We start from the raw sequence: 54869 nt of genomic DNA on the forward strand, positions 1-54869 counted from the left end.
CAGCGCGGCACCCCGCCGGGATGGCGGCGGTCGTGTAGTCGACGGACTCCGGACGCCCAGCGGTGGCCTCGCGGACGGCACCGGTGAGCGCTCGCCGCCAGTCCACGACCGGTTCGAGTACGCCGTCCGCCCAGCGGCGCCATCCCGCCGGCACCCGTCCACGCGCCCGTACGCTCGCCCGCACGGACTGAGCGGTCTGCCGCCGGATGGTCGCCGCCTCCACCGCACCGACCCCTGGCCCGGTGGACTCCCACGGCGCCGGTTGCCCGTGCGCGCCGGAGCCGCAGTTCGGGGCGTCCGGTGTCGGTGGGATGGACAGCACATACTCCTCGAACAGTTTCCCCGTCGGCAGCCCGAAAGTCGCTGGTTCGATCCGCCCGGCGGGCAGCGACAGGCCGTCCGCGAGCAGGTCGTCGTTGATCTCGCAGTCCTGCGCGAGGTTCACCCGATGGTGGTCGCGTACGGTCAACCGGTCTGCTCGCCCATGGTGGTCGCGCAGCAAGTGCGCAACCTCGTGGATCCACACGCCGACCAGCTCGGTCACCGATGTCTGTTCGACGAACGCCGGCGACACGTAACACCTCCAATGCTGGTCCACGCCCATCGTCTGAATCGCCGTCGTCGGCACCACGGTCAGGCTGTAGAGGGCGGACGCCAGGTACGGCCGGTCGCTGCTCGCCCGGAACCGCGCGGCCAGCAGTTTCACCCGGTCCAGCGGCACCTCACTGGACATGGGCGAGCAAGCCGGAGGCGCTGAGCAGGTCGACGAAAGCGTCGACGGCCGCCGGCACCGGCCACCCCGGCTCCCGCATCCGGGCCAGGTCGAAGGCGGCCCGCGCGGCAACATCCGGTACGCCCGCGTCGACCGCCTTCGCCAGCACGGCCCAGCCAGCCTCCCACCGCGGCCGCGTCCGCTCGGCGTCGATCGCGGCCACCACCGCGGTGAGGAAGGCCAGCTGGCGGTCGCCTCGATCAGGCAACGCGAAAGCCTCCGGGTTGGCCAGGACCCGCTCCGGGTCGGGAAGGTCCAGCTCTTCGAGATACGTGGTCAGCTCCAGGCCAGGCCCGTCCCCGACCGCGCCAGTCAACGCGGTGCTGAGCGCGTCTCGGGACGTACCAGCGCACAAATGGAAGACCAGCAGCCGAAGGGCCATGTCCCACGTACGCGGCGAAGGCCACGCACCACCGCGGCTTTCGGCATCCGACGGCAGCTGGTGGGCCAGTCCGGGCCGGGCGGTCAGGAAGCCAGCGATGACCCCGCGAGATCGGGCCAGCGCGCTCGGGGCGAGCGCGGCGTCGATGGTCGGGACCGCGATGTGGGGCCAGGTCCCGGCCAGTCCGCGGGCGACTACCCGCGGGTTGTGCGTCCAATGCAGATGGACGAACCGATTGGCCAGCGGTGGGCTCAGATGCCATCCGTCGGCGGCGCTGGCCGGCGGGTTCGCGGCAGCCACGATCCGTACCGCCGCTGGCAGGGTCAGGCTGCCCACCCGACGCTCCAGGACGACGACACGCAGCAAGGCCGCCTGCACCGCCGGCGGCGCCGAGGACAGCTCATCGAAGAACAGCACGCCACGACCGTGCCGGGCGAGCCGCACCGCCCAGTCCGGCGGGGCCATCGGTACGCCGTGCGTGCCCGGGTCATCGCCGACGATCGGCAGGCCGGCGAAGTCGGACGGCTCGTGCACGCTGGCGATCACCGTCTCCATCGGCACGCCCAGACCGGTCGCGAGCTGGCTTAACGTGGCCGACTTGCCAATGCCCGGCTCGCCCCACAGCAGCACCGGCAGGTTCGCCGCGACGGCCAACGCCAGGGCCGCCGCACCGGCATCGACCGCCGGCTCGGTGCGAGTCGCACCGAGCGCGTCGATGAGCGCGTCGGCCGCGGCCAGCTGGTCCGCGCTCACGCCCGCTTCCTGACGTACTCGACAGCGGCCATGAAGTCAGCGTTCTTGCTGATCTGACGGCTGGGCAGGACGCGGTCGAGGTAATCCAGGACAGAATATCGTTCGCGACCGTCAGGTGTGGGTTGGCACCGGCGTCGACGAGCGCGATGATCGCGGCCGGCGGCCAGCCCTCCGACACAGCCACCGCGAGTGGCGTCTGCAGCTCGCCGTCCCGAAGGTCCACGTCGAGACCCGCCGCCAGCAGCCGCGGCAGCAAAACGGCGTGATCGTACGTCCCGAGCATGTGCAACAGGGTCCGTCCACGGCCGTCGCACAGCTGCGGGGGCATGCCCGTGTCGAGCAGCTCGACCGCCGTACGTGTGCCGCCGTGCAGCATCCGCATCCACAGGCCTTGACGCTGGCGATGCAGTTCCTTGGGCAGCCGGCCAACGGGTGCGGTCCACGCTTGATCTACCGCGAAACAACCGCCCATCGGGCCACCGAGCGCCCGCATCACCCGCTCGCGCTGGACCTCGGCATCGTCATGTTCGGCAATCCGCAACCGGCCGGAGTCTTGACCGACGAAATGCCAGTCAGTGCCGCAACGAACGCGGATCGCTTCTTCTGGTGCTGGCTCGGCACCGGCCGGCGGCGCGGCCGGAAACAGCGCGTCTCGTACGAGCGGATGCAGCTCGCCAGCGGTCATCCGGCCCTGCCAGATCAAGTCCAGGTCGGGGAGCCGACGGATGAACTGTGAGGTTATCCGCGGGAGCTTGTCGAATGGGCTTTCGCGGCCCTCGTAGGGCTGGAACCGGGCCGTCACCGCGCCGGTAGCAGCCTCGACTTCCAGGCGGAAACGGGTCAGGTAGTCGAGCGTCAACGCCCAGCTGGACTCGCCGCGGTTCGCCGCCAGGCTGCGAACCTCCGCCACGATCGCGGTGGGGTCGACAGGAGCACCCATCAGCGTGAGATTGGGTTCCCGATGCCACCAGGGCGGCACCTTCCCAGCCTTGAAGGCCATAGTCAACGCGATGCCCGCCGCTTCCCAAGCAGCCTGGTCCTCACCGCGCTCGAGATGAGCCAGGACGCGTTCCGTACGAGCCGCTATGTCGTCGCCGGCTCCCCATTGCCGTACCGGCAGCGGGGTGCCGTCCGGGGCGAACCGAGGCAACCGATCGTTCGACCCGCCGACGACCGTCCGCAGCTCGGCCGCCGCGCGTACGTCCCATCGATGCGCGGCGACGTGGATCGCGTGGTTGCGCAGCTCCTTGTTCAGCACGATGTCGAGCACGAGCCGCTGAGTACCCAGCACGCTTTTCGGAGTCCGTACGACCAGCAGTGGTGTCGTCCTCTTGATGGGCACAGCGGCCGGCCACAACACGAGCTGGGCATCGGTCAGCACCGTGGTGTAGCCGCCCATCGCGCGGGGCAGGTGCCAACGCAGCAGGTCGGGTGCGAAGGAACGCAGGTCCGCCGCCAGCCGCTCGGCCTGCCGCACGCCGAACCGGGTCCGCAGGTCGCCGGGGTGGAAAGCAACGTCCACCCGACCGGCTGCACAGGTCGCCTGCCAGTCACCCTCGTACCGGGCCAGAGTGCATTCGTCAATCATCTGCCGCGGCACGGCGTACCGCCGGATCCGCCGCCACGCCTTCAGCTCCGAAGGGTCCTCATTGCTCACCGGTAAGCACTCGCGATCGCACCAATGTCCTCGTGCGGCGGCTCAACCGGCCCACAAGCGGCGGTGAGCGCCCGCTTGATCCGCCTCGGTACATCTCCGAGCAGCCCGAGATAGGTCAGATTGGTGCCGGCTTCGACCGCCGCGAGCAGCAATCTCGCGCCCACTCCGGTGATCCCGGACCGCCGCAGGTCCAACCGGCGCAGCTCGCTGCCCGGCAACGCGGCCGCGAAAACCGCCGCTCCCTCGTCACCGACCACATTGGACACCGCGCCCAGCGGCCGCTCGGACAGCCGAGGCCCCCAGGTCCAGGGTCCGCCAGCGACCCATGTTCGCGGCCAGCGCTCGTACTCCGTCAATGCGGATGTTGTTGCCACCCAGGCCAAAAGTCATCTGGTACGGCTCAGCGGCCGCGGCCAGCTGAGCGGTCCCGTCGTCGCCGAGGTGGTTCGCGGCCAGATAAATCTCACGCACGCCACCGTCCCGGATAATTCGTACCAGCATCGGCACCGCGTCAGGTCGCAGCCCGTTGCCGCCCAGAAACAGCCGCTCGAGGCGCAGCGGCCGCTCGGCCAGCGTTGTCGCGAGCGCGTCCAGCCCGGCCAGCCCCAAGCCGGTGTTGACCAGGTCCAGCGTCCGGATCGCGGTATTTTCCCGCAACGCCTGGGACAACCGAACCACCCCGGCGTCGCCGATCGGATTTCGCTTGAGCCACAACGCCCGTACGGTCCGGTCGGTGGCCACTCGGTCGGCGAGAGCCGCCAACCCGTCGGCGTCGATCCGGTTGCACCCCAGGTAGACCGTCCGGATCTGGTGCCCTGGAGTCAGGCCTTCAGCGACCGCGGCCGCCCCGGCCGCGCCCAATCCGTTCGTCCCCAACAGCAGGTGTACGGCATGCGGTGAGCGTACGGCGGCCTGCACCACGCGCTTGACCTGAACCGACCCGATCCCCTGTTTGCACAGGTCAACGCGTCCGTCAGGGCGTACCAAACCGCGATCGAAGCGCTCCACCTCGGTGACTGGCTGTCCGTTCGCGAGCCGGTCCAGCAGTGCGTCGAAGTCGGCGGGATCGGCGAGCCCGACCTCCGGATGAGTGATTGCCGGACAGCGTACGGGCATGCCGGGCGGCGCGTCGTCCGTCAAGCCGCCTCCTCGTCAGGTGTGGGGCGAAGCCGGCCGGATTCGAACCGGCGTCCTCCTGCTCGCAGACAAGGCGCGACGACCTCTGCGCTACGACTCCGCCGCCGGCGAGCCTATGCGACGCCTCCGGCCAGCGTCCCGGAAATTCGGGCAGCCGTACGGGCAAGATCCACTAAAGCTGGGACACTTTTCGGCATGGACGAGGCGGAAATCAGGTCCCTTACGACAACCCACGACTGGGCGAGCGCGGTGGACCTCGCCCATCTCAAGGGGATCCGCGAGGACCCGCGCACCTTCGCTCCCGGCGGCGTTCGGCACCTCGTGCTGGAGGTCGTCGCTTACGCCGCCGACGAGGCCGAACACACCGGCCGCGGACAATGCGTGGTCACCCTGCATCCGGACGGCTCGGTATCCGTCGCCGACGACGGGAGAGGCACCGACACTCGCCTCGACGACCACGGACGGGCCATCAGAAAGCCCGTGATGGCAACAAAAGATCTCCGTTTCTTCGATTTCCCCGAGGCACCGCCGCTGCCCGACGGCGAACCGCGTCGTGGCATGTCCGTCGTCGCGGCGCTCAGCGACTGGCTCGTACACACCAACCGCCGCGAGGGTGGCGCGTGGACGCAGCGGTACGAGCAGGGTGTGCCGGTCACCGAGTTGGTCCCGATCGAACCGGACGGGACGACCGGCACGACCGTACGGTTCCGCCCGGACAGCGCCCTGAGCGCCCCGCCGGTCGACGACCTGGCCCGCCTGACCACCGCGTGGCCATCGTTGTCAGTGCGGATCCAGGACCATCGACCGGGCCCCCACGTGGCCGTAACAGCCTCTGTCCAGAAACCTCACTAGCCACTGGGAGCAGTAGCCGTCGTGTGTCGATAGCGTATTGTACCTACTAGTACGTACGGAGTGACAAAGGAAGGGATTCGAACGACATGCCCTTGGTTCGCATTGATGCACTACACGCCGACAATGACCGGCTCGACGCGATCGGCCGTGCCGTACATGAGGCCCTGGTCGAGACGATCGGCTTCCCGCCCAATGACCGGTTCCAGATCCTGACCAGCCACAACGGGACCGACAGCACGCTGCGCTATGACGACTACCTCGGCATCCACCGCGACGACGGAATCGTCTATGTCGCGATCACGATGCGATCGGGACGTACGGCCAGCCAGAAGCAGGCCCTCTACCGGCGCATCGCCGAACTGGCGGAGGAGTACGCGGAAACCGAACCACGGAATGTCTTCGTCACCCTCACCGAAAACGAGTCCATCGACTGGTCCTTCGGCCACGGCATAGCCCCAGTACGCCTCACCCTGAGCGGCACCACTTCCTTGCTGGCACGCACTATCGATGTCGTTGATCATGGAAGAATCAGGCACTTTTTTCGAGAAAATGCTGGATAGCTCCATGACCAACAACGAAGACACGTTAATCGGTGCCGAATTCCATGGCGGCGCGGTCGAGGAGTTCATCGTCGCCGGAGACCTTGCCGCGGGAGGCGATCGTGTCGGCGCCGCCCTTGGGCATCGCGCCGATCAGCTCGGTTGGCGGGGGCCGGCGAGGCGCCGATCAGGGCCGCGTGTGAGCTGCCGACCATGCCCATGCCGGCGTACTGTTCCAGCTTCGCCCGCGAGTCGGCGATGTCGAGGTTGCGCATGGTGAGCTGGCCGATCCGGTCCACCGGGCCGAAAGCCGAGTCTTCGGTACGCTCCATCGACAGTTTGTCCGGGTGATAGCTGAACGCCGGTCCGGTGGTGTGCAGGATCGAGTAGTCCTCGCCGCGTCGCAGCCGCAGGGTCACCACCTCGCCGGTGACGGCCATGCCGATCCAGCGCTGCAGCGACTCACGCACCATCAGCGCCTGCGGGTCGAGCCAGCGTCCCTCGTACATCAGCCGGCCCAGGCGCCGGCCCTCGTTGTGGTAGTTGGCGAGGGTGTCCTCGTTGTGGATCGCGTTGACCAGCCGCTCGTACGCGGCGTGCAGCAACGCCATGCCCGGCGCCTCGTACACGCCCCGACTTTTGGCCTCGATAATGCGGTTCTCGATCTGGTCGGACATGCCCAGGCCGTGCCGGCCGCCGATCGCGTTGGCCTCCAGCACCAGATCCAGGGCCGAGCCGAACTCCTTGCCGTTGATCGTCACTGGACGGCCCTGTTCGAAGCCAATCGTGACGTCCTCGGTCGCGATGTCGACCGCCGGGTCCCAGAACCGCACGCCCATGATCGGTTCGACCAGCTCAATGCCCACATCGAGGTGCTCAAGCGCCTTGGCCTCGTGCGTCGCGCCCCAGATGTTCGCGTCGGTCGAGTACGCCTTTTCCGTACTGTCGCGGTAAGGGAGGTCGTGCGAGACCAGCCATTCCGACATTTCCTTGCGGCCGCCGAGCTCGGTGACGAAGTCGGCGTCCAGCCACGGCTTGTAAATCCGCAGCGACGGGTTGGCCAGCAGCCCGTACCGGTAGAACCGCTCGATGTCGTTGCCCTTGAAAGTCGAGCCGTCGCCCCAGATCTGCACGCCGTCTTCGAGCATCGCGCGTACCAGCAGGGTGCCGGTCACCGCTCGCCCGAGCGGCGTGGTGTTGAAGTACGCGCGGCCGCCGGAGCGGATGTGGAACGCGCCGCAGCTCAGCGCCGCGAGCCCCTCCTCCACCAGGGCCGCCCGGCAATCGACCAGCCGGGCGATCTCCGCGCCGTACGTGCCGGCACGGCCCGGCACCGAGCCGACGTCAGGCTCGTCGTACTGGCCGATGTCGGCGGTGTATGTGCAGGGCACCGCGCCTTTGGCGCGCATCCAGGCGCGCTACTACGGACGTGTCGAGGCCGCCAGAGAACGCGATGCCGACACGCTCGCCGACGGGCAGGGAGGTAAGCACTTTGGACATGGGAATTATTATGCACATCGCTGCATGACCATGCAACAGCGATCTAACGGCGGACCGGCCCGTCAAGGGGGGGCGAAGACAGTGCTAGCCAGGGCGACGTGGACCGCGGTGCCGGCCAAGATGGACAGCAAGACGTTGCGTCGCCACAGGTGCAGCGCCACCGTCACGGCGAGCGCCAGCACCGTCGGCCACGCCTTGCCAGGCACGTACGGGCTGAACGCACGCAGGGTGTACGTGGCGAGGATGACCATCACGCCCATCGGCATCGCGGTGTTCAGATAGGCGATCAGGGGGGGGCTGGAGCGGAGCGGGCTGAGCACCACGAAAGGCACGGCTCGCAGCGTCCACGTGACGATCACCGCGATGGCGACCGCCGCGATCAGGTAGCCGGCGTCAGGCATGCTCGGGCTTCTTCCGTACGAGGGCATATCGAGTCAGCAGGGCGCCGGTGAACAGGACGAAGGCGACCAGCAACAACTGGCCGGGAAAGACACATCGCGCGATGAGGGCGCATCCGGCGGCGAGGACCGCGGTGCGGATGTCCCGCCGGGCGCGCAAGGCGTCGATCGCGAGCACAGTGAACAGGGCGGTGACCGCGAAGTCCAAGCCGGTGACGCTGGCCGGGATCACCGAGCCAAGCAGGGCACCGGTGGTGGCACCGCCGGCCCAGTAGAGGTGGATGAACACCTGGAGCCACAGGATGCGGCGTCGGGCGAACCGCTGGGCGGCCGCGCTGGCGGTCACCGCGTACGCCTCGTCAGACAACGCGAAAGTGCTGTAAGCCTTCGCCAGCGGGCCGTGCACCCGGTGCAGCGGGAAGGACAGGGAATAGAAGATATGCCGGAAATTCACCAGAAAAGCGGTCACTGCGATCGACGCGAGCGGCGCGGTGGCCAGCACCAATCCCAGCAGAAGGAACTCCAGCGAACCGGCATAAATGAAGCCCGAGAAGACGCTCGCCCACCACCAGCGCAGGCCGGAATGGACGACCAGCACCCCGAACGCCACTCCCATCGGGAAGGCGCCAAGCCCAACCGATCCGGAGTCCTTGAGCGCCAGCGCGAGGTCGTTCGTACGAGAGCTTTCAGATGGTGATGTTGGCACATCGTAATTCTAGAGAATTTTCCGCCTTATTTGGTTTCGAAATATGACCGTAGAATGGACGAATGAGCAATGAACGGGCACTCGACGAGATCGATCGTGATATTTTGTTTCACCTCAGTCTGGACGGCCGGCTGACCAACGTCGAGTTGGCCAAGCGCGTCGGTCTCACTCCCCCACCGTGTTTGCGGCGGGTCAAGCGGCTCGAGGAGACCGGGGTCATCACCGGCTACCGGGCTCGCATCAACCCGACGGCGGCCGGCCGGGCGTTGGAGGTTATCGTCTCCATCGAGGTCTCGGTCAGCGACCTGAAGACGCTGGGGCCTGGAAAAGACCATTGCCGGGTACGACGAGGTCGTCGACTTCCGGCGAATGTTCGGCACTCCGGACTACTACCTGCGCGTGCTGGTCGCGGACTATGCCGCGTACGAGGCCTTCCAGACCGGCAAAATCATCGGCATTCCTGGCGTCGCCCGCGTCATTTCACAGCCCACCATGAAGAAAATCAAGGTCATAGACTGACCGCCGCCTCGACTCGTACGTCAGGCTGGCGCTTGCCGGTCGAGGTACGCGTCGATGGCCGCGGCGAGCGCTACCACGGTATGCAATCGCTGCTCAACCCTCGGGTCGTTGAAATCTGGCATGTGGACGACCAGAGTCTCGTAATAGACCGAAATCCAGGTGTCGAGAAGATTCGAAAGCACATTCTGCACGCCCAGGTCGGCGAAAAGCTCGAGGAGCGGGATCTCGCTGGTCAGTACGGAGAAATGTTCGACGATGGTGGGAGGCGGCACGATCGGCACCGGGAACAGCCGGTTCGCCACCAGCTTCCCGGTGCCGGCCGAGTGCCGCAACGACACTCGGACGCCGAGAAACAGCTCGGTGTGGCCGGCGTTGAGAGCACTGTCGAGCAGGGTATACGACCGATGGTAGCCCTTCAGTTGAGCGAGCTGGATCACCGAGACACCCGCCCCGTCCACCGTTCCGCGCCATTCGTCGGACTTCACCACCACCCCCGGCCACTGACCAGACGGATCGGGCGGCCCGTACCAGAGATAGCCGGCCCAGCGGGAAAACTCGGCGAGATCGGCCGGCACCGGCTGGAATCCCATCCGTTGGGTGACCTGCCAAAACGGCACAGTGGGCGGCCAACTCACCGAAGGACCTCCTGCGTTCGACAGTGCCGGACAATCTTTCGGCATCGTACCGATCCGACGTCTTCCCTCGCCCCATCGATACGACGACCTGCCCCAACGCGCACGGCCGGGCGGTGGTCGCGTGAGGCACACTGGGGAGATGAGTGAAAGCCAGTGCGTGGTACGCAGTCGCCTGTGGCGCGATGGCGTGTTGGAAGCGGAGAATTTCCCGTTCGAGCTGATCTCGGACTACCTGGACGAGGAAGGATGCCTGGTCTGGGTCGATTTGCATGACCCCGACCTGGCGCACCTGACCGACCTGGCCGAGGAGCTTTCCCTTGACCCGCACGCGGTCGAGGACGCCATCGCCAGAAAGGAGCGGGCCAAGGCGACCCGTTATAGCACTCATACTTTCCTTACTGTCTACTCCATCGCTCTCCCTGAGCCGGCCGGCAAGAGTCCGTACGCGAGCAGTGCTCTGGAAATCAGCAGGATCTCTGCCTTTGTGCTGCACCGGGGGATTATCACGGTCCGGCACAGTACCGGCACCGAAGTCGGCTTCGACATCAACCAGGTAACAGAACGTTGGGACGACAATGCCGATCTGTTGAAATATGGCGTCGGCGCTCTTGTCCACGGACTGCTCGACGAGGTGGTCGACGGGCATTTCGATGCGGTGCAATGTCTCGACGACCTCATCGAGTCTTTGGAGGACGTCCTGTTCGACGACCACGCGGGCAACAAAGAGGTCCAAAAACGCACTTACCAAGCCCGCAAAGACCTGGTCGAGTTGCGCCGCGTGGTGCTCCCGATGCGCGAGGTCGTGAACGCGGTTCTGCGGCATCGGAAGGACATCCATGCCGCCAGCGAGCTCGACTCCTGGTACGACGATCTTTACGACCATGTCCTTCGTGCGGCCGAGTGGACCGAATCTCTCCGGGACATGGTCTCGGCGATTTTCGAGACCAATCTGTCACTTCAGGACGCCCGGTTGAACACCGTCATGAAACAGCTCACCTCCTGGGCCGCGATCATCGCCATTCCGACCGCGGTGACCGGCTATTTCGGCCAGAACGTGCCCTATCCCGGCTTCGGCAAGGAATGGGGATTCCTGCTCAGCAGCGGGATTATCCTGGCGCTGGGCGTGACCCTCTACCTGGTGTTCAAACGCCGGAACTGGCTATAGCAGCGCACGATCGGCGGTCCAGGTCCGTCGGACCGAGCGGACGATCGGATAGCCGACACCGGCGACTCCGAGAAACATCAACACATATCCGAAAGAGGACGGTGCCGTGTTGGCCGCCTCCAACCCGATGCCGAGCAAGCCGAGAAGCGTCGTACCGTGCGAGAACGACGCGGCGCCGCGAAAAGGACGAAAAGCCCGAAGCTCAGCATCATTCGGCGCGGCACCGGCAGACCGCTACGGGGAGACCATGTCATTCCTCGTATTGTGGCCGTTGTTCCGGCTCTCCACACCCAACTGCCGCCGAAGAAAGCGCACCTGGTGCCGCAGCAGCTGCCGAGTCACGGCTGTGCCGATCGGTCGATGGCCGATGCCGGGCAGCAGGAGCACCTCGTGATCGCGGCCGGCGGCCAGCAGCGCTTGCGACATCCGCAAGGTGTGGAGCGGAAAGACGTTGCGGTCCGCGAGACCATGCATCAACAACAGCGGTCGGCTCAGTTTCGGCGCATCCCGGATCAGCGAGGCCGCCTCGTACCGCTCCGGGAACTCGTCCGGGTGACCGATGAACCGTTCCCGCCAGTGCGTGTTGTAGAACCGCTGGTCGGTGACGCCCGCTCCGGCCACTGCCGCGTGGAAGACCTCCGGATGCCGCAGAACGGCCGCCATCGCGAGCGCGCCGCTGAACGACCAGCCGCGAATGGCCACCCTGGCGAGGTCGAGGTCCGGGTGCAACCGCGCCGCCTCCCGCACCGCGGTCACCTGATCTTCCAGCGCCGGCCCGAAAAGATCGCCGTAGACGGCCCCGCTCCCAGTCCGGGCCGCGGCCTGGTGTGCCGCGACCGTCGGCGACTAGCACCGCGAAACCCCGCTCCGCGAACCACTGCGCCACCAGCGACCGCCACTCCAGCTCAGCGGTGACCCGCTGATAGCTCCCGCCGCCGTACGGGTCGAGCAGGATCGGCAGCCGCTGGCCGGCTCGGTGCCAGGACGGCCGGAAAGCACCGCACGTAATTCACTCGGCCCCAGCACGAGCGAAGTCGCATGCAGCTCCAGCGCCGGCCGTTCGACCAGCGAGGTGATCTGGCCGGCGGCTTTCCCGTCCCGCACCACGGTGGCCCGGCCGCCCGGCAGGTCCAGCCGGCGAGCGACCCGCACCAGCGTGCCGCCGCGCCCGACTCCAGAGTGCAGGCCCGGCTCAGTACTGAGCCGCCGGGCACCCTTGCCGGGCTGGTACGACCACAGGTGCGTCTCGATCGGTTCTTCCGAGGCGGTGAACAACACCGTCTCGTCCTCGATCCCCAACACGGACCGAACCTGCACGCCGGCCGGCGTGACGGCGACGCCGTCCACCGTCAGATGCCGGGTGCCTCGCAGGTCGGCATGCCCGACCAGCGCGCCCGATGCCGTCCGTGCCGGCAGCTGCGGGATCAACTGCACCCAGCAGTCGTCCCGCTGCTCGCTCAGCACCGTCGTACGCCCGGACGGCTCGACGCCGAGGAAGCGGACCGTCCGCTGGTTGCGGGACTGCACAGCGGCATATGGCCCGTGCGAGTCCCAACCTCCGGCCACCACGTATTCGAAGGCGTGCCGGTCCCATCGCACCTGCGTGCGACTGCCGCCGAGCCCGAGCATCCACAGCGTGACCTCGGCATTCGCCTTTCCCGCTGCCGCGTAGCGAACGGTCGGCGGCACCTGTGTCGGCTCGGCCAGATCGGCGAGATACCGCTGCTCGACGCCGGCCGGATCCACTCGCAGGACCAGCAGCCCGATGCCGTCCGGGGCCCACCAGAAGCCACGGTCGCTGAGCTCGCCAACACCGTAGGTGACCTCCGGCCCATCCGGGGCCGCGATCGTACGGTCGCCCATCCCGTCCACATCGACCACCCGCAACACGCCCGCACTCACGTAGGCGATCCGGCGGCCGGTGGGATCCGGGCGCGGGTCGGCCACCGGCCGCTCGGTCGGCAGCTGCTGCGCCGGGCCGCCCTCCAGGTGCACCGTCCACAGGCCACCAGCCAGCGTAAACGCGATCTGGCCAGTGGCCCTCGGCGAGCGCGTACGCGCCGATGCCCTGCGTCCGGCTGCCGAGCAGGTCGATCGGATCGACCAGCAGGCGCTCGGTGCCGGCGTCGACGTCGAGCGCCCACAAGCAGTCCGCCGGATCGTCGCCGGCCTTGCTGCGCAGGAACAGCACCACCGCGCCATCCGCGGTAACAGTGAACTTGTCAGGGACTCCAAAGGTGAAGCGCTGAGTGCGAACGATCTGATCGAGGAGGGCATCGGGCGGCATAGTCACCACCCTACCCTTTCATCGAACATACGTTCGAGCTAGTGGTTCTGTCTTTGCACCGGAGCCGCCGTGCCAAATCAAAGACAGACCACTCCCGCGATCGCGGCGGTCACCACCTTGGCGACCGCTTCCCGGTCCGGCGTGGGTCCTTCCCGGTCGGCGAACAGCAGGTGCCCGGTGCCGATCAGCATCGGCGCCAGCATCGCGATGTCGGCACCCGGCGCGATCCGGCCAAGGTCGCGCTCGGCCGCGAGATAAGTGCGGATCATGGCGGTCGCTTCGGCGAGTACGGGCACCCCGGTCGGCCAGGCCTGGCGAAGCCTGGCCCGCAGGTCATCCCGGAAGGTGATCAGGCCGACGATCGCCACCGCGACCGACTGAAACAGGTCCATAAGGACGCCGGTGAGAGTGCCGGCGACAGTGCCAGTCCCAGCGGCCGCGAGCAGTGCGGCGGACTGCGACTGGATCCGGGCGGCGCGATCGATGACGAGTTCGGCCAGGAAGGCGTCGAAGTCGGCGAAATGCCGGTGCAGCACCCCCTTGGCGCAGCCCGCTTCGGCGGTGACCGACCGACTGGTCAGGGCCTGCGGTCCCGCCCGCAGCAGAATGCGCTCGGCGGCCTCGAACAGTTGCTCCCGCGCGTCCCGCATGGCTACCCCAGTTGGCATGCCACGCATTCTTTCATCCCTGATCGGAGCGCTCCGGCTTGTCGAGTGGGCGGCCGCCCATTTAAAGTGGGCGGATGGTCACCCTACCGCCGGAGCGCGAGCTCAAACCGCATCAGGTCCGCCAGTACGCCGAGTCGTTTGGCACCGACCCCGAGCGCTACGACCGGGCCCGCCCTCGCTACCCGGACGCCATGGTGGCCCGGATCGTGGCCGCCAGCCCCGGTCCCTACGTACTCGACGTCGGGTGCGGCACCGGAATCGTCGCCCGCCAGTTCCAAGCGGCCGGCTGCCAAGTCCTCGGAGTCGATGTTGACCAACGGATGACCGACCTCGCGAGGCGCACCGGAGTGCCCGCCGAGGTGGCGACCTTCGAGGCCTGGGAGCCGGCCGGTCGTACGTTCGACGCCGTCGTCGCCGGCATGGCCTGGCATTGGGTGGACCCGGTGGCCGGCGCGGCGAAGGCGGCGCGAGTGCTGCGACCTGGGGGCCGGCTGGCATTGTTCTGGTACGTCTTCCAGTCGTCGCCGGAGATCGCGCGCATTTTCCCGTGTCTATCGCGAAGTGTTGCCCGACTCCCCGATGAGCCGCGGCCCGATGCCCAGCTTGCAGGGGTATTCGGCGTTGTTCGACAGAGCGGCCGACGGGATGCGGGAGGCGGGGGCGTTCACCGAGTCCGAGCAGTGGCGCTACGACTGGGCGCGGTCGTACACCCGAGACCAATGGCTGGACCAGCTGGCGACCTTCGGTGGCCACGGCACGCTTTCGCCAGAACAGCAACAAAAGCTGGCCGACGGCATCGGAGCCGTCATCGACGCGGCCGGCGGCGCCTTCGAAATGGACTACACAGCGGTGGTGGTCACCGCGACGCGTACGGCAACTCCAGTGACGTAGCCGACTTGCACCATCGGGCTGGGTCATTGGAGAGTCATCAAGTGGCCTGCGAGGCTTTTGGGGTGACCGAAAACGCGCTCGTGCTGCCTCTTGCCGACGAATCCGCGGAGCTGGGAACCGCTGGCGGCAAGGGCGCGTCGCTCGCCCGGCTCGGCCGGGCCGGGCTGCCGGTCCCACCGGGATTCCACGTCACCACCCATGCCTATCGCGCCTTCGTCGCCGAAGGGCTCGGCCCGGCAATCAAGGCAGCACCAGAAGCCGATGTCCTTGCCGCGTTCGAAAACCACGACCTGCCGGCGGACGTGGCGGCCGCGATTCTTCAGGCGTACGAAGCCCTCGGCGACGACATACCGGTGGCGGTCCGGTCGTCGGCGACCGCGGAGGACCTCCCAGAGCTGTCTTTCGCCGGCCAGCATGACACCTTTCTCAACGTCGTCGGGCCTGGTGCCCTGCTCGTGGCCGTACGACGGTGCTGGGCGTCGCTGTGGACAGCGCGGGCCGTCGACTACCGCAGACGTAACGGGATTCCGTCCACGGACGTGGCGATCGCAGTCGTCGTTCAGCAACTCGTGCCAGCGGACGCGGCTGGCGTGCTGTTCACCGCTAACCCAGTCACCGGCGCCCGCGACGAACTCGTCGTGAACGCGGCTTGGGGACTCGGCGAGGCCGTGGTCGGCGGCCAGGTCAGCCCGGACACGTACGTGTTGGCTCGCGGCAGTCACCGGGAGATCTCCCGTAATGTACAAGACAAAACCGTGATGACGGTGCGTACGCCGGACGGCACCCGTGAGGAGCCGACACCGGGCGACTTGCGGCACGCGGCCGTGTTGGACGAGGCGCGTACAGCCGAGTTGGCAGCGCTGGGCGAGCGCATCGAGCGGCTTTACGGCCTGCCGATGGACGTGGAATGGGCCGTCCACAATGGACAGTCATACATTTTGCAGGCCCGGCCGATCACCCACTTGCGCACCCCGATCGAGGTGTGGAACGACAGCCTTCGCGGCGATTACCTGTGGACCTCGGTCAATGTCGGTGAGGCGGTGCCGTCGGTGATGACCCCGGTCACCTGGTCGTTCGTACGGACGCTGTCGGACTCGGTGCTCGGCGGTCACCCGTCGTCGGGCAACATCGGTGGCCGGTTTTACCTGAATCTCAGCCTGCCGATCACCGCCGGTGTCGCGGTCGGTCTCGGCTCGCTGGTCCGGCGCACCAGCGAGCAGACTTTTGGCCGGCTACCGGCCGAAGTTGAGGTGCCGTTGTTGCCGATGTCCCGGCCAGCGGTGGTACGGGCCGCGGTCGCGACCGCTATCGGGTTCCTGCGACAGGGGCGTGCGTACCGAAAGGAACTCGCGAACCTCCTGAAGACGAATCCGGCCCGATGCGAAGAACTGCGAGAATACATCGGCAAAACGTCGACCCCGCCGGACCTGTTGGCGCTCTGGAAGTCCGATGTGGACGCGATGCTGCGGATCGTCTGCAAGACGCTGGATGCGGGCGCCCGTACCGGCATCGGGCAGTCGGCGAAGCTGCGTCGGTCGCTGCCCAAGCTGGTCGGCGATGCGGACGCGAACACGCTTTTGACCGGGTTGCACGGTGATTCCGGCGAGTTGGCGAGCCTTGGACCGGTCCTCGGTCTGGCCCGGCTGAAGCGCGGCCAGCTGGACCGCGACACGTACGCGCGCACCTGGGGTCATCGGTGCGCGGACGAGTTCGAGGTGTCGGTGTCGCGGCCGGCCGAGGACCCGGCCTGGCTGGACCGGCAACTCGGCGGCGCCGCGCAGGATCCCGAGGATCTGTTGGAGCGGCAGGCAAAAGTCCGCGACGAAGCCTGGCAGCGGCTGCGGGTCGCGCACCCGAGCAAGGCCGATCGGATCCGTCGCCGCCTCGACCGAGCCGCCATGGGGGCGCGCTCTCGCGAGCGGGCCCGATCGGAAATGGTCCGTGGGTTCTGGGTGTTGCGGGCATTCGTCGTACGGGCCGGTGCGCTGACCGGCCGGGGCGACGACCTGTTTTTCCTGCCTATCGAGGAGATTCTGACCGTACTGGCCGGTGACCAGACGCCACTCGCGGCGGTGCCGAGTCGACGGGCCGCATACCACCTCTATCGCACCTTGCCGCCCTATCCCACCTACATCCGCGGCCATTTCGACCCACCGGGGTGGGCGGCGGATCCGCACCGACGCAACGACATCTACCACGAGTCGTCCGCTCCGGCGCCCGTCACCGGCCGTGAGATCTCCGGATTTCCGGGCGCCGCCGGCATTGTCGAAGGCCTCGCGCGGGTGATAGGCACCGTGGAAGAGGGCGATGCGTTGCAGCCTGGCGAAATTCTGGTGACCACCGTGACGAACATCGGCTGGACGCCACTTTTCCCCCCCGCGCCGCGGCCATTGTCACCGATGTCGGGGCTCCGCTCTCGCACGCCGCGATCGTCGCCCGCGAGCTGGGCATCCCGGCGGTGGTGGGCTGCGGCACCGCCACCAGCCGGCTGACCACCGGCGACCGGATCCGGGTGGACGGGGCGAAGGGCACCGTCACGCTGCTCTGAGTTCAGCCGCTATTTCCTCGTGACCGAGCGAATGCGGCTGTCCTCGAACCGCCGCCAGAGTGATCCGGCGAGCGGTATCAGCCGGGCGATCGCCGCCGTACCGGCATCGGGATAAACCGCGAACTTGTTCCGTTCGATCCCGCGAGCAATGGCAAGCGCGACCCGGTCCGGATGGATCGGCTTGATTGTGCCGCTGATCGCCGCGGTCTCGGCCGGTTTCCACTGGTTTTCCTCGACAAGTTGAGGCGTGTCCACATCCGGCGGGAAAACGCAGCCGACATGGACGCCGTGCGGTTTCAACTCGCCGCGCAACGATTCCATCAAACCGCGAACAGCGAACTTCGCCGGCCCGTACGCGCTGTAGCCGTAGATGCCGACAAGCGCGGCGGCCGAGGAAATCGCCACGATCGAACCCCGCCGGCGCTCGACCATCGACGGTACGACCGCCCTAATCGCTTGGTAGACACCAAAATAGTCCACCTCGACCATGTCCCGGAAAATGGCGTCGTCCAGCTCCAGAAACCGACCCGGCCGGGCCTGACCGGCCGAAGCCACCAAGACATCACAAGGCCCTTGCGCCGCTGTCACCTCCTTGACGGCGGCACGTACGGCGTCAGCGTCCGACACGTCGACCGCCGCGGTCGCGACGGTGGCACCCTCTTGCCGGAGCTGTGCCGCGGCTGCCTCCAGGCGCTCGCTGCCGCGAGCCATCAGCGACACGGTGGCTCCCCGCCGCACGAATGCATGCGCGGTAGCCAACCCAATCCCGCTCGAGCCACCGGTGATCACCGCATGCGCGCCGGACAACTGGGGCATCTGGGATCCTTAACGGTACGCGCCGAAGCCTCGGACAAGTGCCCACAGCTAACCAGAATCCGGCCGGCGCCTCACCCACCTTTGGATCTCCGCCCGCAGCCCAGAATCCCGCGCCCGAAAATCAGTCGACGGTCGGCTGCGCGGCCAGTACGTCCTGGATCTCGGTGGCCCGGGTGGGCCGATGCCGGGCGCTGAACAGGGCGTACGCACGCCTCCACCCGCCGGGAGCGCGGGCTGTTCGGCAGTCGCCGGCGCTGATGGGGCCTTGCGTAAGGTTCTTCTCGTGACTTCGCAGCAGGCCATTACTCCCGCGTTGGTCGAGGCGTTCGCGCCAACTGGCACCCTGCGGGCCGCCATCAACGTCGGCAACCCGATCCTGGCCAACCGGCCGGCGACCGGCGGCGACCCGGTTGGCGTCTCGATCGATCTGGCCAGTGAATTCGCCCGCCGGCTTGGGCTGCCGGTCGAGCTGGTGGTGTTCGAGAAGGCGGCGGCGTCGGTCGAGGCGGTCCGCGGCGAACAGGCCGACATCGGCTTCTTCGCCATCGATCCGGCCCGTGGCGAGGGCCTCCGGTTCACCGCCGCGTACGTGTTGATCGAGGGCAGCTACCTCGTTCCGGAGTCCTCGGCGCTCACCGAGAACGCCCAGGTGGACTGCCCGGGCCAGCGGATTTCGGTCGGTTCGGGCAGCGCGTACGACCTGTTCCTGACCCGTGAGCTGCACCAGGCCGAGATCGTCCGACTGCAGGGCGCGCCGGCCGCGCTCGCGGCCCTGCGAACGGCGAGGCGAGGTCGAGGTGGCCGCCGGCATCCGGCAGGTGCTCGAGGGCGAGACGTTACGAGCTCCGGGCGTACGCGTCCTGCCTGGGCGTTTCATGGTGATCCAGCAGGCGATGGGCACGCCGAGCAGCCGGGGCGCCGACGCGCAGGCGCTACTGGCCGCCTTCGTCCAGGAGATGAAGGCGAGCGGTTTCGTGGCCGAAGCGATGAAACGCCACCACATCCAAGGCGCGAGCGTCGCACCCTGATCTGAACTTTTCGGTCCTAAGCCCCTGTACGCCAGCGCAGTGATATGGCAGATTTCTCCCTCTTTGGATCTTCCCCACTGGCTTAAGGGCATGGTCACTTATGGCGTCACGGCATGCGGTCTTGATTGGCACCCTTCCCGGGGACTCCACCGAGGAGGCGATGCGGGCCGCGCTCGACCGGCTCGGTCCGCACCTGCGGCGGCTGCCGGACGGCGAGACCGGCAGCCGGCGGGTCTGGATCGTCGGGCTGATCCGCGGCTTCCGCGACCACCCCGACCTGGAGGTGGCCAAGGACGGCGATATGCACGACTACAAGAGCCAGCTGCATTTTCGCGTACGCAAAGGCCATCAGCTCACCGGCGACAAGCTCGACCTCGGCTACCTCGCCGCGTACCGAGACAGCCGGCCCGTCTTTGACCGGCTGACCGAGGAGGCCGGCGTGCGGCCGACGTACCAGGTCGGCATCCCCGGCGACCTGAACTTGGCGATGTTCGCCACCGGCCCGACCCGAATGCTGCGAACCCGGCCGGCCTTCACCGATGCGACCCTGCGTGACCTGCGGCAGATCCACGCCGAGTCCCATGGTGAGGTGGTCTTCCAGCTGGAGGTCCCGGCCGAGACGGTGTCGGTGACCATGGCGCCCGCGCCGCTACGGGGGCTCGCCGCCGGCTGGATGGCCGCCAGCGTCGTGAAACTCGCCAAGGCGGCACCGGCCGGCGCCCGCTTCGGGGTGCACCTGTGCCTCGGCGACCTCGGCCACCAGGCGTTGGGCAAGCTGCGTACGGCCGCACCGCTGGTCAAGCTCGCCAACGCGGTCGCCGCCCGCTGGCCGGCGGGCCGGCCCTTGGACTACGTGCATGCGCCGCTCGCCCAGGGCGACCAGCCGCCGTCGCTGGATCCGGAGTTCTACCGCCCGCTCGCGGGCCTCCGGCTGCCGCCCAGCACGCCTTTCGTCGCCGGCTTCCTGCACGAAGGCCGATCGCTGGACGAGCAGCGGCGGATCCTCGCGATGATCGAGGACGCCGTCGGCCACCCTGTCGATGTGGCCGCCGCCTGTGGTCTCGGCCGGCGCAGCCCCGAAGCCGCGTACACCACCATGGACCAGGCCCGGGAGCTCTGCGAAAACAACTAAATCCGCGTCATGCTTCCTCCCACCCTTGACCCGGGATTAACTAAGTGATTTAGTCAATCTGCCGAGACCGAGGGTGGGAGGCGCCATGGCGGGAACCGAACCGATCACCCTGTCCGAGCGGCTCGTCACCGGCCTGCTGGACCTGATCACGGACCAGCACCTCGGGCCCGGCGACCCGATGCCCACGGTCCGCGACCTCGCGGCGCGGTTTTCGGTGACACCACCGACGATGCGGGAGGCCTTGCGTCGGCTGCAAGCCACCGACGCGGTGCAGTTGCGGCACGGCTCGGGCGTCTACGTCGGCCGCGGGATTTTTCCGTACGCTGCTGCCCAATCCCAACTCCGCGCCGATCCAGGACGACATGGTCCTGCAGTTGGTCGAGGCTCGGCTCATCATCGAGCCGGGCATCGCGGCTCTGTCGGCACAACACCGTAGCGACGACGACCTCGCGCAACTGGAGTTGGCGCTGGACACGGCGTTGCAGGACCGTACGGACGCCAAGCCGCACCTGAATTTCCACCGCGAGCTGGCCCACGCCTGCGGCAACCAGGTGCTGTTCGAGGTGGTGGACTCGCTGCTGGCGGTTCGTGGCCGCGAACAGCGGATGGTGCGGCTGCTCATCGACGACCGGCGCCGCGATTACGACCAGCACCAGGCCATTTTCGCGGCCGTACGAGCCGGCGACGCGACCGGCGCCGAACGGCTCACCCGCGACCACCTGCGTCAGCTGCGGTCCGACATCGCGGCTCGCATCGCCTGATTTCCCTTTCGGACTGCGAAGAACTGGGTGATTTATGCACACCGACCGTACCCACCGGCTGGCCGACCTGACCTGGCCAGAAATAGCCGCGCTGGCCGACCGTGCGCCGATCGCGATCGTGCCGCTGGGCGCCTGCGAACAGCACGGGCCTGGCATGGCGATGCGGACCGACACCACTCGCGCGGAGGTGGTGGCCGATGTGGTGGCCCAGCGACTAAGCCCGCAGGTGGTGGTCACACCGGTCATTCCGGTCGGGGTTTCCGAGCATCACATGGCATTTCCGGGCACCCTGACGCTGTCGGCCGTGACGCTGCAACAAGTGGTGCACGAGCTGGTCGACAGCCTTTATCGGCACGGCTGGCGGAAAGTGTTCGTGCTGACCGGCCATGGCGGCAACAATGCGGCCGTGGAAGTCGCCGTTTCGCGATTGCGCGCGGACTTTCCCGACTTACATATCGCCTGGAGTGGCATCACCGCAGTCGTTTCCGACGTGGTGGCCGACCTCGCCACCAGCCAGGTTCGCGGCCACAGCTGTGAAATCGAGACGTCCCAGGCCATGTTCGTGGATCCGAGCCTGGTCTTCCCGGAGCGTCTTGAGCGCGGCAGCGCCGACCTGGCGGATCTCGATCCCGCCGGACAGCTGAGCCGCGCACATCCCGGCATCCATTTCCCGCAGGCGTACGACGTCCTGTCGCGTACCGGAAATCTCGGCGACGCACGGCAGGCGTCCCTCGAGGCGGGCGAGCGGATCATTCAGACCGCTGTCGAGCGGATCGCCACATTCCTCGGAGAACTAGCCAATCTGCCGGCTCGCCTGCCCAGCCCGTACCCGCCGAGCATTCACGTGGAGGCATCATGAATGCGGCACTGCCCCGACGACGTTTCATCCTCGCGACCGTAGCGACCTTTGCCGCGCTTTCGACGGCTGCCTGCGGCGGCGCTAGCGGCGCCGGCCGGAACGAGCTTGGCACCATCACGGCCGGCCAGCTGAAACTGGCCTTCCGCTCGGACGACAAGCCTACCTCCTTCGTCCAGGACGGCAAACCCGCCGGGTTCATGATCGAGCTGACCCAGGCGATGGCGAAGAAGATGGGTGTCACCGTCTCGTACGTGTCCACCGACTTCGCCAGCATGCTACCCAATGTCCGCAACCACACGTACGACTCGGCAGCCTTCGGCACCCTGGTCACTCCCCCGCGCCAGCAGGTCACCGACTTCACCAGCGCGGTGTCTTTTGGTCAGGCGCAACTGATCTCGCGCAAATCCGCTCAGCTGCCCACTATCCAGTCCGCTAACGGCAAGACGGTGGCGATCACCCGAGGCAGTGAGTTGATTCCGTTGCTGCAGAAGCAAATGCCGGGGATCACCGTCAAGGAGTTCCCGAACATCGCGGCCAGCGCCAACGCGCTGACGGCCCACCAGGTGGACGGCCTGTTCACCGGCACCACGACCACCGCGCAACTGCTCACCCAGCACCCCGACTTCAGCGCCAGCCCGGCGATCACCACCGCGCAAACCTCCTTCCCGGTCGCGAAAGACCGACCGGCGCTGAAAAAGGCACTCAACTCCGCGCTGACCGCGATCATCGCTGATGGCACGTACACGAAACTCTTCGCCAAATGGAATCCGCCGGGCGTCTTGATCCCGGCCTCCATGCTGGCCGCCTACCCCGGCATGCACCAGCGTCCAGCCGGCTCGTGAGGTAGGAACTGCCATGGACGGCCTGAAACGCTTCCTGGACACCTTCTTCGACCTGCCGCTGATCGGCAGCACTTTGGCCCAGTTGTTGACGGAAGGGCTGCTCAACACCCTGCTGCTGGCAGTGCTCGCGAGCCTCATCGGCCTGGTCGTGGGAATTGGGTGGCCGCCGGACTGATGTCCAGGCTTCGGGTCGTACGGCTGCCCTGCCGAGTTTATGTGGACATCTTGCGCGGCCTGCCGCACATCCTGACGGTTTATCTGATCGGCCAGGGTCTTCCGCTGGCCGGCCTGACCATCTTCGGCACCTGGACGTACGGCTACGCCGGGCTGGCGATCGGGCTGATGGAAGGCGCGTACATGGCCGAGATCTTCCGGTCCGGCTTCCAGAGCGTGGACTCCGGCATCGTGGAAGCCGCCCGCAGCCTCGGCCTGTCGCACCTGAGAACGCTGCGGCTGATCGTGGTCCCGATCGGTGTCCGGCGGATCCTGCCGGCGCTGACCGGGCAGTTCATCCTGGTCGTCAAGAGCACCGCGTTGGTGTACTTGCTCGGACTTGCCGCCGGGCAGCGGGAAATGTTCGCGCTCGCCCAGGACAGCGCGGTCAACAACGCCTCGCTCGCCCCGCTGGTCGCGGCCGGGCTGCTCTACCTCGCCATCACTGTCCCGCTCACCTACGTCGTCAACGCCTGGGACCGGCGCATGCGCGAACCCCAGTCTCCGCGGCGAAAAATCCGGCCCGTACGGACCGCGGAGGCGCTGGCATGAAGACCTCCACCACCCAGGGTGCGGTGTCTTCCCGTACCGCGGTGAAATATCAGCGGATCAGCAAATCATTCGGCCACACTCCAGTGTTGCGGGACATCGTGCTGGACATTCCCGGCGGCTCCACGACGTGTGTGATCGGGCCATCGGGATCGGGCAAGTCGACATTACTGCGGTGTACGAACCTGTTGGAGCGCCCCGATTCCGGCCGCATCCTGATCGGTACGGACGCGATCACCGACCCGGGCGCTGACGTGGACCGGATTCGTACGCGCGTTGGCATGGTCTTCCAGAAATTCCATCTTTTCCCGTACCACAGCGTGCTGGACAACGTCACCCTCGCTCTTCGTCAGGTGCTCGGAAAGTCTCGCGATGAGGCAGTGGAAGTCGCTCGTACGTAGCGCAGCTGGCAACGGTCGGGCTCGCCGACCTCCAGGACCGCCGGCCGGCGCAGCTTTCCGGCGGTCAGCAACAAAGAGTGGCGATCGCCAGATCTCTTGCCATGAAACCCGAAGTCATGCTTTTCGACGAGGCCACCTCCGCGCTGGACCCGGAACTCGTCAAGGGAGTGCTCGCGGTGATGCGTGACCTCGCCGCGCAGGGCATGACGATGATCGTCGTCACCCACGAGATGCGGTTCGCCCGCGAAGTCGCCCAGCAGGTGGTTTTCCTCGACCAGGGCCACCTGATCGAGGCCGCGCCACCGGATCAGTTCTTCGATGCGCCGAGCAGCCCACGGCTGCGCGCCTTTCTGAACGAGGTGCCGTGATGCTTACTCGCATTGTCATGGCGATCGCGCTCGCCACCGCAATGGCCAGCTGCCCACCTGTCGGCGTGGTCGATTTCCCCGTACCCACAACGGGATGCCTGCACGCCCCGGACGCGTCCAAAGGCGAGACAGTGGTGCGTACGCTCGTATCGGGCGGATACCAGCGCTCCTACCTGCTGCACCTTCCGGCCACTTACCGCCCCACCCAACCGCTACCGGTCATCCTCGCATTCCACGGCCGCAAGGGAAACGGCACCGACGTCGAGGCCTTCTCCGGCCTCGACGCGCTGGACGCGATCGTCGTGTATCCGGTCGGCCTTCCGGGCGAGAGCAACGAAACAGCGTGGCAGGGCGCGCCGTACCAGCCGCCGTCGGACGACGTGCTTTTCGCCAGCGACCTGCTGAATCACCTGCAGGCCACGCTCTGTGTGAATCCAGCCCGGATCTATGCCACCGGCAAGTCCAACGGCGCCGGTTTCACCGCTCTGCTTGGCTGCCGGCTGTCCCATCGCATCGCCGCTTTCGGCACAGTAGCCGGCGCTTTCTATCCGGAAACCCGCGAAGGCTGCGAACCTGGCACTCCGGTGTCCCTGGTGGACTTCCACGGCACCGCCGACCCCACCGTCAACTACAACGGTGAGGCCAGCAGCCACGGCGAACCGCTCCCGGCCATGATGGACTGGATTCAGGGCTGGGCGAACCATGACCATTGCGGCTCCCCGACAAGCACCGCCATTGGCAGCGATGTCACCAAAATCGCGTTCCAGGGATGCGCTGGACACGCCGCCGTCGTGCACTACCGGATCGCCGGCGCCGGCCACACCTGGCCTGGTGAACTCGTCGACAGCGGTCCCGGATCGGCTACCCACACCATTTCCGCCACCGAGATCCTCTGGCAGTTCTTCCTGTCTCACCCCCTCGGCGGCCGCTGAAGCGCAGCTACGTGATCGAGATCCGGAAGATCACGTCCGAACCGTCCGGCTGGTTGCCGTTGTTGTCGCAGTTGGTGGTGGACAGCCACAGCTGGTCAGCGCCGGGCACCTTGGTGACCGTACGCAGGCGTCCGTACGTGCCGACGTAGTACGCCGACGGGGTGCCGACGTTCTCGCTGTCGCCGTTGATCGGGATCCCGCCAGAGCCGCTCGCCCTTCAACGCGGCCATATAGACAACGTTGCGTACGATCGCGATGCCGCTCGGCGACGCCTGACCGGTGGGCCAGGTGGCCTTCGGGTTGGTCATTCCGGAAACGCTGCAGGTGCCTTCACAAGTCGGCCAACCATAGTTGCCACCCGGCTTGATCAGGTTCAGCTCGTCGAACTTGGAGTTGCCGAACTCGGCCTCCCACAATCGGCCGCTGCGGTCGAAAGCGAGGCCCTGCGGGTTGCGGTGGCCGTAGCTGTAGACGTAGTTGCCGAACGGGTTGCCCGGCGCGGGCTGGCCCGCGGTGGTGAGCCGCAGGATCTTGCCGTTGAGGGAGTTCTTGTCCTGGGCCAAATCAGGTGTCTCGGCCTCGCCGGTGCTCGCGTACAGGTAACCATCCGGCCCGAACACCAGCCGGCCGCCGTTGTGATACTGGTTCTTTTTGATGCCCTGCAGCAAAATCGTGTAGCCAGTGAGCGAGGTGCCGTTGTACGTCATGCGGACGATCCGGTTGCCTTCGGACGCCGTGTGCATGAGGTAGATGTAGTGGTTGGTGGCCCAGTTCGGGTCGATCGCGACGCCGAGCAGGCCGCCCTCGCCGTTCGTGGTGACCGCGTTCGGGACCGTGCCGACCTGCGTCTTAGCTCCGCTCGGGGTCACCTTGAACACCTTGAAACTGTCACGTTCGGTGACCAGCGCGGTCTGTCCGTCCGGCATCCAGTACGTGCCCCACGGGATCGCCCAGCCGGTGGAAATGGTGGTGATCGAGGACGGTACGCCGCCGTCACTGCTACATGCATTCGTCGTGAAAGACACCGTGTTGCTCTGCGCCGACGTGTTTCCGGCCGCGTCGTGCGCGACCACATTCAGCGTGTACGGGCTGTTGCAGGCGAGCCCGGTGACTGTCGTCGAGGTGTGGCGGCGGCGTACCAGTCACGCTCTTATAGACGGTCGTGCCGCTGCGTACGTCGTACGAGGTCACCGCCCGTTGTCCGTCGAGCCGGTCCAGCTCAGGTTGACGCTGGTGGCGGTCACCGCGGACTGCCCGAGGCCGCTCGGCGCGGTCGGCGGAGTGCTGTCACTGCTGGGCAAGGTGGTGCAGGTCAGCGGTGAGGTGGCCGGTGAGGCGTTCCCAGCGGCGTCACGCGCTGTGACGGCCAGCGTGTACGTGGTGTTCGGGGCGAGCCCGGTGAGGACCTTGGACGTGACGGTCCCGGCGGCCTCGTCCAACTTGTTGCCGTGGTCGTAAATGTCGTACGCGGCGACCCCGATGTTGTCGGTCGACGCGCCCCAGTGCAGCGTGAGCTGGTTCTCGCCGAGATCGGAGCAGGACGTGGTGCCAGGCGTGGTGGGCGGCGGCTGGCTGTCGGTCGCACCGCTGACGGTCAGGTCGTCGAGGTTGGGCCCGCCGTTCGCCGTCGTCGCGGTGGCCCGGATCGTGTTGGACCCCGCGGTGAGCTGCGCGTTCACCGCCTTGGTGGCCCAGGTGTCCCAGTTGGTGGTGGCCGGGAAGGCGGTTCCGGCGGCCACCACCGTGCCGTTGACCGCGATGTCCATCGGCCGGTTGACGGTGGTGCCGTTGGCATACCGGAAGGTCAGCGCGAGCTGCTGCCGGCCGCGGCCACGCTGACGTGGAACTCCACGTACGAGCCGGTGACGTTGGTGTAGTCGACGAAACCGGTCCCAGTGAAGCCGGTGTGGTTATTCGCCACTGTGCCCTGCACGATCGTGGCGTTCTCAGCCTCGTACGCCGTAGTCGCCGCGGCCGCCGCAGTGGCCTGTTGCAGTCCGCTGGCGGCCAGCAGGGCCACCAAAAGGACCCCGACCTGACGGATTCTCCTGTGTTTCATCTGCCCTGCCTTCCGACACTGGACTGGGAACTCAAAACCCTGGCCCGGATCAGCCGCGTCTCACCTGGCCGGAGGGTCACGGCGTACGAGCCGGCGACCGTACCGACGTGTCCGCCGGACCACAGGTCGGTGACATCGGCGCTGCCGCTGAAGCCGACCTGGGACCACTTGACGCTGACGGTCGCGTTGCCGGACGTGCCGGTGTTGAACAACGCCACCACGTAGTCGCCGTTCGCCTCGCGCTTGCGCCACACCTGCTGGACGCCGCTGGTGACGATCCGGCCGGCCGCTGCCCCATCCTGATCGACACCGATCAGGCGGTCATTGGTCAGCATCGCCATGTCCGTGCTGTTCGGCGCGGTCAGGTCGGTGCCGAGCAACAGCGGCGAGGCGGCCATCGCCCACAGCGTGAAATACGAGCGGCGCTGGTCCGCGGTCAGCCCGACCTGGTCGCCGTTGCCCAGTTCCAGCGAATCCAGGTCATTCCAGCCGCCCGGACCGGCCCACTGCTGCCAGCTGGCGGCGGAGGCGAACCGACCGGTCACCCGGGACCAGGTCGTCAGCGGATAACCGCTGCCGTTTGGGCCGGGTCCGCAATAGCACTCCACATCGCCCTGTGTCCGCCAACTGTTGGCGAGCTGCTTCCCACGTAGCCGCGTTGGCGATCGGCAAGTTGTTGGACAACGCGAAAGTGATCGGCCGACCGGTCTTGCGCAAGGCGCTGGCCCACGCTTGTATGTCATCGATTGTGGTCGCGTCGACACCGTCGATCTTGAGGTAGTCAACGCCCCAGGAGGCGTACTGCGCGGCCCATGAGTCAACGAACGCCTGCGCTCCCGGGCTGCTGTAATTCAGCCGGTACATATGCTTGCAGTTGTAGTTCTTCTCGGTTTTTTCGAGGTGTCCGCGATGTCTTTCGCGTGGTACGAAGTCCCAGCGACTGGAGTATTGGCGGTGACTGCGTTCTGCGCGATGCCGGGCGTCACGTAGAAGCCGAATTTTAGCCCCAAACCGTGGACGTAGTCGGCGAGCGCCTTGATGCCGTTGGGAAACTTGGCCGGATCCACCAGCCAGCGGCCGTTGCCATCCACCTGGAAGCCATTCGCGTCGCATTTCTGGTAGAAATCGTCGAGGTTGATGGAGACAAGCCGTGCGCGGAAAGACCACTGCTCTTCATCGCGGCCGCCTGCGCCTTGATCTTGGCCTCGGTGGGTGTCCGACGCACCCAACTCCAGCTACTCCAGCCCATCGCGGGCCGGATCGACAGCCCATTATCGGAAGCGACCGCTGGTACGGGCGACAGACTCAGCACGCAGGCCAGGCCGAGAGTTGCCGCAAACAGGCGTCTCATGCTCCGCTCCCAGTGACGTACGACGAGCCGATCCACGCCTCGTCGACCCGGAGTTGCTGGTAATGCGCCGAATCACTGGACGCTGCGTACGTGTTGAGAACCTCCAGCCGCACATACCGCGCGGTTGTCCCAGCGAAATCGATGAACTGCACCCCCCGGCGGCTCGGCAGGGTGGCGGACTTGACCGGACTCCCCCAGTTCTTACCGTCGGAGCTGAAATAGACGTTGTAGTTCTTGATCCGGGCCGACTGTTCGGTCGCGGATCTGGCGTAGCTCACCGAATCCTCACGCTGGTTGATCCCCAGATACTGGATCTTCCTGCCCGAGCCGAGGTCGAAGCGCAGTGACACCGGCAGAGTTTTGTTGCTGTCCCAGTACGTGAGGTAGTCACCGTCCCCAGCCGCCGACGCGGGGTGCCCGCTCGCCGAAGCGGTCGCGCTCATCGACGCCGAGTCGATTCCCTCCCGGCCGGCGGTGGTGACCTGGAAAACGGTGTCGTACGGATCCCAGCCGCTGAGCCCGGTCAGCGTCAGAGAACCGCCGCCCTGGCTGAAGGAAATCGCTGCCCCGGTCCGCAGGTTCCGTACACTGGTCACCCGAGTGCCGTTGTCGCGGATCTTCAGAGTGCTGGTCGACGGCTTGGTGACGACGTGAATGTACTGCGTATCCGGATCCGTTTTGGAGACCGTGGTGACGCCGTACGCGCCGTCGTTCCAGGCGCCGGGCTGCATCCCGCCGTACAGGTAGCCGCCACCTTCGGTGCCGGACAGGGACTCCCAGATCGGGTTCAGCCAGCTGTTGGCGAAGGTGTTGAAAGACTCCTGGTTGCTCGGGAACTTTCCGTTGACCTGGGCGGTTTCGGCCATCAACGCTTTGACGGAAGAGCCAGCGTTGGTAATCAATCGGCCCAGCGTGAGCGTACGGTCCACTGTCGGGTTGGAGCCGTCGTACCACCAGGCGCCGGTCGACGGCAGTTTGAAGTCGGCCTCGGTCAGCCGCGGCGCGGCGGTGTAAACAGCCTGCGGATAGTCGTACGACGGCGTCATGCCGGTTTTCTGCTCGTTGCTGATCATGTCCATGATCGGGGTGTCTTCGTTGTTGTTGCTGATCGTGTAGTTCGGACGCTTCTGATAGATCTGGGCGTAGAGGTTGTGGCTCAACCAGTAGTCGTTGTCGTTGTCGATCCAGAAGCCGCCGAGGTCCGGATACCGGTTCATGACCTCGAAGAAGTTGTCGTACGAGAACTGCCCGAAACCGTCCCGGGTGGTGAGATCGACGGTCTTACCTTTGTAGGTCGAATAGGCCTTGGAATCGAGCCACTCGTGGCCACCGTCCGCGTGCCACTGCGGGTCGTCGGTCATGTAAAGGATGACTCGCAGGCCGTTGGCCTTGGCGGCCGCGATCAGCTCCCCCAGGAAGTCGCGTTTGGTGCTGCAACTGCCCGGAATCGCCGACGGCCAGGGCCTCGCATAGCCAAGGCGACTGTGGAACGTCGCCAGCACCAGATATTGGGCATGCAGTTTCTGCGCTTCGGACACCCAGTAGTTCGGTGTCCAGCCACCGTTGGTGACATCGGACTCCCAGCCACTGCAGCTGGTATGCGCCGGTGCCGTGCGTTCGCCCCAGTGCAGGAAAAGGCCAGCGACGGCACCTCGCAGAAATGCCTGTCGCGGATTCTGCAGGTCGGCTTGGGCCGGGCCTGGAACCAGGCCGACGGCCAGAACCAGGGCAGCGAGCACCCCTAGCATTTTCCGTCCCATTACGGCCTCCGCTCTGGACAGGACATGGTCGAACCGGTGGCATTGGTACGCAGCGCGCCACCGCTGGTGGTGGCACTGTTGCTGACGCAATAGCCCGCCACGGTCTGGAAGCCGAAGTCGTACGGGCTGCTGGAACCGCGTTGGGCGGTGAAATGGTCGAAAGTGATCCCGCTGGCGTTGTTGACGATGACCGCGGGCCGGCCATCGTTGGCCGCGAACCGTACCGAACTGTTGACGAACTTGATGTTGTTCGCGTTGTGCACGTACCAGCCAAAAGCCGGCCGGGCGCCGATGCTGTTCGGGTTGTAGTCAGTGGCGTCGTTGCTCGGCACTCCCGTGCTCATCGTGCCGTTTCCACCTGGCACGGTGATGTTCACGTTGGTGAAGGTGACGCCGTCGATCCGGTTCGCGCCGGACTCACCCCACAGCGTCGGGCTGAAGGACGGACTGGCGCCAGTCGCGGTGATGTCGTCGTACGTGATGTTGCTGATGTGACCAACACCCGGACTGTTTCCACATCGTTTTCGGGTGCCGATCTTCTGCATGATCGGCGACCGCACTCCAGTCATGGTGATATCACGGTAATGCACGTCGGAGATGGTCGAGCCATCCATCGACACCATGCCCAGCCCCGATTTCTGCGCGCCGGTGATGGTGATGTGCTGGAAGGTGTAGCCGGTGAAGTCGCCGCATGTCTCGGAACCGAACATCAGCGCGTTTGCAACACCGCGCCGACAGCTGCGAGTCCGTCACGCTGACGCTGACGCTGCCGTTGGGCAGCTTGGCACCCAACGCGTAGTCGCTTTTGAAAACGAGCGCATCGTCATTGGCCGCGATGGTGGCGTTGGTGATCGTGACTTTGGTCGTACTGATGACGTTCCAGCCGTCGCGGTCAGCGGCGGTGTCAATCGTCAGATGGTCGGACGTGACGTTGGTGCAGCCGTTAATCAACATGCCAAAGTGCCCGCCTCGGCGCAGCGTGATGCCACTGACGGTCAGGTTGTCGCAGCGCGTCAGCGAGATGATCTTGTCGGCCTGACCAGCGCCCGGATTGCCGGTGATGAGGTTGCCGCCGCCATCGATCGTGCCGGCCCCGACGAAACCGATATTGGTGAGGCCGCTGCCCCAGATCATCGCGTCGTGGAAGTGGCTGTGCCCATAGTCCTGGTATTTGTCGTACGCGTTGGACTCGGCCGCGTCGTAACCTTTCGCATTCGATCCCTTGATCGTGGATCCACTATCCAGCTGAAGCGTCACATTGCTCTTCATATGCAGGGAGTTGCTGGATTTGTACGTGCCGGCCGGCACTCGTACGACGCCGCCCGCCCCGGCCGCGTTCGCAGCGGTGATCGCCTTGTTGATCGCCGTACTGTCGTTGGTCGACCCGTTCCCGGTGGCGCCGTAGTCACGTACGTTGAAAACCGTCGCCGCCCCAGCCGCGAAGCCAGTCGGCTCAACGAGCCCCACCACCAGCACTAACGCGAGAATCACTAATAGCCAGGGTCTTTTCACGAAGACGCTCCGGTGAGTTGGTAGCAGCGCAGGTTGGAGAGCAGCAGATAGCAGTTCTGCAGCGACCCCGAGGTGTCGCCAAGTGAGCGGTAGATGCCCCATTTCGGGCGTACCCGATCGGCCAGGAACGTGTCCACACTCGTCTTGTTGGCGTCGATCACCGTCGTGCCGCCGGAGCGTACGATCCACCGCACCGTGCCGGCGTTGCCGTTGCCAATCTTGAGCTGGAAGTCGATGTCGATCCATTTGTCCTGCAACGGGGCGAGGTTCGTCCGCCCGACCAGCGTGTCAGAACCGACGACCTTCAGCTCGATCGTCGGCGTGCTGCCGTTGCGGCGCAGTGATTGGACGATAATCGGCGAAGTTCCGTCGCCGGGCTGCTTCATCTGCATGATGTGGGTGAAAGTGGTGGTCGCCTTCAGGGAACTCGGGATAAACAACGAATAGGTCAGCCGCCAGGTCTCGCCCAATTTCCACTGCAAGTACGAGTTGGTGCCGGTGCCGGTGCGGTTGCCGGTGACTTCCTGCCGCTTCCGGTCGGTGCTGGTGTCCCGGTCGACTGTGTGCATGGTGAAGCGAAAGTTGTTGCCTTCGGGGAAAATATGCGGATGGCCGGCCGGATGGGAGTGGGCCCGGTCGTCCTCGACGGTTTCGAAGGCCGCCAGGCCGCCCTTGGCCGCGTCCGGTGACCAACGCAGTGTCCAGGTCCCGGCGGCCTGCGCAGCACCAGGCAGCGCGACCGCCGCTGCGCCGCCCACGGCCGCGCTCAACACCGTCCGCCGGGAGAATGTGCGAGATTCGTTGGTCATCATCGTCCTCTGAACTGTTCAGACATGATCAGGAAGGCGCCCAGTCCATGGAAATCGTTGGTCGCCTTGGTGCGCGCGATGTAGTAGGCGTAGTCGCCGACATTCGTACCGATGGAGATGTCCGTCAGGTTGGTTCGGCCGTCCGAGCCGAGCGAGATTTTGCCGAGCACGCCCTGATATCCACGCTGCGCCACCGCCGTGTAATGCGGGTCGATGTAGCCCTGCTGGGCCGCCCGCGACAGCGTGTACGAGAACATGCTGGAGCACGAAGTCTCGGTCCAGTTGCCCGCGCGGGTGCCCTTGTTCACCACCTGGAACCACCGGCCGGTGGCCGGATCCTGGTAGCGTTCCATTCCAGCGGCGAGATTTCCCAGGATGGTCAGCAACTGCGCTCGGCGCGGCTGGGTGGCGGGGACGATGTCGAGAATGTTCACCGTGGCCATCGCGTACCAGCCGATCGCCCGGCACCACTGTTCCGGCGCCAGCCCGGTCCGCGGATCGGCCCAACTCTGGGTCTTCGACTCGTCGTACGCATGCTGCAGGAGGCCGTTCGCCACCTGCAGATGGGTGCCATAGACAAGCAGTTGTTTCGTGGTTTCGTCGTTGGTGTAGGCCGAATCGCCGAACTCCCGGCCGTATTCGGCGAGGAACGGGTTCAGCATGAAAGCCCCGTCGGCCCACAGCTGGTGCGCCCGACTGCTCGCGGTGGCATGCCAGAAGCCACCATCTGAGGTGCGTGGGTACGTGGTGAGTCTCTTACGGATTTTGGCGGCAGCCGTACGATAACGGGCCTGCCCGGTCTCCTCGTACATGATCACCAACAGCCGCCCGGCCATCATGCTGTCCAGGCTGTCGAAGCTCTGGTTGATGTTTCCGGACGCGTCGACGAATCGGTCCACCCAACTCTTGATATAGCTCAGATAGCGGGCGTTGTGCGTACGCTGGTAGACCAGGTACTGGCCGTACAGATAAAGCCCGACCGGGTAGGACCAGCCGCCGATCGTGCTCGGTGTGTAGCGCGCCATGGTCGACTCCACCACCGCGACCGACCAGTCGGTGCTGGGGGTGTTTTCGGCTGACGAGCGCGCGGGTGACACGCCAGCCACTATCGCGAGGGCCGTAGTGGCAGCCAAGATCGTGGCCATCCACCGGGAAATCCGGTTCATGATCCTCCTCATCCAGCGGTCGCAAGCGGGGGGTTGCGAAACGGAAAAAGATGGGATATCGGATATCTGCCGGGAATGTAACAGCGACCGGTCCACTGTCAACGCGTCCGATGGAATTTGACGGAGGGCTTCAAATAGCCGGATCCCGACCAGCCAAGATCGCGAATGGCCGCTGAGCAGCGAAGAGTCTCTCCAACCGGAAATCGGATATATGATCTAGGAATGTCCTCATGTGGCCACGATGGACACTCTCCGTGCGATTCGACGGACCCGTCCAAATTCTCGTAACGCGCCATTACAGAGCCTCGTTCAGTTAGTTGCCGAAAGAAAAGTACGTCCAGCGTCCGAGTTGGTAAATCGAGATGCGCGATCCGAGCAGAGTGGCTATCGTGGCTCGGGCTGTCTGCTGCCGAGCGAAGTGGGGTCCTATGAGGTGCGTCGCGGATATGACGACTGACATCTTCCGTACGCACGAATGGACACCTTCGCTCAATGGACGGCACGAAAAACGACACTGCTGACAAGCGAGCGGGCTTGCGCGGCCTGCTCCCTGATCTGACCCCACTGCGGGTCTCCCGCGACTTCCGGCTGGTCTGGTCGTCCGGCCTGGTGACCAGCATCGGGTCGGTCTTCACCCTGATCGCGCTGCAGCTGCAGGTCGCGCAAATCACCGGCTCGGCGCTGGCGGTCGGCGCCCTCGGCGCCGCCGAGCTGATCCCGGTGGTCCTCTTTGGACTGTATGGCGGGGCGATCGCGGACGCCTTCGACCGGCGCAAGGTCATCCTCGCCACCGAGCTCGGTCTCAGCCTGGTCGCGTTGGGGTTGCTGGGAAACGCGCTGCTGGGTCAACCGATGATCTGGCCGCTGTACGTCGCGGCCGCGGCCACCGCCGCACTGCAAGGCGTCCAACAACCCTCGTTGGAAGCCGTCACCCCGCGGATTGTCGCGCACGACCAGCTGCCCGCCGCGATCTCCGTCACCGCCGCGCGATGGACGGTGGCGGGGGTGGTCGGCCCGGCGATCGCCGGCGTCGCGATCGCGAGTTTTGGCGTACGCACGGCATTCGCCGTCGACGCGGTGAGTTTCGCGATCTCCATCGCGCTGCTTCTGCTCGTACGCCCGGTGCCAGCCTCCCCCGAAGCGGAGTCGCCGTCGTTTAGCGGGGTGGGCCGGGCCATCGGCTATGCGTGGAGCCGACCGGAACTCGTCGGCACGTACGCGGCAGACATGGCGGCCACCGTGCTTGCCTTGCCGATCGCGCTCTTTCCCTTCCTGGCAACCGAACTTCACGCGCTGTGGGCGCTCGGCCTGCTCTATTCGGCGATGTTCGCCGGCAGCCTGGTCGCCGGCCTGACCAGCGGCTGGACTGGCCGAGTGCACCGGCACGGGCGAATGATCCTGCTCGGTGCGGTGATCTGCGGCGCGGCAGTGACGATTGCCGGCCTGGTGCCCAACATCTGGGTGCTCATCGTGATGCTGGCGATCTCCGGCGCGGCGACCTGGGTCAGTGACGTGTTCCGCGGGATCATCTGGAGCCAGTCGATCCCGGACGGCATGCGTGGCCGGCTGGCCGGCATCGAGCTGATCACCGGATCGGCCGGTCCGGCCATCGGCGACCTGCGGGCCGGCGCGCTGGCCACCCGGTTCGGCATCCGACCGGCGCTGTGGATCGGCGGCCTCGCCACCCTGATCACCGCTGGCACGCTGAGCGCCGCGCTGCCTTCACTGTGGCGGTACGACGCTCGTACCGACCCGCATGTCGCGCAAGTCAAGGCAGCGGTGGAAAAGCAGGCCGCCGAATAGGTCAATTCCTGATGCGTACGGCCGCCGAGACGCCCTCTCGTGCGGCCGTACGGCAGTCTCTGAACCGACGGAACTAGGCTTGGGGACGTGCGCAGCCTGACGGAACTGACTGAGGTCGATGAGCCGGCGTGGCCGACGATTATGGCGGAGATCTCGGAAAGTCCATTGACGGTGAAAACCCTTCCAGCGGACGAAGAACACGGTTCGGCTTGCCTGCACTGGTTGCAGGTCACCGCTCGGTCGCCGCTGGGTGCGATGGCCCTGCATTGCGGTGGCATTCTGCTGGACCACGGTTGGGTGCGGATCTATGGTGGCGCTACCGACTTTCCCAGCCTCCGTAGCGTAAACGGCATTTCCGATGACGACGCGACACCGCCCTCAGGCAGCCTCGTGGTCGGGCACGACGTGCTCGGCGGGGTGTTCAGCCTGAATGGCATGGACAGCCAGGCGTGGGGCCGCGGCGCACCCGGCGAGATCGCGTACTTCGCACCGGACAGCCTGCGGTGGGAGTCACTCGGCGCCGGCTATGGCGCCTGGTTGTCGTGGTTGTTGTCGGGGCGTACGAATCAGTTCTACCAGGACCTTCGCTGGCCTGGCTGGGAAACCGAGTCCGCTGCGGTCGGTCTCACCGAGGGGCTCAGCGTGGTGCCTTTCCTGTGGTCGAAAGAAGGCCGCCAGGACCTGTCCGCCACCAGTCGCCGCGCCGTACCGATGCACGAGGTGCTCGGCATGTCGTCGGATGTCAGCCAACAGTTCGACGGCGCGGATCCGGGGTTTCTCGGGCTCCTGTGAAGTCTTGTTACACAACGATGACATCGCGTGGACCGTACAGACGAATACCCTGCCCAGTATTGGGCATATGACGACAAGTTCAGTGTTGCCGGCGACCGGTCGACAGCCCCCGTACGTCCATATCACACGACACCGCGGCGAGAGTCCTCCGCCGGATGGCTGCTGGTGACCGCACTGGTCCTGCTAGTGGGATTCGCTTTCGCCGCCTTGGCCTTCATCTGGACCACGGCCGGTCAAGAAGTCGACGGAGTGCTGCTGGCCGACGCCAAGGGCTTCGGCGCCCACGGACTCGCAGACCAGGCGACCACCTTGCTGTCGTTCGTCGGCAACATCAGGCTGCTGGCGGTCCTTTTCGGGGTCATCCTGCTCGTCGGGGCGCTGTGCCGGCGGCCATGGGCGGCGGTGGCCGGCATCTGCGTCGTACTCGCCTCAGTGGCTGGGCGCGTCCTCAAGACCATCATCACCCGGCCAGACTTCGACGTGATGGATTCCACCTTGCACAACAGCTTTCCGAGCGGCCATGTGGCGGCCGCGGCCGCCTTGCTGTTCGCCCTCATGCTCGCGCTGCCCGGGTGGGCACGCTGGCTGATCGCCCTTCCCGGCGCCGTCGGCGTGTCTGTTGTCGCGGTCGCGACGATGGTTGCCGGCTGGCACCGGTTCAGCGACGCCATCGGCGGCGTCCTGTTGGCCGGCGCCCTCTGCTGCCTCGCGGCCGCCTTCCTGCACGCGGTCGGCCTCGTCCCCCGCCCCAAGGTGCGGTAACCACTTGGATGTGGCGGTCCAGCATCTGACGCTCTGCCGCATAATTGCGGGCGGGACACCGTTCGCATGGGGGGGCAGGACTATCGACACCGCTCGCAAGTGGCTGGATTCCAACGCGCTCTACGGCGGCGTGTACGGCACGGTCGTGACCAGCGCGCTGCTGGCCGCACTGGATCACCAGCCAGGCACGTACTCCCCCGGGTACGACGCCGAGTGGATCTTCATCACGGTGGTCATCGCGGCCGTCACCCGCGGCTACGCCAAACACATCTCGACCCACCAAGCCGGCGGGCCGACCCATCAGCTCTGGCGCGATCTGCTTGACGACGTGCTCAGTGGCGTCCCGATTGTGGCTGCCTGCCTGCCAACCCTGGTCGTGTTGCTGGTCGCCGGCCTCAGCGGCTGGGCCGGCGAGGCGTACACGACGACCGCGCTCGCGCTCAACGTCGTACTGCTGATCGGCTGGGGGCCTCGCCGCGGCGCGGCTGGGCGGCTACCGGTGGCGCGGTGCGGTGCTGATCAGCGCCGCGCACGCGGTTCTCGGGTTGCTGGTCATTTTCTTGAACATTCTGATCAAATAGCCGCCCTCAGCCGAGCAAGCAGCAGGGCCAGCGGCGGCCAGGTACCGCGTCCTTGCCGGATGGCCGCGTACGAACGGAAAGTGACCGCCGGTTCGGCGAGCGGGAGCAGCCGTACGCCCGGCAGAGTCGGCCAGTCGATGGGCAGCAGCCCCACCCCAAGACCAGCGACGATCAGCTCCTGGACGAGTTCGAGGCCATCGATGTAGTGCGCGATCCGCGGCTCGAAGCCGGCCAGCGACGCGATCGCGCGAACGACGTTCTCATCGGCGGTGTTGCGGGAGTTCACGATCCAGGATTCATCCCGGAACTGGCCAAAAACCGCCAGCGCGTTGCCGCTGGCGGTGGACTCCGCCGGCACTCCCAACCCCCAGGACGCAGTGTGCAGTGGGGTCAGCTCGACGGTCGCATCGATCGAGGCTGGTACGAGCGTGTAGTCGTAGACCAGTGCGAGGTCGAGGTCATCGGCCGCCAGCAAGGTGAACGCCTCGACCGGCTCGTGCTCGTACATGAGCAGCTCCAGTTTTGGGTGGGTGACGGCAAGGTCGGCGACGATCGGCAGCAGGAACCGGCGGATCGCGGTGACGTATCCGGCCACCCGGAGGCAGCCGGTCGGCTCGGCGCCCGGGTCCAGGTCCGCGTACGCGGCCTCGACGGCGGCGAGGATTTTCACCGCGTGATCGGCTAGCCGCCGCCCAGCGGGGGTCAGTCGTACGCGGCGACCGTCCGGCTCGATGAGGTCCGCGCCGACTTCCCTGCCCAGCACCGCGATCTGCTGCGACACCGTCGACGTCGTGACGCCCAACACATCCGAGACCTCTCGCATCGAGCCAAGGCGGGACAGCTCGAGCAACAACCGCAGGCGACGGGTCTCCACGGCCCAATTGTTCAGCAAACCCGAACGACTTGTCCAGAATCAGCACGTGGACATGGATGATTTCGCATCGTCTACTTCGAACATGACCTTCTCCAGCTCGCGTGCCGGCGCCTCCATGGCCCTCGCGTCCATGACGTGCGTCCAGCTCGGACTGGCCGTGTCGGTCGGACTGATCGGGCAGCTCGGACCGTTGGGTACGGCGTGGCTGCGGTTGGCCTGGGCGGGGGTCTTGCTGCTGGTGGTCGTACGACCGCGGCTGTCCGGTTTCAGCCGGGCCGGCCTGCTGACCGGGATCGCACTTGGGGTGGTGACGGCCGCCGTCACGCTGTTCTTTATGTGTGCGGTGGCCAGACTGCCGTTGGGGACGGCCAGCGCATTGGAGTTTCTCGGTCCGCTGGGCGTTGCGGTCAGCCGCGGTCGCGGCGGCCAGAAACGCTGGCCGATTCTCGCCGCGGTCGGCGTGGTGCTGCTCACCCAGCCATGGCGCGGCCAGATCGACTTGATTGGCATCGGGTTTCGCGCTCGCCGCGGCGGTCTGCTGGGCTGCCTACATCCTGCTCACCCAGCGGGTCGGCGACGAGGTCTCGGGCATTCGTGGGCTGGCCATCTCGATGCCGGTCGCCGGTGTGGTCGCGACGCTGGTCGCCGGCCCGTTCGTCTTCGACCGGCTCAACTGGCAGATACTGCTGGCCGGCGCCGGCCTCGCGATCCTGCTGCCGGTGATCCCATTCAGCCTCGAGCTGCTGGCCCTGCGCCGGCTCACCACCGCCGCATTCGGCACGTTGATGAGCCTCGAGCCGGCCATCGCGCTGGTCATCGGCCTGCTCGCGCTGCACCAGGTGCCAGATCTCGCGGCGCTCGCCGGGATCGCCTTCGTGGTGACCGCCGGCATCGGCGCCGAACGTACCGGCGGCCGCGACAAGCCGGTCAGTCCTGCACCGTCACCCCCAGCACCTGCGCGAACGCCGGCGCTAGATCAACCAGCTGAAGGCTGCTGATAGTCGCGCCCTTGAGCGAGCCGTGTCCGCTGTGCAGCCCCAGCTCGGCGGCGCCGCGGAAGTCGACTTTGCTCATCTTGGCGCGCTCGAATTCGACTTCTTCCAGGGACGAACCGGGGAAAGTCACCTTCGTCAGGGCGGCAGCACCGAAATCCACGCTCCGGAGCTTGCAGTTGACGAAGGCGACTTCTCGCAGTTTGGTGTTACGCAGGTTCACGGACACGATTTTTGCAGCCGAAGAAACTCACCCTGGTGAGCTCGGCGTCGAACATCGCCGCGCCGGCCAGCACGCTGGTGATGATCTCGGTGTCCAGCCAGGTCGTCTCGACCAGATCGGTGCCCACGAACTGCCCGGTGTGTATCCAGACGTCGTTGAACTTGGCCCGCCGAAAATGGCCGTTTCCGAAGTCCACTGAGGAAAAGGCCGACTCGGCGAACCGCGTGTTGCCGGCTTTCACGTCGGTGAAACTCACGTCCTGGAAATGCACCGTGTCATAGTCGTCACCTTGCTCCAGCTCCCCGTCGGGGGCCACCAAATAAGGCGCGTACGGCAGTTCAGCCAGCTCGCGGGACTCGGGCATAAGGCTACGGTACGTCTCGTGACGGGAAGCCGTGCATACGGGCCGCAAGAACCACCACCAGCACGGGGATCAGCAGCAACAAGACGCTCCAGGGGAACGCAGACGCACCGAGGCCGGCCAACAGCAACCCGCCGATGACTCCCCCGCCGGCCATCGCGACATTCCACAACGTGACGAGCATGGCCTGCGCCGCGTCGGCCGACTCGCCGCCCGCATCGCCCACCGCGGTCTGCAGGAGCGTCGGGGCGCCACCCCAGCCGAGTCCCCCACAACGCCGCCGCGACAAAGACGAGGACGGGATTGCCGCCCAACAGAGCCAAAATGGTTGCCGCGGCGGCGAAAAGAACAACGCTGGCAACGGTGAGCGTACGCAGCCGACGACCGATCTGGACGCCGACCAGCCAGATGCTCAGCAGCGAGGCAGCGCCGAAGACCAGCAACACCAGGTCAACGGAGCCGCCCAATCCCCCAGCCGTGCCAGCAAAGTGGCGATGTACGTGTAAAGAATTGTGTGGGCCAGCACGAAAAACAGCGTGACGAACAGGACCGGCGCCACTCCTGGTACGCGCAACGCCTGCGACATCGAGGACTTCTCTCGTTGCTGCTGTCCAGGAAAGTCCTGGACCGCCCAGCCGATCCAAACAAGCAAAGCGATGGTCAGCACTGTCATCAGCAGGAACGCGAGTCGCCAGCCGAACGCCTGGCCGAGGAACGTACCAGCCGGAACCCCGAGGGACAGCGCGACCGGAATTCCGGCCATCGCGATCGCGATCGCCCTGCCCTGAAGGTGTGCGGGCGCGAGCCGGCGAGCGTAGCCGGCGAGCAGCGCCCAGGCGACGCCCGCGGCGACTCCGGCGACGAACCGCGCCACCATGGTCAGCGAGTAGTTCGTCGAGACCGCGGTGACCGTGTTGGCGACCGCGAATCCGGCCATCGCCGCCAGCAGCAGCCGCTTGCGCCGCCAACGCGCGGTGGCCGCGGTCAGCGGGATCGCCATGAGAGCCGTGCCGACCGCGTAGATCGTGACAGTCTGGCCGGTGGCGGACAGGCTGACCCCAAGATCGGCACTCATCGCCGGCAACAGGCCGGCCGGCAGCGTTTCGGTCAGGCTGGTCACAAAAACGGCGGTGGCGAGCGCCAGCAAGGCGGCTAACGGGAGGGCCGACCTGGTGGTCGGATCGGCTCGTACGACGGTGTGGGTTCGCATGACAGTATGCTCGAACCATCACATTGATGTGAGGGTCAATCCGCCCGGATATGAGGTGGCGCACATGCGCATCGGAGAGCTGTCGGAGCGTACCGGCACGCCTCGCAGGTTACTGCGTTACTACGAGGAACAGGAGCTCATTGTCGCCAACCGCTGCGCCAACGGCTACCGGGACTACGACGAGCGGTTCGTCGACCGGGTCATGCAGATCCGCGGGCTGCTCGACGCCGGCCTGCCCACCCGCATCATCAAGCAGATCCTGCCCTGCCTCGACAAGCCGCGGGTGATCTACTTTCCAGACGCCACACCGGAAATGATCGCCACCCTGGAGCACCAGCGGGACCGGATGACGGCCCGGGTCGAGTGCCTGATCCGCAACCGGGACGCCATCGCCGAATACCTTGAGGTCGTACGCGGGACCAACGCATAGGCCGCTGCCGGCTCCGTGGCATATTGTCCGGATGAGCCGGCTGAGCAGGATCTACCAGGAGATCGTTGACGATCCCGCGAACGCGGCGGTGGGCACGGCCGGCTACCTTCCGCTCTACACCGCGGCACCAGCAGCGCGCGGATAGTGATCATCGGTCAGGCGCCAGGAAAACGGGCGCAGGAAAGCCGCAAGCCGTGGAACGACCCGAGCGGCGACAAGCTGCGCTCGTGGCTCGGGGTCACCGACGAGGAGTTCTACGACCCGAAGCTGATCGCGCTGCTGCCGATGGACTTCTACTACCACGGCAAAGGCGATCACGGCGATCTGCCGCCACGCAAGGAATTCGCGCCGAAATGGCACCCGCGGATCCTGGCCGAGCTACCGCACCGGCGACTGACGATCCTCATCGGCTCGTACGCCCAAAACTACTACCTGCGTGACCGACTGAAGCCCAACCTGACACAGACAGTGAAGGCTTATCAGGAATATCTGCCGGACATCATTCCCTTGGTGCATCCGTCACCGCTGAACTTCCGGTGGCAGACCAGGAATCCGTGGTTCGAGAGTGACGTGATCCCGGTGCTCCAGGAGCGGGTACGGGCCGCCCTGGGCTCGGCCTGACCACTAGGTACCATCTGCTCGGCGCCGAACGTCACCCGGACGGAACGACTTTTTGCAGCAATGGAGCTGATATGCCGCACCTCACCTACCTGCAGGCGATCGTGATCGGGCTGCTGCAGGGGGTGACCGAACTGTTCCCGGTGTCCAGTCTCGGACACAGCATTCTGATCCCGGCCTGGATTGGCGGCGACTGGGCGACGAACCTGGACGTGACCGCCAAAGACTCGCCTTATCTGACTTTCCTGATCGCCGCGCACGTGGCCACCGCGGCGGCCCTGGTGATCTTCTTCTGGCGGGATTGGCTGCGGATCGCCGGCGGCCTGTTCAGCTCGCTGCGCTACCGCCAGATAGTGACCACCGAACAGAAGTTGGCGTGGCTGCTGATCGTGGGCACCATCCCGGTGGGTCTGGCCGGCCTCGCACTGGACCACCTTTTCCGCAGTACGCTCGGCAAACCCATCCCGGCCGCGCTGTTCCTGACCCTGAACGGGCTGGTTTTGTTCAGTGTCGAGCGGTTGCGCACCCGCCGGTCGCTGTCCACCGAACCGACGGAGTCGCCGCGGCCGACCCCGGTCGGTCGGCGCCGCCAACCACCCACCGGGGGGCGCTCGAGCGCAGGTTTATGTCTCCTCGAACAGTGTCGCTGGTGAGGGCGGTGTGTCCGCGCACGGCGGCGGCGACGCGGCCGCCGCACTGGAGTCGGACCGGCGGCTTGCCCGACTGACCTGGTGGGAGGCCGTCGGCGTCGGCGCGGCGCAGGTTTTCGCGCTGCTGCCGGGCATCAGCCGGTCCGGTTCGACGATGGTCGCTGGCCTCTTGCGCGGGCTTCCGCACCAGGACGCCGCGCGGTATGCCTTCCTGCTCGCCACTCCGGTCATCATCCTCGCCGCCGGGGTCCTGAAGCTGCCCGAGCTGGCCGGACCGACCGGGCACGGCATCCTCGGCCAGGTGCTCGCCGGCAGCGCGGTCGCCGGCGTGGCCGCGTATGTCTCGCTCCGTTTCCTCACCAAGTATTTCGAGACTCGTACGCTCACGCCGTTCGCGATCTACAGCGTGACCGCGGGCCTGCTCAGCCTCGGCTGGTTCCTCATCTGAGCCACTGCCCGGGGTGCGCGCCCGGAAGGTCACACCCCTGCGACAAACTGTCCTCAGGCGTCGAACCAGGGGGAACGCGGTGGTGATCGAGACGGTCGTGGTGGTGGCCGCGGCGGCCCTCTTCGCGGTCTGCGCCGGGATGGTGGCGCGCCGGGTGCTCGGCACCCCGGTCGGTTGGCCGCGTACGTTCGTGGTCGGCTTGGTCGTCTACGCCGGCAGCTCGCCGTTCGCGACCTTCGTGGCCGCCGCCGCTGGACTGCGCGGCGGGCCCGACCATCTCAGCGTGTCCGTGCTGGTCGCGGCCGCCTTCATCCTGCTGGCCTTCGGCTGGCTGTTCGCCTTCGGAGTGGCCGCGCTGGTGGCGGTGGAGGCGATCTGGCCGACCGGCAGCGTTCCCAACCCACTCAGGCTGGTCCGCGACCTGGTCGGGCGGCGGCGCCGGACCCGGCGATATCTGGCGATCCTGTCGATCGCCTCCCGGCATGGCCTGTCCCGGGTGCTGCGCGGTCGCCGGGTGTCCCAGCCGGAGCTGGAGCGGACTCCGGTGGCGCTGGTCGCCGCACTGAACGAGGCCGGCGTGACCTTCGTGAAGCTGGGTCAGCTGCTGTCCACCCGCCGCGACCTGCTGCCCGATCGGTATGTAGAGGCATTGTCCCACCTGCAGACCCGGGCTCGGCCAGTGCGATGGGACGAGATCCGAGCTGTCATCGAAGCCGAGCTGGGCGGCCCGATCGACACGTTTTTTTTCGCCGAGGTAGATCCGAAACCACTGGCCGCCGCCTCGGTGGCCCAGGTGGTGCACGCGGCCCGGCTGGCGGACGGCACTGACGTCGTGGTGAAGGTGCAGCGGCCGACCGCGCAGGCGCAGGTACGCGCCGATGTCGACATCATCGTCAGGCTGGCGAGCTGGATCGAGACCCGGACGGACTGGGGCCGTGACCTCGGCGCGGTCGCACTCGCCGAAGGCTTCGCCCAGTCGTTGCGGGACGAGCTCGACTACCGCACCGAACACCGGCACATGGAGATGATCCGGAAGGCGTCCGGCGAGTCGTTGTTGGCTGTCCCTCTGGTTTTCCCGACACTGTGCGGCCAACGGATCCTGACCATGCAGCGGTTCGACGGTGTGCCGGTCGGCGATGCCGCGTCCGCCCTGGCGAAAATCCCAGACAGCGACCGACGGGCGCTCGCCGCGAACCTGTGCGACGAGGTGCTCCGGCAGATCCTGGTGCACGGCGTCTTTCACGCCGACCTGCATCCGGGCAACCTGATGTTGCGCGAGGACCGCACGATCGGGCTGCTCGACTTCTTCGGTTCGGTCGGTGTTCTGGACCGCGAGACGCGGGAAGCGCTGGCCGCTTTCCTGCAGGCGGTGGACAACGACGACAACGCGGCCGCCACCGACGCGCTGCTGCTCCTGGCCGAGGCGCCGGAGAGCCTGGACATGCGGACGTTGCGCCGCGATCTCGGCGCGGTCGTCACGTCCATGCGTTACCAGACCGGCGCTGGGGTGTTCACCCAGTTCCTGGACGTCGTACGGGTCTACCGGCTCGGCGTCCCGCCTTATGTGGCGGCCGCGTTCCGGACGATCACCGCCCTTGAAGGCGCGCTGACCCTGATCGACCCGCGGTTCGACCTCGTCGCCTACGCCCGTTCGATCGCACCGAGGCTCGGCGAAGAACTCTTCCCGCCGGAACAGCTGGCCGCTGCGGCCAAGAGCCGGATGGCCGCTTTTCTGGCCGTCAGCAGGCGAATACCGGGCCGGCTGGAGGCCATCACGGCGAATCTGGAAAGCGGCCGGCTGGCGGTCCGGTTCCGGCCCTTCGCCGACCCGGACGACCGGGTGTTCCTCGCCAGCCTGGTCACCGACGGCGTCAGCGCGCTGGTCGCGGTGGCCGCGGTGGTCAGTGCGATCGTGCTGGTCGTCACCGACGCCGGCCCGCTCATCGCGCCGAACGTAAGGCTGGACGCCTTCGCCGGATATGTGATCGGGTTCTTCGGCTTCGTCCTCATCCTGCGCTCGGTGGTCCGCGGTTTCGTCCGGCCCAGGCGTCGCTCTTGAATCTGTTCACCATTGCCCTGGTGCTGGCCGCCGGGCTGGCCGGCCCGCTGCTCGCCGCGCCGAAACGCGCACGTTTGCCGGTAGTTGTCGGGGAAATCGTGGGTCGGCGTGCTGGTCGGCCGGACCGGCTTACAGTGGGTGGATCCGACCGAGCCGGTGCTGTCGTTCCTGGCCTCAGCCGGTTTCGCGCTCGTCATGCTGGTGGCCGGCAGCCATGTGCCGTTACGCGATCCGGCGCTGCGAGTGGCCCTGCGACGAGGCGCGCTGCTGGCCGCTGGAGTCGGCGTTTTGGCCGTACCGACAGGATTCGGCGTCGCGGCCATCACCGGCACTGGACACGGACTGCTCTACGCCGTCCTGCTGGCCTCCAGTTCGGCCGCGTTGATCATGCCGGTGATCAGCGAGTACGAGCTGTCCACACCGGCAGCGCTGGCGACCATCGTGCACGTCGCGATCGCCGACACGGTCTGCATCATCGCGCTCCCGCTGGCGGAGGATCCCGGGAACGCCGGCCGGTCCGCGCTCGGGGTGCTCGCGGTGACCGGCGGCGGCGCCGTTTTCTGGTTCGTTCTTTGGCAACTGCGCAAACGTGGGTTGGTCGGGAAGGCGCACGAGGTCAGCAAGAACCGGAATTTCGGGCTGGAGCTGCGAGTCGCCCTGATCGCGGTCTTCGGGCTCGCCGGCCTCGCCCAGCTGGTCGGCGTCTCGGTGATGCTGGCCGGCTTCGTGATCGGGCTCGGGCTGGCTGCCACCGGCGAGCCCCGCCGGCTGGCCCGGCAGCTCTTCGCCGTCGCGGACGGCTTCCTCGGCCCAGTCTTCTTCGTGTGGCTCGGCGCGTCCCTCGATCTGCGGGCGCTGGCCGGCGATCCGCGGATGCTCGGGCTGGCCACTCTGCTCGCGATCGCCTCTATCAGCGTGCACGCGATGGCCCGGCTGCTCGGCCAGCCGCTCCCGCTGGCCATCCTGGCCGGCGCGCAACTGGGCGTACCGGTCGCCGCGGTGGCCATCGGCACCGGCACCCGGCTGCTCACCCCGGCCGAAGGCGGCGCGATTCTGGCCGCCGCTTTGGTGAGCGTGGGAGTCACCGCCTGGGCCGCCCGTCGAGCCGCTGCCCGAAATGTTGTTAATTGTCCGAATAGCCAACCCGACAATCATCATTAAACATCTCAGTGCCCCAGAAATACAGACAAATGGTGGCAGCTCGGTTACGCTGAGTATGACGTAAGCGTCAGTTGCGAGGGCAGGAGCACTTCACCGCCTCGGTGGAACTCCCTGCATATCGCATGTTGTATCCCGATGACCGCTCACGGAAAGGACCCATCCCGTGCGTAGACAGACAGCGCGCAAAGCGATCGTGGCAGCTTCCCTGGTGTCAGTGCTGTTCGTCGGAGCGACGGCAACGCCGGCCGAAGCGGCGCCCGTCAGCACCGTGCACACCGTTCAGGCGGACGTCCCCAGCCTGCCCAACCTCGGCGATGTCCTCGGTGAGGTCATTGGCATGCTGCAGGCGCTTCTCAAGACCGTCGGCGGTGTCTTGGGCAACGGCTGATCAGCGTTCAGCCGCCGCGATAAAGTGCGCGATCGACGTTCCTGGATCACCCGCGCGTACGAGCGCCTCGCCCACCAGCACCACATTGGCGCCCCAGCCGTGGTATTCGGCGACGTCTGCCGGCTCGGCCACGCCTGACTCGGCTACCCGTACGACACCCTCAGGAATGCGGGGCGCGAGCTTGCCAAAGACCGCGCGGTCAACGTCGAGTGTTTTCAGGTTTCTGGCGTTGATCCCGACAAGTTGAGCGCCGACCTCCAAGGCTCGGTCCAGCTCGTCAGCGGTGTGAGCCTCCACCAAAGCGGTCAGCCCGAGCTCGGTGGCCAGCCCCAGCAGGTCACCGAGTGCGGCGCCCTCCAGGCAGGCCACCATCAGCAGGACCAGGTCCGCGCCATGCGCACGCGTCTCCCACAGCTGGTACGGCGTGACGATGAAATCCTTACGCAGCACCGGAATCGAGACCGCCGCTCGGACCGCGTCCAGGTCCGCAAGGCTGCCGCCGAACCGCCGCCGCTCGGTCAGCACACTGATCGCCGCCGCGCCGCCGCCCACGTAGCGGGCAGCCAGATCCGCTGGGTCGGCGATCTCGGCCAGCGCGCCCTTGCTCGGGCTTTTGCGTTTCACCTCGGCGATGATGGACACCCCGGGCGCCCGGAAGGCCGGCAGCGGATCCAGCGCCGCGGGCCGGTCGGCGACCCGCGACCGCAGCTCAGCGAGGGTCACCTCGCCCTCCCGCTGCGCCAAATCCACACGTACGCCGGCCACAATGCCGTCCAACACGCTCATTGATGTCGCCATTTCGCTTCGGGTGGCAATTCGGCGAAATTGTACGTCAGCCACTCGGCGGTTCCCGATGCGAAGGCGCCCGGACCGGCGCGCTACGAACAGGGATAATTGCCGGCATGGGAGACATCGACGCCGTGCTTTTCGACATGGACGGCACCCTGGTCGGCTCAGACGCCGCCGTCGAGCTGGCCTGGCGGCAGTGGGCAGCGGACCACGACCTGCCGCCCGAGCCGGTGCTGGCCGCCGCGTACGGACGGCCCATCAGCGCCACCATTCGCCACCTCGCACCGTGGCTGGACGACGATGCCGTACGCCTCGAGGTGGATCGGCAGAACGACCGCGAGGTCGCGGACGCCGACGGCACAAAGCCGCTGCCCGGTGCGTACGAGCTGCTGGCCGAACTCGACCCGGCTCGGGACACCGTGGGCGGTCGTGACCAGCGCTGGACGGCGGCTCGCGGAGGCCCGGTTACAGGCGACTGGCATCACCCCACAGATCCTGGTGACGGCCGACGACGTACGTGTCGGAAAGCCCGATCCTGAGGGCTACCTGCTCGCCGCCACTCACCTTGGCGTGTCGCCGCGGCGGTGTCTGGTCGTCGAGGACTCGCTGCCGGGCATCGAGGCCGGTCGCCGCGCCGGTGCCCAGGTCGCCGCCTTGCGCGGCCACCCGGGCGATCTCGCGATCACGGACCTCCATGAGCTGCTGCCGGTCATCCACGTGCGGTGACAGCCGGTTGCCTCAGCCGAACAAACCGCTGGCGAACCAGTCCGAACTGTCTTTCACACCAGGCAACGTGAAGAAATAGCCGCCGCCGTACGGAAGGATGTAGTCGACCAGCGGTTCGTCCTTGAGCCGGCTCTGCACGGTTTCGAACTGGCGCCGCACATCCTGTTGGTAGCAACAGAAAAAAATCAGGCCGGCGTCGAGGTTTCCGTTGGCCAGCACGCCCGCGTCGTAGTTGTACGGCCGACGCAGAATGCGGGTCGTGTCGGTGGCCGCGGTACGCGGGTTGGCCAGCCTGATATGCGCGTCCAGTGGGATCACTTTTCCGTGCGGATCGGCGGAAAACCGAGGTTGGTCGAACTCCGCGCTGCCGTCCAGCGGCGCGCCTGTGTCGCGCCGCCGGCCGAACATCAACTCCTGTTCGTTGATGGACACCCGATCCCAGAACTCGACCAGCATCCTGATGAACCGGACGACCTGGTACGAGCCGCCCGCCGCCCAGGCCGGCTCGGGGTTCCCCGGTGGCACCCAGACCAGTCGGTCGGCGTCGGTCACGGTCGGGTTGGAAATCCCGTCTTTGAAGCCCATCAGATTGCGTGGCGTGCCAGCCGGCCGTGGTACCGAAGCGAAACCGTCCATTCGATAGCGTGGCTGCAGACCGCCGCGGGTGTGTTTCATCAGTCCCCCGCAGGGCGTGATGCACGGTGTCCGGGCCGTTGCCACAGATCTGCAGCATCAGGTCGCCGTGACACCAGGCCGGATCGAGCGCGTCATTCGGGAATGCCGGCATCGGGACGAGTTTGGCCGGTTTCCTCGCTGTCAGGCCGAAACGGGAGTCGAAAAGGGATGCGCCGACGGAGACTGTCACGGTCAGGCCGTCGGCCGGCACCTGCGGTCCGAGGATCGCGCTGTCTGACGGCGGCGAGCCGATGCCGAGGTCCGCGGGCGTACCGCCGACTGTCAGGAAACGGGCTCTTTCCGTCAGGGTACGAAAAAGATCCACCACAGCGGCACGATTCGGCGCGGTCACGTCGAAAGCGGCGAACCCCGCGGACCGCTGGTGTGGAGTAAAGACGCCGGCCTGATGGGGGCCGTGAAAAGGAACGACCTCGCCAACCGTCGGCACGGTCGCGGCCTGCGCATCGGCCTGAGCGCCGGCCGCGAGCAGTCCGCCGGTCAACAACGCGGTCAACGCGGTGCCGGCGACGCCGGCCCCGGCTCCCTGCAGGAACCGCCGCCTACTGACGCTCATCATCGTCCTTTCCTGTCGGTCACTAGTTTTGCCGGACTTCGAGCAGCGTCGGCACCGCGGACAGCGTCTCCAGGACCGCACCGAGCCGGGCGTCCACCTGCTGCCGAGTCGCCAACGGCACTTGCATCGGACCCAACCAATCGCCGTTGATCTGAGTCGCCATCAATGCCGTCCCCAACTCCCCCAGCTGCGTACGCGCGAGCGGCAGCAAGTTTGCTCGACGGGCCTGCAAAAGCGGTGCCAGCCGATCCAGGACCGCATTGGTCGCGTCCACGTCGGCGAGCGTTTTCCGATACCCGGCGCTGGCCCCGAAATCAGACAACCCGGTGAGGTGAAAACGCTGTGCGTCCTCAAGGATTTCGTGTGCCCGCAACGGAAGATCGGTCGGGTCCGCGGTCAGCTTCGGCAGTTGCTGGCGAAGCTGGGCCACCTCGCTGGTGAGTTTCACCGCGTACGGACTCAGTTCGGCCGCATTCTGGCCGTGCCACAGCCCGTATTCGATCCGATGCAACCCGGCGAAATTCGGGTCCGTCGGCAGTCCGTGCGGGAGCCCGCCAATCGCGTCCGCCAGATCCCCGAAACTCCCGTACGCGGCGCCCACCCGCTCCCAGGTCAGCTGCGCTTGCAGCCAGGTCCCCCTGGCGGCGGTCAGGTTTGCGGCACTGATCTGCTGCTCCAGGATGCTGGTTTCATTGGCAAGTTGGGAAAGTTGCGGCTCGACGTACGACCGGTAGGCGTCCGTCGGGCCGCGCAGGTCAGTTTCGGTGACTGGCAGCACGGCGGCCGGTGCGCCCGTACTGGCGGCCTGGCCCCGGAGCTGGGCGGCCGGCGAAAGCTGACTCGACTGGCCCGGGATCAGGCATCGCCACGCGTACGAGCCGGCGCCGACGTTCACCGACAGCGACCGGCGGGTGCCGGGGCCGGCCTTCGATTTCCCCGATGACCGCGCCGCTGATCGCCTCGATCAGGTAGATTTCGCCGCCGTGGCCGGATTTGTTGACGACCGTGAAGGTCTGCGGGCCGGCGGTGCCACCCTTCCAGTCTGAGGCGCACCCCGACGCGGTGATGGTGATTTGCTGGCTTGGCCCCACTCCACTGGGAGCGAGGGCCGCGAATGCCCCTACGGCCAGCAGGGGCAGCACGATCGCGACCGCGACGATGGCCCACCGGCGGCGACGGATCGGCCGCGAAGCGGTCCTTGGCACCGGCGGGTTGACTGGGCCACGCAGGAAAACCGCGAGGACGACCGTCCCGTACGCGACATAGGCGCCGACCTGCAGCCAGGTCATCGCCGGTGCCAGATTGGTGATGCCGGCGATGATCGACACCCACCAGGCGTCGGTGGAAATCGCTCCGGAGAGGTCGAAGGCGACCCAGAGGTGACCCGGCAACCATCCCGCGGTCTGCAACTCCCCCAGCGTACGACAGCACGCCGGCCGCGATGAGGATCAACAAGATGGCCGTACGAGCAAAAAAAAAACGCCGATATTGATCTTGACGCTGCTGCGGTAGAGCAGCCAACACAGGCCGATAGACGCGGCGATCCCGACCCCCGCGCCGGCCAGCGGCGCGACCGTGTCGCCGGACGCCTGCACAGTCGTCCAGACAAACAACGCCGTCTCCAGGCCTTCCCGAGCGACCGCGATGAATGCGGTCGCGGCCAGTGCACCGGCTCCGACCGTCACTGCATCGGACACCTTGGCCCGCAACTGTCCGGAGAGGCCGCGGGCGGTCCGGCGCATCCAGAAAATCATCCAAGTCACCAGCGCCACCGCGGCCACGCTCAACAACCCGGCGAAGATCGACTGCGCGCGAGCACTGAGCTCGGCCCGGGAGAAGGTCAACACCGCACCAAAGCCCAGGCTCAGCAAGGCCGCGGCCAGCACTCCGAGCCAGACTGGCCGGGTTGTCGCGCCCCCGCCGCCGACGCGCCGGACTGCGGCGAGCAGAATGCTCACCACCAGCCCGATCTCCAGCCCTTCCCGCAGCCCAATCACCAGATTGGGCAACGCGTCAGCCCACATCGGCCCTCCACAGGTTGGTTAGCCTCAGCTTATTTTTGGGAGGTTATCGAGCGCTTAGTAAACGCTCGGGCAGCCGATGGTTAACGCTCGGTTAAGCGGGCAGCAGCAGGGTGAAAATTGGCTGAGGACCTGACCTGGTGAGCGCCAGCCGGCCGCCGTCCGCCTCGACCAGGTCCCGGGCCAGCCGCAGGCCGTCGCCGAACGAGTCAAAGGCGTCCTGCTCAAGGCCAGATCCCTGGTCCTGGACGTCGATGGCGACCGCACCGCCGGCATCCCGGGCGCGTACGACAATCGTTCCCGCGCCGTGCACGGTCGCGTTGTCGACCAGCACCGCGACCGCCTGGCGGACCGCGCCGAGGGTTCCGGTCGCGGCTGGCAACTCCGGGTCGCGTTCGTTCGCATCCGCAGGCCGCGGCCGGCCGCGCGCTCAACGGGCCGATGCCGGCATCCCGCACTTCTTTCAGCAACGCATCAATGTCGAGCAACACCCGGGGCGCACCGCTGCGGGCCATCGCGAGCAAGTCATCAATAGTCCGTTCCAGCTGGTCAACGACACCGATGGCGCGTACGACCGTGGCCGGATCCGGGTCGCTCTGCGCCAACTCCAGCAGCAACCGCAGGCCGGTCACCGGCGTACGCAACTGGTGCGACGCGTTCGCCGAGAAAGACCGCTCCCGCCGCAACAGGTCGCCCAGACGCTCCGCGGTGCTGTTGAGAGCGGCGGCGACGGTGTCGATCTCGACGATGCCGCTGCCGGCGGACCGTACGCTGAAGTCGCCGTCACCCAACGCTCGCGCCGAGCCAGCGAGCCGGCCCAGCGGTGCCGAGATCCGGCTGGCCCGGCGGCCCGCGACCAGGCTCGCCGTGCCCAGTGCGAGCAGCGCGAGGCAGGCTCGCGGCCCAGGTCCAGCCGGTACGTGTCACCGCATCGTGCTTGGACGACGTGACGACGACGATCGCGGCCGTACGCCCGGCGCCCGGAACCGGCATGGCGATGGCCACTTGCCCGGCCGTCTCAACCTCGGCGGTCAGCGGCCAGCGGCTGCGACCGGCAGCAGGCCGCCGGCCACTGCAGAGGGCGGCCCGGCCAGCAGCCGGGAATCGCGGCGGTAAACGGCGACGGTGATGTCGCCCTCCACCGGCGGCAGCCGCAGCCCGCCCAGCGAAACCTCGTCACGCCGGAAGGCCGGATCGGCGGCGACCGCGGCCACACTCGTACCAGCGATCCGGGCCAGCTCGCCGCGCTCTTCGTCGACGAACAGCCGATAGACCGCCGCACCGAGCGGAACGGCGAAAACCGCGACCGCGATCAGGGCGGCAAGCACCGCGGCGAGCCTCACCTGCTGGCGCATCCGCTGCCCGCCTTTCGCCTCTTGCGAGCCATTTTCTTGCCGTCCGTTAACCTGCCGCTGGCCGGCCTCTTTGTAGCGTCCACTGGTGACCACCCCGGGGGAAGGAAGCCACCACGACCCGGGGCCGGAGGGGGCGGGTGGCCATTTCACCCGTCCCCGCCTATTCCGTTTTCTCCAGCCGGTATCCGTGCCCGCGCAGGGTGCTGATCGTCGGCGGGCTCACCCCGGCGCGTACGCCGGCATCGGCCAGCCGGCGTCGGACCGCGGCGATGTGGACGTCCAGAGTTTTGGTGGAACCGAACCAGTTCTCGTCCCACACGTCGTTCATCAGGGTCTCCCGGCTGACCGCTTCACCGACCGAGAAGACCAGCCGGGCCAGCACGTCGTATTCGCGCGCCCGCAGCAGCACCTCGGTCAAGCCGACCAGGCAGCGGCGGGCCGCCGTGTCGACCGTCAAGGCGCCCACCTGGACGCGGTCCGGCAACCGCTCGTCGGGCCTGGTCGCCGGCCCGCGGCGCAGGTGAGCCCGTACCCGCGCGAGCAGCTCCGCCAGCCGAAACGGCTTCGGCAAATAGTCATCCGCGCCGGCCTCCAGCCCGAGCACCACGTCGATTTCGTCCTGCCGCGCGGTCAGCATCACGATCACGCAGGCCGGCCGCAGCGCCCGTACCCGCCGGGCGACCTCCACACCGTCCAAGTCGGGAAGCCCCAAATCGAGCAATATCAAAGCGTATTCGGTGGTTCGTACGGCATCGAGGGCCTCGGCCGCGGTGACCGCCCAGTCGACCCGGTGCCCGTGGGCCGTCAGGCTCCGGACCAACGTGTCACCGATGACCTGATCATCCTCAACTACCAGGAGACCGCCCTGCATTCCTCTCCGCACCCCCTCAATGCACTGTTTCGCCAGCCATTCTCTCAGACCGAGCCGACTGGCTTGACGGTCACCTTTGACTATCCAAAGAAAAGGTCAATTCAGACCCTGATCACCGGTTGGGCTTGGAGCGGTGACATTCTGCCGTGGTGACCAGTCGCGATCTCGAACAGATTCCCCGCCTGTCGCCGACCAGCCGGCTAATCCAGAAAGTCCCGGAAGCGACCGCGATCTTCTGGATCGTCAAGGTGCTGACCACCGGTATGGGCGAGACGACATCGGACTACCTGGCCCATCACGTGGATCCGCCGATCGCGGTCGGCATCGCCGGCGCCGGCCTGGTCGCCGCGCTGCTGCTGCAGTTGGTGCTCCGGCGTTACGTCCCCTGGATTTACTGGCTCGCCGTGGTGATGGTGAGCGTTTTCGGGACGATGGCGGCCGATGTGCTGCATGTCGTGCTCGGCGTCCCGTACGCCGTGTCGACCGCTTTCTTCGTCCTCGTATTGGCAGCCGTCTTCGCGACCTGGTACGCCAGTGAG

At 66.8% G+C, this 54869-nt stretch carries 63 protein-coding genes, 1 tRNA gene and 8 pseudogenes (1 of these 72 running past the window's edge); 32 read left to right on the top strand and 40 right to left on the bottom strand.

Annotated elements, in window-relative coordinates:
* The 5 genes from GNX96_RS17150 to GNX96_RS17165 all read right to left on the bottom strand — a co-directional run.
* On the bottom strand, nt 1-733 hold a 733-nt coding region (locus GNX96_RS17150; RefSeq protein WP_452124481.1), incomplete at its 3' end, for a vWA domain-containing protein.
* Complete coding sequence (locus GNX96_RS17155) at nt 723-1907, bottom strand: AAA family ATPase (RefSeq protein ID WP_163568885.1); 1185 nt, start codon at nt 1905-1907, stop codon at nt 723-725. The genes GNX96_RS17150 and GNX96_RS17155, both read right to left, overlap by 11 nt.
* Nucleotides 1908-3560: 1653 nt before the next feature.
* Nucleotides 3561-3830: a hypothetical protein gene (locus tag GNX96_RS52490; protein ID WP_279580600.1), complete on the bottom strand. Its 270-nt coding sequence runs from the start codon at nt 3828-3830 to the stop codon at nt 3561-3563.
* Nucleotides 3811-4704 (bottom strand): leucine-rich repeat domain-containing protein, encoded by an 894-nt coding sequence (locus GNX96_RS17160; RefSeq protein WP_279580601.1) that lies wholly within the window; start codon nt 4702-4704, stop codon nt 3811-3813. The genes GNX96_RS52490 and GNX96_RS17160 overlap by 20 nt, the downstream gene beginning before the upstream one ends.
* 24 nt (nt 4705-4728) lie before the next feature.
* A tRNA-OTHER gene (locus GNX96_RS17165) sits at nt 4729-4801 on the bottom strand.
* Nucleotides 4802-4896: 95 nt separating this feature from the next.
* Here GNX96_RS17165 and GNX96_RS17170 point away from each other — a divergent pair.
* Nucleotides 4897-5553 carry an ATP-binding protein gene (locus tag GNX96_RS17170; protein ID WP_163568886.1) on the top strand — a complete coding sequence of 219 codons (657 nt, stop codon included), beginning with the start codon at nt 4897-4899 and terminating at the stop codon, nt 5551-5553.
* Between the two features lie 92 nt (nt 5554-5645).
* Entirely contained in the window at nt 5646-6113 is a 468-nt protein-coding gene (locus GNX96_RS17175; RefSeq protein WP_279580602.1) for a tautomerase family protein, read from the top strand.
* A 65-nt stretch (nt 6114-6178) separates the two neighbouring features.
* Here the strand turns inward: GNX96_RS17175 and argG are convergent, their stop codons facing one another.
* The 3 genes from argG to GNX96_RS17190 form a co-directional block, all read right to left on the bottom strand.
* Entirely contained in the window at nt 6179-7501 is a 1323-nt protein-coding gene (argG, locus tag GNX96_RS17180; protein WP_279580603.1) for an argininosuccinate synthase, read from the bottom strand.
* A gap of 153 nt (nt 7502-7654) precedes the next feature.
* Nucleotides 7655-7993, bottom strand: a complete 339-nt coding sequence (locus tag GNX96_RS17185) for a branched-chain amino acid transporter permease (RefSeq protein ID WP_163568888.1) — start codon at nt 7991-7993, stop codon at nt 7655-7657.
* Complete coding sequence (locus tag GNX96_RS17190; RefSeq protein WP_279580604.1) at nt 7986-8696, bottom strand: AzlC family ABC transporter permease; 711 nt, start codon at nt 8694-8696, stop codon at nt 7986-7988. Before GNX96_RS17190 ends, GNX96_RS17185 begins: the two co-directional genes overlap by 8 nt.
* Nucleotides 8697-8758: 62 nt before the next feature.
* Here GNX96_RS17190 and GNX96_RS17195 point away from each other — a divergent pair.
* A pseudogene (locus tag GNX96_RS17195) lies at nt 8759-9215 on the top strand (Lrp/AsnC family transcriptional regulator).
* 20 nt (nt 9216-9235) lie between these two features.
* Here GNX96_RS17195 and GNX96_RS17200 read toward each other — a convergent pair.
* Entirely contained in the window at nt 9236-9850 is a 615-nt protein-coding gene (locus GNX96_RS17200; protein ID WP_163568889.1) for a hypothetical protein, read from the bottom strand.
* Between the two features lie 139 nt (nt 9851-9989).
* On the opposite strand from GNX96_RS17200, the gene GNX96_RS17205 reads away from it, so the two are divergent.
* On the top strand, nt 9990-11015 hold the full coding sequence (locus tag GNX96_RS17205) for a magnesium transporter CorA family protein (protein ID WP_163568890.1): 1026 nt from the start codon (nt 9990-9992) through the stop codon (nt 11013-11015).
* On the opposite strand, the gene GNX96_RS17210 is transcribed toward GNX96_RS17205, so the two are convergent.
* The 3 genes from GNX96_RS17210 to GNX96_RS52500 all read right to left on the bottom strand — a co-directional run bounded on the left by GNX96_RS17210 (nt 11010) and on the right by GNX96_RS52500 (nt 13115).
* Nucleotides 11010-11153, bottom strand: a complete 144-nt coding sequence (locus tag GNX96_RS17210; protein ID WP_163568891.1) for a hypothetical protein — start codon at nt 11151-11153, stop codon at nt 11010-11012. The genes GNX96_RS17205 and GNX96_RS17210 overlap by 6 nt on opposite strands.
* A gap of 96 nt (nt 11154-11249) precedes the next feature.
* Complete coding sequence (locus tag GNX96_RS52495; RefSeq protein WP_279580672.1) at nt 11250-11783, bottom strand: alpha/beta hydrolase family protein; 534 nt, start codon at nt 11781-11783, stop codon at nt 11250-11252.
* Between the two features lie 78 nt (nt 11784-11861).
* A complete protein-coding gene (locus GNX96_RS52500; RefSeq protein ID WP_279580673.1) occupies nt 11862-13115 on the bottom strand; it encodes a DPP IV N-terminal domain-containing protein in 1254 nt (417 codons plus the stop codon).
* Here GNX96_RS52500 and GNX96_RS52505 point away from each other — a divergent pair.
* Nucleotides 13051-13344, top strand: coding sequence for a hypothetical protein (locus GNX96_RS52505; protein WP_279580680.1), 294 nt, complete (start codon nt 13051-13053; stop codon nt 13342-13344). The two genes, GNX96_RS52500 and GNX96_RS52505, sit on opposite strands and share 65 nt — an antisense overlap.
* Nucleotides 13345-13379: 35 nt before the next feature.
* On the opposite strand, the gene GNX96_RS17220 is transcribed toward GNX96_RS52505, so the two are convergent.
* A complete protein-coding gene (locus GNX96_RS17220; protein WP_163568892.1) occupies nt 13380-13970 on the bottom strand; it encodes a TetR/AcrR family transcriptional regulator in 591 nt (196 codons plus the stop codon).
* Between the two features lie 191 nt (nt 13971-14161).
* Here GNX96_RS17220 and GNX96_RS52510 point away from each other — a divergent pair.
* The 4 genes and pseudogenes from GNX96_RS52510 to GNX96_RS52525 all read left to right on the top strand — a co-directional run.
* A pseudogene (locus GNX96_RS52510) lies at nt 14162-14407 on the top strand (class I SAM-dependent methyltransferase); the annotation flags it as partial.
* Nucleotides 14408-14564: 157 nt separating this feature from the next.
* Nucleotides 14565-14861 (top strand): hypothetical protein, encoded by a 297-nt coding sequence (locus GNX96_RS52515; protein WP_279580681.1) that lies wholly within the window; start codon nt 14565-14567, stop codon nt 14859-14861.
* Between the two features lie 128 nt (nt 14862-14989).
* Nucleotides 14990-15817: pseudogene (locus tag GNX96_RS52520) on the top strand (PEP/pyruvate-binding domain-containing protein); the annotation flags it as partial.
* A gap of 1472 nt (nt 15818-17289) precedes the next feature.
* Nucleotides 17290-17409 carry a PEP-utilizing enzyme gene (locus GNX96_RS52525; protein ID WP_279580674.1) on the top strand — a complete coding sequence of 40 codons (120 nt, stop codon included), beginning with the start codon at nt 17290-17292 and terminating at the stop codon, nt 17407-17409.
* Nucleotides 17410-17418: 9 nt separating this feature from the next.
* Here the strand turns inward: GNX96_RS52525 and GNX96_RS17235 are convergent, their stop codons facing one another.
* Complete coding sequence (locus tag GNX96_RS17235) at nt 17419-18225, bottom strand: SDR family oxidoreductase (protein ID WP_163568893.1); 807 nt, start codon at nt 18223-18225, stop codon at nt 17419-17421.
* Nucleotides 18226-18508: 283 nt separating this feature from the next.
* Between GNX96_RS17235 and GNX96_RS17240 the strand changes: the two genes are divergently transcribed.
* The 10 genes and pseudogenes from GNX96_RS17240 (at nt 18509) to GNX96_RS17275 (ending at nt 25310) form a co-directional block, all read left to right on the top strand.
* Nucleotides 18509-19258 carry a transporter substrate-binding domain-containing protein gene (locus GNX96_RS17240; RefSeq protein WP_279580605.1) on the top strand — a complete coding sequence of 250 codons (750 nt, stop codon included), beginning with the start codon at nt 18509-18511 and terminating at the stop codon, nt 19256-19258.
* Nucleotides 19259-19374: 116 nt separating this feature from the next.
* Entirely contained in the window at nt 19375-20385 is a 1011-nt protein-coding gene (locus GNX96_RS17245; protein ID WP_279580606.1) for a hypothetical protein, read from the top strand.
* Nucleotides 20386-20470: 85 nt separating this feature from the next.
* Nucleotides 20471-20821, top strand: coding sequence for a winged helix-turn-helix domain-containing protein (locus GNX96_RS52530; protein ID WP_279580607.1), 351 nt, complete (start codon nt 20471-20473; stop codon nt 20819-20821).
* Nucleotides 20748-21146, top strand: a complete 399-nt coding sequence (locus GNX96_RS52535) for a FadR/GntR family transcriptional regulator (protein WP_279580608.1) — start codon at nt 20748-20750, stop codon at nt 21144-21146. The genes GNX96_RS52530 and GNX96_RS52535 overlap by 74 nt, the downstream gene beginning before the upstream one ends.
* Nucleotides 21147-21180: 34 nt before the next feature.
* Complete coding sequence (locus GNX96_RS17255) at nt 21181-22005, top strand: creatininase family protein (protein WP_163568895.1); 825 nt, start codon at nt 21181-21183, stop codon at nt 22003-22005.
* Nucleotides 22002-22847 carry an ABC transporter substrate-binding protein gene (locus GNX96_RS17260; RefSeq protein ID WP_163568896.1) on the top strand — a complete coding sequence of 282 codons (846 nt, stop codon included), beginning with the start codon at nt 22002-22004 and terminating at the stop codon, nt 22845-22847. Before GNX96_RS17255 ends, GNX96_RS17260 begins: the two co-directional genes overlap by 4 nt.
* A 13-nt stretch (nt 22848-22860) precedes the next feature.
* The gene (locus GNX96_RS52540) at nt 22861-23022 is read left to right on the top strand and encodes a hypothetical protein (RefSeq protein ID WP_279580609.1); all 162 of its coding nucleotides are present in this window, start codon (nt 22861-22863) and stop codon (nt 23020-23022) included.
* Nucleotides 23007-23612 (top strand): amino acid ABC transporter permease, encoded by a 606-nt coding sequence (locus GNX96_RS17265; RefSeq protein ID WP_279580610.1) that lies wholly within the window; start codon nt 23007-23009, stop codon nt 23610-23612. Before GNX96_RS52540 ends, GNX96_RS17265 begins: the two co-directional genes overlap by 16 nt.
* A pseudogene (locus GNX96_RS17270) lies at nt 23609-24378 on the top strand (amino acid ABC transporter ATP-binding protein). The gene GNX96_RS17265 and the pseudogene GNX96_RS17270 overlap by 4 nt, the downstream one beginning before the upstream one ends.
* The gene (locus tag GNX96_RS17275; protein ID WP_163568897.1) at nt 24378-25310 is read left to right on the top strand and encodes an alpha/beta hydrolase family esterase; all 933 of its coding nucleotides are present in this window, start codon (nt 24378-24380) and stop codon (nt 25308-25310) included. Before GNX96_RS17270 ends, GNX96_RS17275 begins: the two are co-directional and overlap by 1 nt.
* 95 nt (nt 25311-25405) lie before the next feature.
* Here GNX96_RS17275 and GNX96_RS17280 read toward each other — a convergent pair whose 3' ends face one another.
* The 11 genes from GNX96_RS17280 to GNX96_RS17315 form a co-directional block, all read right to left on the bottom strand.
* The gene (locus tag GNX96_RS17280; RefSeq protein WP_279580611.1) at nt 25406-26383 is read right to left on the bottom strand and encodes a PQQ-dependent sugar dehydrogenase; all 978 of its coding nucleotides are present in this window, start codon (nt 26381-26383) and stop codon (nt 25406-25408) included.
* A 114-nt stretch (nt 26384-26497) separates the two neighbouring features.
* Nucleotides 26498-27076 carry a fibronectin type III domain-containing protein gene (locus GNX96_RS17285; RefSeq protein ID WP_163568898.1) on the bottom strand — a complete coding sequence of 193 codons (579 nt, stop codon included), beginning with the start codon at nt 27074-27076 and terminating at the stop codon, nt 26498-26500.
* A gap of 38 nt (nt 27077-27114) precedes the next feature.
* Nucleotides 27115-27369 carry a carbohydrate-binding protein gene (locus tag GNX96_RS17290; protein WP_163568899.1) on the bottom strand — a complete coding sequence of 85 codons (255 nt, stop codon included), beginning with the start codon at nt 27367-27369 and terminating at the stop codon, nt 27115-27117.
* Entirely contained in the window at nt 27366-27914 is a 549-nt protein-coding gene (locus tag GNX96_RS52545) for an alpha-galactosidase (RefSeq protein WP_279580612.1), read from the bottom strand. The genes GNX96_RS17290 and GNX96_RS52545 overlap by 4 nt, the downstream gene beginning before the upstream one ends.
* Nucleotides 27850-28233, bottom strand: a complete 384-nt coding sequence (locus tag GNX96_RS52550; RefSeq protein ID WP_279580613.1) for an alpha-amylase family protein — start codon at nt 28231-28233, stop codon at nt 27850-27852. Before GNX96_RS52550 ends, GNX96_RS52545 begins: the two co-directional genes overlap by 65 nt.
* Nucleotides 28221-28598, bottom strand: a complete 378-nt coding sequence (locus tag GNX96_RS52555; protein WP_279580614.1) for an alpha-galactosidase — start codon at nt 28596-28598, stop codon at nt 28221-28223. The genes GNX96_RS52550 and GNX96_RS52555 overlap by 13 nt, the downstream gene beginning before the upstream one ends.
* 118 nt (nt 28599-28716) lie before the next feature.
* On the bottom strand, nt 28717-30459 hold the full coding sequence (locus GNX96_RS17300) for a discoidin domain-containing protein (RefSeq protein WP_279580615.1): 1743 nt from the start codon (nt 30457-30459) through the stop codon (nt 28717-28719).
* 20 nt (nt 30460-30479) lie between these two features.
* Nucleotides 30480-31103, bottom strand: coding sequence for a glycosyl hydrolase family 28 protein (locus GNX96_RS52560; RefSeq protein ID WP_279580616.1), 624 nt, complete (start codon nt 31101-31103; stop codon nt 30480-30482).
* Nucleotides 31057-31947 carry a glycoside hydrolase family 28 protein gene (locus GNX96_RS52565; RefSeq protein WP_279580617.1) on the bottom strand — a complete coding sequence of 297 codons (891 nt, stop codon included), beginning with the start codon at nt 31945-31947 and terminating at the stop codon, nt 31057-31059. The genes GNX96_RS52560 and GNX96_RS52565 overlap by 47 nt, the downstream gene beginning before the upstream one ends.
* A 41-nt stretch (nt 31948-31988) precedes the next feature.
* Entirely contained in the window at nt 31989-32762 is a 774-nt protein-coding gene (locus tag GNX96_RS17310; RefSeq protein WP_279580618.1) for a hypothetical protein, read from the bottom strand.
* Between the two features lie 38 nt (nt 32763-32800).
* Nucleotides 32801-33967, bottom strand: a complete 1167-nt coding sequence (locus GNX96_RS17315; RefSeq protein ID WP_279580619.1) for a glycoside hydrolase family 88/105 protein — start codon at nt 33965-33967, stop codon at nt 32801-32803.
* Nucleotides 33968-34459: 492 nt separating this feature from the next.
* Here GNX96_RS17315 and GNX96_RS17320 point away from each other — a divergent pair, with 492 nt between their 5' ends.
* From GNX96_RS17320 to GNX96_RS17330, 3 genes are all read left to right on the top strand, one after another.
* Nucleotides 34460-35770, top strand: a complete 1311-nt coding sequence (locus GNX96_RS17320) for an MFS transporter (RefSeq protein ID WP_163568902.1) — start codon at nt 34460-34462, stop codon at nt 35768-35770.
* Between the two features lie 87 nt (nt 35771-35857).
* Nucleotides 35858-36562, top strand: a complete 705-nt coding sequence (locus tag GNX96_RS17325; protein ID WP_163568903.1) for a DUF2625 family protein — start codon at nt 35858-35860, stop codon at nt 36560-36562.
* A gap of 27 nt (nt 36563-36589) precedes the next feature.
* A complete protein-coding gene (locus GNX96_RS17330; protein WP_163568904.1) occupies nt 36590-37324 on the top strand; it encodes a phosphatase PAP2 family protein in 735 nt (244 codons plus the stop codon).
* 573 nt (nt 37325-37897) lie between these two features.
* Here the strand turns inward: GNX96_RS17330 and GNX96_RS17335 are convergent.
* On the bottom strand, nt 37898-38779 hold the full coding sequence (locus GNX96_RS17335; protein WP_163568905.1) for a LysR family transcriptional regulator: 882 nt from the start codon (nt 38777-38779) through the stop codon (nt 37898-37900).
* A gap of 82 nt (nt 38780-38861) precedes the next feature.
* Between GNX96_RS17335 and GNX96_RS17340 the strand changes: the two are divergent.
* Nucleotides 38862-39777, top strand: a pseudogene (locus GNX96_RS17340) (EamA family transporter).
* Here GNX96_RS17340 and GNX96_RS52570 read toward each other — a convergent pair.
* The 4 genes from GNX96_RS52570 to GNX96_RS17350 form a co-directional block, all read right to left on the bottom strand.
* Nucleotides 39707-39994, bottom strand: a complete 288-nt coding sequence (locus GNX96_RS52570) for a pentapeptide repeat-containing protein (protein ID WP_279580620.1) — start codon at nt 39992-39994, stop codon at nt 39707-39709. The pseudogene GNX96_RS17340 and the gene GNX96_RS52570 sit on opposite strands and share 71 nt — an antisense overlap.
* The gene (locus tag GNX96_RS52575; protein WP_279580621.1) at nt 39981-40358 is read right to left on the bottom strand and encodes a pentapeptide repeat-containing protein; all 378 of its coding nucleotides are present in this window, start codon (nt 40356-40358) and stop codon (nt 39981-39983) included. The genes GNX96_RS52570 and GNX96_RS52575 overlap by 14 nt, the downstream gene beginning before the upstream one ends.
* Nucleotides 40359-40362: 4 nt before the next feature.
* Nucleotides 40363-40581 (bottom strand): hypothetical protein, encoded by a 219-nt coding sequence (locus GNX96_RS52580; RefSeq protein WP_279580622.1) that lies wholly within the window; start codon nt 40579-40581, stop codon nt 40363-40365.
* Nucleotides 40582-40767: 186 nt separating this feature from the next.
* Complete coding sequence (locus GNX96_RS17350) at nt 40768-41565, bottom strand: MFS transporter (protein WP_279580623.1); 798 nt, start codon at nt 41563-41565, stop codon at nt 40768-40770.
* 64 nt (nt 41566-41629) lie between these two features.
* Between GNX96_RS17350 and GNX96_RS17355 the strand changes: the two genes are divergently transcribed.
* From GNX96_RS17355 to GNX96_RS17385, 6 genes and pseudogenes are all read left to right on the top strand, one after another.
* Complete coding sequence (locus GNX96_RS17355; RefSeq protein WP_163568906.1) at nt 41630-41995, top strand: MerR family transcriptional regulator; 366 nt, start codon at nt 41630-41632, stop codon at nt 41993-41995.
* Between the two features lie 144 nt (nt 41996-42139).
* Nucleotides 42140-42616, top strand: a complete 477-nt coding sequence (locus tag GNX96_RS17360) for a uracil-DNA glycosylase family protein (RefSeq protein ID WP_279580624.1) — start codon at nt 42140-42142, stop codon at nt 42614-42616.
* Between the two features lie 71 nt (nt 42617-42687).
* Nucleotides 42688-43711 (top strand): annotated as a pseudogene (locus GNX96_RS63815) (undecaprenyl-diphosphate phosphatase).
* Between the two features lie 82 nt (nt 43712-43793).
* Nucleotides 43794-45770 (top strand): ABC1 kinase family protein, encoded by a 1977-nt coding sequence (locus GNX96_RS17375; RefSeq protein ID WP_163568909.1) that lies wholly within the window; start codon nt 43794-43796, stop codon nt 45768-45770.
* Between the two features lie 108 nt (nt 45771-45878).
* The gene (locus tag GNX96_RS17380) at nt 45879-46931 is read left to right on the top strand and encodes a cation:proton antiporter (protein ID WP_313885688.1); all 1053 of its coding nucleotides are present in this window, start codon (nt 45879-45881) and stop codon (nt 46929-46931) included.
* Nucleotides 46932-47094: 163 nt separating this feature from the next.
* On the top strand, nt 47095-47319 hold the full coding sequence (locus GNX96_RS17385) for a hypothetical protein (protein ID WP_163568910.1): 225 nt from the start codon (nt 47095-47097) through the stop codon (nt 47317-47319).
* Here the strand turns inward: GNX96_RS17385 and trpC are convergent, their stop codons facing one another.
* The gene (gene trpC / locus GNX96_RS17390; RefSeq protein ID WP_163568911.1) at nt 47320-48105 is read right to left on the bottom strand and encodes an indole-3-glycerol phosphate synthase TrpC; all 786 of its coding nucleotides are present in this window, start codon (nt 48103-48105) and stop codon (nt 47320-47322) included.
* Nucleotides 48106-48221: 116 nt separating this feature from the next.
* Between trpC and GNX96_RS17395 the strand changes: the two genes are divergently transcribed.
* Together GNX96_RS17395 and GNX96_RS52585 are read left to right on the top strand one after the other, a co-directional pair.
* On the top strand, nt 48222-48647 hold the full coding sequence (locus GNX96_RS17395; RefSeq protein ID WP_279580625.1) for an HAD family hydrolase: 426 nt from the start codon (nt 48222-48224) through the stop codon (nt 48645-48647).
* Nucleotides 48538-48834, top strand: coding sequence for an HAD family hydrolase (locus GNX96_RS52585; RefSeq protein WP_279580626.1), 297 nt, complete (start codon nt 48538-48540; stop codon nt 48832-48834). The genes GNX96_RS17395 and GNX96_RS52585 overlap by 110 nt, the downstream gene beginning before the upstream one ends.
* 12 nt (nt 48835-48846) lie before the next feature.
* On the opposite strand, the pseudogene efeB reads toward GNX96_RS52585, so the two are convergent.
* From efeB to GNX96_RS17425, 9 genes and pseudogenes are all read right to left on the bottom strand, one after another.
* Nucleotides 48847-50083, bottom strand: a pseudogene (gene efeB, locus GNX96_RS17400) (iron uptake transporter deferrochelatase/peroxidase subunit).
* 22 nt (nt 50084-50105) lie between these two features.
* Nucleotides 50106-50861, bottom strand: a complete 756-nt coding sequence (locus GNX96_RS52590; protein ID WP_279580627.1) for an EfeM/EfeO family lipoprotein — start codon at nt 50859-50861, stop codon at nt 50106-50108.
* Nucleotides 50839-51492, bottom strand: coding sequence for a hypothetical protein (locus GNX96_RS52595; protein ID WP_279580628.1), 654 nt, complete (start codon nt 51490-51492; stop codon nt 50839-50841). The genes GNX96_RS52590 and GNX96_RS52595 overlap by 23 nt, the downstream gene beginning before the upstream one ends.
* 39 nt (nt 51493-51531) lie before the next feature.
* A complete protein-coding gene (locus GNX96_RS52600) occupies nt 51532-52107 on the bottom strand; it encodes an FTR1 family iron permease (RefSeq protein WP_279580629.1) in 576 nt (191 codons plus the stop codon).
* A 91-nt stretch (nt 52108-52198) separates the two neighbouring features.
* A complete protein-coding gene (locus GNX96_RS52605) occupies nt 52199-52486 on the bottom strand; it encodes an ATP-binding protein (RefSeq protein WP_279580630.1) in 288 nt (95 codons plus the stop codon).
* 175 nt (nt 52487-52661) lie between these two features.
* Nucleotides 52662-52895: pseudogene (locus GNX96_RS63820) on the bottom strand (histidine kinase dimerization/phospho-acceptor domain-containing protein); the annotation flags it as partial.
* Entirely contained in the window at nt 52888-53109 is a 222-nt protein-coding gene (locus GNX96_RS63825; protein WP_163568913.1) for a hypothetical protein, read from the bottom strand. The gene GNX96_RS63825 and the pseudogene GNX96_RS63820, both read right to left, overlap by 8 nt.
* A 26-nt stretch (nt 53110-53135) precedes the next feature.
* Complete coding sequence (locus GNX96_RS17420) at nt 53136-53609, bottom strand: hypothetical protein (RefSeq protein ID WP_163568883.1); 474 nt, start codon at nt 53607-53609, stop codon at nt 53136-53138.
* Between the two features lie 10 nt (nt 53610-53619).
* Complete coding sequence (locus GNX96_RS17425) at nt 53620-54330, bottom strand: response regulator transcription factor (protein WP_163568914.1); 711 nt, start codon at nt 54328-54330, stop codon at nt 53620-53622.
* A gap of 149 nt (nt 54331-54479) precedes the next feature.
* Here GNX96_RS17425 and GNX96_RS17430 point away from each other — a divergent pair, with 149 nt between their 5' ends.
* Nucleotides 54480-54869, top strand: the 5' portion of a protein-coding gene (locus GNX96_RS17430; protein WP_279580632.1) for a COG4705 family protein. Its footprint extends 387 nt past the window's final position; 390 of the gene's 777 nt are visible here — the first part of the coding sequence; the start codon lies at nt 54480-54482; the stop codon falls past the right edge of the window.

Origin of the sequence: Fodinicola feengrottensis (assembly GCF_010993775.1) — a bacterium.
GTDB lineage: Bacteria > Actinomycetota > Actinomycetes > Mycobacteriales > HKI-0501 > Fodinicola > Fodinicola feengrottensis.

What these genes read in the sequence shown, in the direction of transcription:
- GNX96_RS52550 (WP_279580613.1), bottom strand. Translation starts at nt 28,233, where the DNA reads ATGTACCGGCTGAATTACAGCAGCCCGGGAGCGCAGGCGTTCGTTGAC.
- GNX96_RS17425 (WP_163568914.1), bottom strand. Translation starts at nt 54,330, where the DNA reads ATGCAGGGCGGTCTCCTGGTAGTTGAGGATGATCAGGTCATCGGTGAC.
- GNX96_RS17275 (WP_163568897.1), top strand. Translation starts at nt 24,378, where the DNA reads ATGCTTACTCGCATTGTCATGGCGATCGCGCTCGCCACCGCAATGGCC.
- GNX96_RS17220 (WP_163568892.1), bottom strand. Translation starts at nt 13,970, where the DNA reads ATGCCAACTGGGGTAGCCATGCGGGACGCGCGGGAGCAACTGTTCGAG.
- GNX96_RS52575 (WP_279580621.1), bottom strand. Translation starts at nt 40,358, where the DNA reads ATGCCCGAGTCCCGCGAGCTGGCTGAACTGCCGTACGCGCCTTATTTG.
- GNX96_RS17395 (WP_279580625.1), top strand. Translation starts at nt 48,222, where the DNA reads ATGGGAGACATCGACGCCGTGCTTTTCGACATGGACGGCACCCTGGTC.
- GNX96_RS17285 (WP_163568898.1), bottom strand. Translation starts at nt 27,076, where the DNA reads ATGGACATCGCGGTCAACGGCACGGTGGTGGCCGCCGGAACCGCCTTC.
- GNX96_RS17290 (WP_163568899.1), bottom strand. Translation starts at nt 27,369, where the DNA reads ATGAAACACAGGAGAATCCGTCAGGTCGGGGTCCTTTTGGTGGCCCTG.
- GNX96_RS17205 (WP_163568890.1), top strand. Translation starts at nt 9,990, where the DNA reads ATGAGTGAAAGCCAGTGCGTGGTACGCAGTCGCCTGTGGCGCGATGGC.
- GNX96_RS17350 (WP_279580623.1), bottom strand. Translation starts at nt 41,565, where the DNA reads ATGCGAACCCACACCGTCGTACGAGCCGATCCGACCACCAGGTCGGCC.
- GNX96_RS52600 (WP_279580629.1), bottom strand. Translation starts at nt 52,107, where the DNA reads ATGTGGGCTGACGCGTTGCCCAATCTGGTGATTGGGCTGCGGGAAGGG.
- GNX96_RS52540 (WP_279580609.1), top strand. Translation starts at nt 22,861, where the DNA reads ATGGACGGCCTGAAACGCTTCCTGGACACCTTCTTCGACCTGCCGCTG.
- GNX96_RS17235 (WP_163568893.1), bottom strand. Translation starts at nt 18,225, where the DNA reads ATGCCCCAGTTGTCCGGCGCGCATGCGGTGATCACCGGTGGCTCGAGC.
- GNX96_RS52515 (WP_279580681.1), top strand. Translation starts at nt 14,565, where the DNA reads ATGCCCAGCTTGCAGGGGTATTCGGCGTTGTTCGACAGAGCGGCCGAC.
- GNX96_RS17320 (WP_163568902.1), top strand. Translation starts at nt 34,460, where the DNA reads ATGGACGGCACGAAAAACGACACTGCTGACAAGCGAGCGGGCTTGCGC.
- GNX96_RS17185 (WP_163568888.1), bottom strand. Translation starts at nt 7,993, where the DNA reads ATGCCTGACGCCGGCTACCTGATCGCGGCGGTCGCCATCGCGGTGATC.
- GNX96_RS52535 (WP_279580608.1), top strand. Translation starts at nt 20,748, where the DNA reads ATGGTCCTGCAGTTGGTCGAGGCTCGGCTCATCATCGAGCCGGGCATC.
- GNX96_RS17170 (WP_163568886.1), top strand. Translation starts at nt 4,897, where the DNA reads ATGGACGAGGCGGAAATCAGGTCCCTTACGACAACCCACGACTGGGCG.
- trpC (WP_163568911.1), bottom strand. Translation starts at nt 48,105, where the DNA reads ATGAGCGTGTTGGACGGCATTGTGGCCGGCGTACGTGTGGATTTGGCG.
- GNX96_RS17315 (WP_279580619.1), bottom strand. Translation starts at nt 33,967, where the DNA reads ATGAACCGGATTTCCCGGTGGATGGCCACGATCTTGGCTGCCACTACG.
- GNX96_RS52560 (WP_279580616.1), bottom strand. Translation starts at nt 31,103, where the DNA reads ATGGTGTCGATGGATGGCTCGACCATCTCCGACGTGCATTACCGTGAT.
- GNX96_RS52530 (WP_279580607.1), top strand. Translation starts at nt 20,471, where the DNA reads ATGGCGGGAACCGAACCGATCACCCTGTCCGAGCGGCTCGTCACCGGC.
- GNX96_RS17255 (WP_163568895.1), top strand. Translation starts at nt 21,181, where the DNA reads ATGCACACCGACCGTACCCACCGGCTGGCCGACCTGACCTGGCCAGAA.
- argG (WP_279580603.1), bottom strand. Translation starts at nt 7,501, where the DNA reads ATGCGCGCCAAAGGCGCGGTGCCCTGCACATACACCGCCGACATCGGC.
- GNX96_RS17355 (WP_163568906.1), top strand. Translation starts at nt 41,630, where the DNA reads ATGCGCATCGGAGAGCTGTCGGAGCGTACCGGCACGCCTCGCAGGTTA.
- GNX96_RS17260 (WP_163568896.1), top strand. Translation starts at nt 22,002, where the DNA reads ATGAATGCGGCACTGCCCCGACGACGTTTCATCCTCGCGACCGTAGCG.